Origin of the sequence: Flavobacterium hydatis, from assembly GCF_000737695.1 — a bacterium.
Taxonomy (GTDB): domain Bacteria; phylum Bacteroidota; class Bacteroidia; order Flavobacteriales; family Flavobacteriaceae; genus Flavobacterium; species Flavobacterium hydatis.
Window position 1 is genome coordinate 1 of record NZ_JPRM01000037.1, and the last position, 57,671, is coordinate 57,671.

Consider the following 57,671-nt stretch of genomic DNA (forward strand, 5'->3'; position numbering starts at 1 on the left):
ACTATATATTAGTCACTTAATAAAAGTCTTTTGTTGTCAATATAAACAATAAATTAATCAAGACTTTTGATAGAAAAACACGCACCTTATAAATAGATATAACCAAATATGAATTCTAATCTTACCAAGAAGCTTAAATTAATTTTTGTTCCATTTTTAATCACAACGCTAGGCTTTTGTATTATTTATACTTTTTTAAACTGGCTGATTTTAATCAAATTACAACTCTTTTCAGTCAAAGAAACGATAGTCAATTTTGTAATTCCATTGATGTTTCCTATAATACCGATCATATTTTATTTACACAAGAGATTAAGCATTTTAAACCTAAAAGCGAAAAACGGAAAAACTTATACCGATTTTTATATATTTATTGTTTGGCTTTCCATTTCGGTTCCAACAATAATTGCTCAAGACTATCTTAAAACAGCAACAGGAAAATTAACTCAGGTCGAGAATGTTTCTGCAATTTCTAAACAAGAACAAACAAAGTATTATAAAATAAACAGATTGTTCATAGACAAATCTAAGGCTTGCTCTCACACTTTGTTTGAGCTTAGTGGTAAAAACGATACCAATTTTAACATGTACTTATATGTTGTTGTTCCTGTTTTTGATAAAAAATACGACGCATCAAACGCCTCTAGTTGTAAGTATTGGTTAGGAGTAAGATACCATAATCAGGTTAGTAATAGTCTTAGCCAGTCTAGAAAAGAAAGCGAATACCAAACCTTTGCAAACTTTAGTGAAACCGAATTTAATAAAACAGATTTAAATGATTTTGTATATCTGGAGAGAGTTGGTAACTCTGATAGTGGTGATGGTTATAAAGAAGCTTTAAAGAATTCTACCAAATTAAATACTACAGATTCAACTATTTTTATTGCTAGCAAAGAACCATTTGAAAATAGAAATGGAAATTCTTTTCTATGGTTTATCTGCACATTATTAGGAGGAATAGTCATATCACTAATTGCAATTTTAATTCCAAAATTTAACCCAAGAGAATTAAAGAACCTAGAAAGCGGAAAACCTCAAGAAAACAAAGATTTAAAAGAATTCCTCGAATTTATAAAACCTAGAGAAGGCTATTTTGTCACACCAATTTTAATATACCTAAATATTGCAATCTTTCTAGTGATGTTTCTATCCGGATTAGGTTTTGTATCGTTTGGAGGTCAGGACTTATTAAACTGGGGCGCAAACTACCAACCTTATACAGCCAATGGTCAATGGTGGCGACTTATTACAAGTGTTTTTCTTCATGGAGGTTTCATGCATTTGCTATCGAATATGTTTGGACTTTTATTTGTCGGATTGTTTCTCGAACCCCTATTAGGACGAGAGAAATACCTAACAATTTACCTCATTACAGGAACAATTGCCAGTTTAGCCAGTATATGGTGGCACGATGCAACAATAAGCGTAGGTGCTTCGGGTGCGATTTTTGGACTTTATGGATTATTCCTAAGTTTGTTATTGACCAAAGTCTTCCCTCCTCAAATCAACAACATTTTTTTGGTTACAACACTCATCTTTATAGGATATAATCTAGTAATGGGACTTACAGGAGGAATTGATAATGCAGCACATATCGGAGGTCTTATCAGCGGTTTTATAATTGGATTGATTATGAGTAACTCTTTAAAATCCAAAGAACAAAGAGTAACTAAAAGAAATGATTAAAAAATTGAATACGGATTATAAAATTTTTCGCTAATCCCATCCAATTGATATAAATTGACAATAATCTAAAAAAACTATTATGGGTTTATTTGACTTTTTTAAAAAAGAAAACAAAGGAATTGAAAATTCTAAATTTTATTCCGAACAATTTCAACATGAAATTTGTGCGTTGGCATTATGGAAGCTTGAGGAAAACAATCTGAATCCAAATGTTGCAAAATATGAACTTAAAAAAATCGGTCTAAATGATGACCAAATTGATTATATAATAGACAAAACCAATCAATTTATAAAGAAAGAGAAAGTCACAAAACCAGAACAAATAACAGGAATCGACGAAAAGAAATTTTACGAAGAAAGTTACCAATCTGAGATTTTAGATTTTGCTCAAAAAGCATATTTCCAAAACAAACATAGTTATGAAGCTGTAGAACAAAATCTTTTACAGGAAGGATTAAATCATAATCAGGTTAATGAAATTATATCGAAATTAAAAAAACTAAATGCTGATATGGTTAATGCTTTTCAGCAAGATTTAGACTCAGGATTAATTTCTGAAATCAAAATAATTCCAAACGCAGAACATACAAAAGAGAACATCGAACCTGATCAAGTTGATAAATACATTGGCTATGGAGCCTATCAAATGGACAGAGGAGATTTAGACAATGCACTAGAACTTTTTGATAAAGCAATAGCCCTAGACGAAAAAGCAACTTTAGCTTATGCCAATAAAGGAACTCTTTATTATAAAAAAGATGATAATGAAAAAGCTTTATTTTTTTACAATAAAGCACTTCAAATAGAACCTAATAATTTAGTGATTTTAGAAAACAAAATGGATTTACTATGTGAGATCATGAATGAATCTAACGAAAGTGAATTTATTGATACTGTGAAAACTATATTAAAAAATGACCCCGAAAATCCAAATGCATTAATTTATATAATTCAATTTTACGTAAAAGAAAATGATATTCGTAGTGCAATAGAATCCATCAAAAAGTTATTTTCTGATTATCATCGCGAAAGCATTGCCACACAATTATTGCTAGATGTATTTGCAAGATTATCAAAAGATGATGCGCTAAAAGAATTCGATACTTTTAAACAAGATATTAAGGAAGATGCAACATATCAGTTAGATTATTGTAAAGGATTATATCTAAAAGGAATTAGAGAATATGATAAAGCTATTATATTATTTGATGATCTAAATAAAATTCAGGAATTTTCTTGGAACTATTATCAAATAGCAATCATGAAAAATCTGCAAAACAAGATTGATGAAAGTTTAGAGTTCTTGAAAATTACATTTGATATAGAGCCTGAACTAAAAAATGATGCGAAACAATTTCCAGAACTACAAAATTTGTGGTCAAACGCTAAGTTTGTCGAATTGACGAAATAATACTTATCAAAAACTTAAAACCTCATTATGAAAAAACTCATTCTACTTTTTTTCTTTGCAATCGGATTAAATTCTGCTCAAGCCGAATGTGGAAGTGGCGGAATGCAATTTTTCCCTAAGAAAACAAACATAAGTTTAAATTCGATGTTTATCATACAAGGATATTCCATGAATGAAAAAACAATTAATAGTTTCAAAAATCGAAAGGTTTATCTGCAAAGTAAGAAAGGTGAATTAGTAAAACTTAATCTTGTTGAGATATTAAAAGGTCAAATGAGTCTGACGCAAGCCGTTTTTAAACCAGCAGAAGAATTAAAACCTAATACCATTTATTTCTTAAAATACTCCGAACAAACCGATATCGAGACAGAAGAAATGACGCAATGGAATACTGAAACAGACCAAAAAGGGAAAATTTACTGGAAAACAACAAACAAAAAATCAGCTGAACCATTAAACCAAAAACTGGGTATAAAGTATCAAAAAACTGAAGTTAGAGAATATGGTTGTGGTCCTTCGGCAAATGTAATCTTTAATGTTGTCAATAAATCTAATTCTGAAATTTGGTACAAAACAGAAATGGTTGATCTTGCCACAAACAAAAAAACTGTATTTTATATTAATGAATGGGAAAAACAACTTAATGTAGGACACGGAATGTGTGCTGGAGCATTTACTTTTACTAACCGCGGAAAATATAAAGTCAGATTCACACCTATGAATACTGATGGAACTTCATTAAATACAACAAAGTGGATCAATTTTGATAGTCCGTTTATGAACCAAAAAAATGGTTATTAAAACAATCAACCCAAAAACCTGATTTGTAACAAATTATAAAAACAACCGTCTATCATTATAAACCAATCATCTTCAATCAAAAAATAATGTTATGAAACCAAAAAGTGTTTGCTTACTCGGATTACTATTTTTTGTTCTTAGTTATATCATGTTTTCACAAGGTTCTAAACTAGCTTATTTTCAAAAACCTATAGATTTTGCGCATTGGTTTAATTTAATTGGAGCTGTATTGTTGCTTTCTTTTAATGATGTATTTCCAAAGAATAAACTTAATACAGTAGCTTCTTTTTTAACGATTTTAGGAGTTATAGGTCATATTGGTCTTTGTACGATAGATTTTATCATGTGGAGTTTTGGAAACGACGAAATCGCAAAAACGGAACTAAGTAATCAGATAAGTAATACGCCATCTATTTTATATCCTTTTGTTATTATAGGTCCATCGTTACTTTTTGTTGGGTTAGCAGCACACGCACTTAATTTTATTAAAACAAATACCATTAGCGCCCTAATGGTAATAATTGGAGCGCCCGCAGTAGGATTTTCTTTCTTTATATTAAAAAACGGAACTTATATGGTGCTAAGTTGCATTCTGTTTGCATTGGGATTATTTTTACTTCTTTATAGAAATCAAGAAAGAGAAATATTGACCGAATAAAAACCGATTCCCACAGATGTTTCTATATGTTAAAACTAATTATTCTCAACAGGTTAAATAATATAATTTCGACAACATTGTCAATTCTATAAAAATGAAAAAACTTATAATCTTTACGGTACTATTATTAGAAACTGGAGTTGCCTTTTCGCAAATTAAAACGGAGAATCTGCTTAAAAGTCTCAGCGAGCAACATCAATTTGTAAAAATGGATAGCTTAAATAATAGAATTAAGACAAGAGAATATTATTTTTATAAAGCATTATTTGCCAACGTTTGTAATAAACCCAGCGTATCAAATTTATATTTAGATAGCTTAAAGCAAAATCTAGTTACCAAAGAATTTAGATATTATAAATTAAAGAACGACAACTACATAAAGCTATTTGATTATGCAAATGCTTTTAAAACATCAGGTATTTTAACCACTACTTTTTCGGAAAAATATACCAAAGAGGAACTCGATGACGAATTAAATACGCGACGCATTTGGGAAGTATTAAAATTGCAAAAACCGCAACTAATCGATTCTTTCTCTAATATTTCTGTGGCGACCAAAAAAGACAAAGCTGGTTTAATTACCACTAATATCTCCGCAAATACGATAGATACAGATTTTGTTTTTGATACCGGAGCAGGTATTAGCTGCATTACAGAAAGTTTAGCAAAGAAACTAGGCTTCATCATCTTACCAGATAATAATATTGAGGTTATGAGCTTTACTGGCGTTAAAAACAAAGTGCTTATGGGTATTGCACCAGTTTTAAACATCGGAAATATAACAATTCATAATGCAGTATTTTTAGTTTATCCAGATACAGCATTTACATTTGCCAATGGTAAATATATAATAAATGGTATTATAGGATTTCCTATTATCAAAGAACTTGGAACTGTTACAATTGAGGAAAATAGTCTGAGTTTTTCTAAAAACAAAACAATTAATAACAACAATAAAAACTTATTTATCAACGAACTTCGTGCCATCGTAATGCTTAATTTTAAAGGTAAAACGCTTCCTTTTAATTTTGATAGCGGAGCAAAAACGAGTTCCTTTAATAAATCTTTCTACGAATTATTTAAATCTTATTTAGACAAAAATGGTACATTGGTTTCAGAAAAAACAGCTAGTGCAGGCGGACAAGAAGTTACATCTGAGGTTTTGGAATTAAAAGACCAATATATTCGATTAGGAAAAAATCAAATAAGCCTACCCAAACTTCAGGTTGATAAAACTGATTATGGCGTATATGGAAAAGTAAATTATGGTAATATCGGACAAGATATAATTGGTCAGTTTAAGAAAGTTACGATTAGTTTTGATTACAACTATCTCAAATTAGAAAACTAATATTTTTTATCGTAAAACACACAAAATAAGAACTGTAACAAACTCAGAAAATAAATGTCTATAAAATAAAACCAACGGAATGTTTTATTTATAAAAATTTTATCATGAGAACCTTAAAACTAGTTGCATTCGTAATTTTAAATTTATTCTCATTTTCAAGAATAAATTCCCAGACCAATCAAAACGACAGTATAAAATTAGATTACACCAAAATTTGTGCACTTGCATTAGATGGAGATCCTAAATCGGCTTTGCCATTACTAGAATTTGATTCTTCTAAAAAAATAACTTCAAAAGATTTAAAATTCAAAACAGATTTTGAAAACCGATTCAAATTTGCAGCAGATAAAAGTGATTTTTTGGAAACCCGAAAATCAAAAATTAATCAGTTATTACAAATTTACAGAGATTACTGGCGATTGTCTTTTTTAAACAAAGAGAAGAAAAACGACAGCTTAATTATGAAAAATGTATCTCATTTTCTTAAAGCAAATTTCCCTCCTGCAAAAAACCTAACTCTTAATGAAGACAGCATAAATGTGTACCAAAAAAAGTATATCACAGATTTAGGTTACCATACTACAGGGTTTGGAAAAACTGGAGGATTATATGATTTATTAGTTTGGAAAACCGAAAAAGACACCGTTTATAAACTCAATTATGATGGAAAGGAAACTGCAATAAAAATCTATTTTATGGATGATTTTATAACATTAGGTTGGAGCGAATATGCAACTTTAGGTCGCTATTATCCTGCTGGTTGGGCAACACATGAAGCCTTATTTTGTGTAAAAAAAGCATACGATTTAAAATCTGAAACATTTAGAGTAAGTTATATTGGTCACGAAGGCAGACATTTTGCCGATTATCAATTATTTCCAAAACTAAAAGGCGTTGGATCTGCTGATTTAGAATACAGAGCAAAATTAACAGAACTATCGCTTTACTCTGAAGAAGGACTTTATAAAAGAATACAGTTTTTTATTAATAATGGTAATTACGATAGCCAAAACGGGCATTCTATTGCTGCTTATTGCGTTATAAGAGATTTATCCAAATCTTTATTTAATACTGACTTTGAAAAAGATTTAGATAAATGGAAATCTATTTCTGCTAAAAAAATAAACGAAGCAGCCACTCAAATCCTTAAAGAAAACACTAAATCCTTAGAGAAAATTCCGAATGTAGAAAACTTTATCAAATAAGGATTCTATTGATTTTTCTTAAATACAAATAGCAAAATCAACCTTAACATCGATTGATAAAATCTAAAACTCTTTTTTTTAAATTCGTATTTTCGTTTAGTAAAACTCGGTTCCCAGTTTTCTTCCACAGTAAATAATAAATTCAAAAATTCATGACCAACTTACCAAATTTTAAAATTCAACCTCATGGAGAAATCTCTGATGAATTTTTAAATATCAATATTTCTACATTTAATGATGCAATCCGCTTCATTGCAAATCTAAATTATGGAAGGAATCAGAATAAAAATGATTTAAAAACAGTATTTATTGATAATTGTGGAACTTGCAGTACAAAACATGCATTACTAAAAAAACTTGCTGATGAAAATGGATTCAGCCAAATAAAATTAATTCTTGGTATTTTTAAAATGAATTCTAAAAACACCATTGAGATTTCTGAAACATTACAGAAAAACAATCTTAATTTTATTCCAGAAGCTCATAATTATTTAAAATTTGAAAACAAAATCTTCGACTTTACAAACCCCAACTCTAAACCATCTGATTTTGAAAGTGACTTAATTATAGAAATTGAAATGCTACCAAATCAAATTTCAAATTATAAAGTCGAATTTCACAGAAAACATCTTCAAGATTGGCTTAACGAAAATGAAGATATAAAATTAGAATTGGAAGACATTTGGAAAATCCGCGAACAATGTATCCTGGATTTAACTAACTATAAAAAAAGATAACAGAGGTTCAACAAGTTTAAAAATTCAACTAAATTCCCTTTTTAAATTCGTATTTTCGTTTAGTAAAAAATATTTCTATTTAAACACTAAATCATACGAAAACATGAATGACACTTGGACTGAAAGATGGAATGACAGATATAGCACAGATGAGTTTGCTTATGGCGAACAACCTAATAATTATTTAAAAGAACAATTAGAAAAACTTAATACCGGAACAATTCTTTTTCCTGCCGAAGGCGAAGGACGTAATGCTATTTTTGCAGCCAAACTAGGTTGGAAAGTTTCGGCATTTGATATAAGCAGCGAAGGAAAAAACAAAGCCTTACGACTTGCCGAAGCTAATAAAGTAACAATCGACTATCAGGTTGGCGAATTGCAAACGCTGAATTATACGCCAGAACAATTTGATGCAATTGCATTAATTTATGCACATTTTCCGGGTGATATTAAATCATCATATCATAAAATTCTTAATACGTTTTTGCGTAAAGGTGGTTTAATAATTTTTGAAGCTTTTAGCAAAAAACATATCGAATACAACTCTAAAAACGAAAAAATTGGCGGACCAAAAGAATTGGATATGTTGTTCTCTATTGAGGAAATACAATCAGACTTCCCAGATTATGAAATCATCGAATTAGTCGAAAAAGAAATCGAGTTAAACGAAGGTCTTTTCCATAATGGGAAAGGTTCTGTAATACGATTTGTTGGTCGAAAAAAATAATTGCAATAAAGATATGTTGAGACGCACTGCTGTGTGTCTCAACACGAAAGTTTAATAAATGAAAAAACTAATTACCTACCAAATTGATTCTTTTACCAAAGAAAAATTTAAAGGAAATCCTGCCGGAGTCGTTGTTAATGCAAACGGTTTGGATGATTACGAAATGCAACAAATTGCAAGAGAATTAAATAATTCTGAAACCGCTTTTCTATTCCCACCAGATAGTAATGATTGCGATGGTGTAATACGTTACTTTACCCCAAGCACCGAAGTTCCTATTTGCGGACACGCTACTATTGCTGCAATGTATGCCAAAGCTATCGAAGAAAATTTAGATTCTTGTGTATTAAGATTCAAAACCAAGATTGGTATTCTTCCTTTTGAAATCATCAAAAACAATGGAGATTATCAAGTTCTAATGACGCAAGGAAACTTTGAACTTTGTCCTGCATTCGATAAAGATATAACTACCAAAATGCTAACTGCTTTAGGACTGGAAGAATCTGATTGGGACGAAAAATGTCCGATACAAATAGCTTCTACAGGACATTCTAAAGTTATGATTGGCATCAAAAGCAGAGCAAAACTCAATACTTTATCTCCAAACTACAATGCGCTAGCCGACTTAAGTAAAGTAATTAATTGCAATGGCTATTTTGTCTTTACATTCGACTCTGATAGTAAAGATTTCCTAACCTACGGCAGAATGTTTGCTCCAGGAATTGGTATAAACGAAGACCCGGTTACAGGTAATGCAAATGGACCTCTTGGAGGTTATTTGGTACAAAACCAAATCGTAGATTTTAATGCCGATAAATTTGAGTTTAACGGAAGACAAGGTGAAAAAATAGACCGTCTTGGAGTTATAAATGTTAAAGTTAAGATTGAAGATAACAAACCTGCATTAATTCAGATAAAAGGAGATGCTGTAGTTGTTTTTAGAGCCGAAATAGTCATTTAAAATAAGTGCGCAAACATTCAAAGTAATATCTTAATTCCAAAAAGTTAATCCTCCTAAAACGAACCCTGTATGAAATCTTTCTTTTTAAGTCTAATTGTTTTATTGATTGCATCTTCTTGTAATTCTAACAGAAATGAAACTAATAGTGATGAAATAGTAGCATTGAGTGCTCCACCACCACCTGCTGGTTCTAGCTCTGATGATACTGATTCTAAAGACAAAAAAGAAGTATCTGAAGACAAAAATACTGAACCAGAAACTATTATGCCTGTAGTAAAAGAAAAAAAAATCATAAAAGACGGAACTGTTACGGTTACTACAAATGACATTACTGCAAGTAAAAAAAATATTGATGAATTACTAAAAAAACTTAATGGCTATTATGAAACGGAAGATCTACAAAATTATGATCAGTCGATTTCATACGATTTAAAAATAAGAGTTCCTGCAGATAATTTTGAAAAACTAATTTCTAGTATCGAAAATGGAAAAGATGAACTTACTGGCAAAAGCATACAAGCCAGAGATGTAACAGAGGAATTTGTTGATATTACAACTCGTTTGGCTAATAAAAGAGAATATTTAAAGCGCTATAAAGAATTACTTTCCAGAGCCTCGACAGTAAAAGATATTCTTGAGATCGAAGAAAACATTCGAGTAATCGAAGAAGAAATAGAAAGCAAAGAAGGACGCTTAAAGTATCTTAACGATCAGGTATCTTTTAGTACCCTAAATTTAACCTTATATAAAGAAAAAGAGTATATCTACAAGCCACAAGAGCAGGACAAATTCTCGGAAAGAATTAAAAATTCTATTAGTGAAGGATGGACTTCTATTGTTGATTTCTTATTGTGGTTATTTTCAATTTGGCCATTTATCATCCTAATAACAGGTGTTGTATACATCATTCGTAAAATCAGAAAAAAACGTAAAAACCAAGTACAATAATACACAACGATGAAAATTGTAGCAATCGGAAAACACCATCTTGACTCTTTAAGAAACATATTCTTAAAGGAAAGACAAACAACATTTTCGTGGATTGATTCGGCTACATTTCATTTACAAGATTTTGATACCGAAACTGATGGGGAATATATTCTGGTTGCTACTCTAGATGATATTACAATTGGATTTATCTCTATCTGGATGCCTGATAATTTTATTCACCATTTATATATAGATCAAAAATATCATGGCAAAGGCATAGGGACTCAGTTGCTAAATGCTGCAATTAAGAAAACTAATTTTCCTGTTACTTTAAAATGTTTAGAGAAAAACACATCTGCTGTTAGCTTTTACAAAAGTAAAGGCTTCGCAGAAAAAGAAAAAGGAGAATCTGGGCAAGGAACTTATATCCTATTTGAATTATTACAGGATATATCCTGAGGCCTTGGGCAATGTCATTAAGTAAAGATAAACAACTGCAATACTGTACCGAATAAATCTCACGCAAAGTCGCCAAGCCGCCAAGTTTACACCTAAAATCTTTGCGCTTTTGCGTCTTTGCGAGAAAACAATTAACCATAATTTGCTCAAAAAGGGTTAACTTAATGAATTCACTTCGCTCCTATTCCAAAACCAAAAACCCACAGGACTTGAGATAAATATTCTTGATCCTGATTTAGATTCTTTAAGACAATATACTGCTGCTTTTGTAGATAATCTTACTACAACATTTAATAAATCAAAATAGCACTCGTAATGAGATTTAAAAGATTCTAAGATACTTCTCTTCAAAATTCTTTTATTAGTCTCTCGCTAAAATTAATACATTTTACAGCATATAAACTTTAATAATAAATGCCTCAAGGTTATAAAACGTAATAAAAAACCTATATATTTGTTTCTTTATCAAAGCACAATTACAAAGAAACTCATGAAAAAATTAATCAGTACCCTCCTTTTACTTGCCTTTAATATCAGTTTCTCACAATTCGGAATTATTAATGACCCTGATGGTTATGTAAACGTTAGAAACTCCGCTGGAAAATCAAACAAAATAATAGACAAATTAGATAATGGAGCCATCGTTTATAATTATGAACCCGATGGTAACTGGGCAAATATTGACTACAAAAAAAGTAAAGAAAACTTAGGTGGATATGTCTATAAAGACCGAATAATCGATTTAACAAACTTCACAAAAATACCTGTTCGAGAGAATAAAAATGGAATTATAAAACTCGAGAACAATAATGTTAAAGTGGCTGTCGCCGAAATCGCATTCAATCCAAAAAATCACAAACTAAAATACAACAGCGAGAGTCCAACTATACTAGAATCTATCGATGATCAGGTTATATTTGGAACAGATGGAAATATTCCTAAAAGAAAGTACAAATCAATTGAAATAGAAATTGATAAAATCTTAATTAGCTTACCCGAAACAGCTTTAAAGAATGCATTTGAGCCTAATCTGGAAGAAACAATGGTTAATTATGACTCTGCAAATGATATCTTGTATATACAATCTTTAAATAGCGATGGTGCTGGTAGCTATGTGATATTATGGGTAATCGAGAAAAAGAAATTCAAAACCAGAGTTGAAGCCATTCCATTCTAAAAATCATAGCGCATTATAAAATTTAAAAGTCCATGAAATACTTATTTTATATTTTAGTTCCCTTTATCATTTCATGCCAAAACAGAGAAGAAAACAAACATGAAGATAGTAAGCAGGATAAAAACCTAATTTACTTTAATTCTCATTTTATGGCAGATTTAGGCGATGACGAATGGTATAAACTACAATCCAAAATGGACTCTCCTATTAAAACACAATATCTTGATGACGTTATTTATGTGACCAAATATATTGATGTAAATGCTTGTGGAACTTATGAAGGAGATATAGAGATAAAGAAAGACACTATTTACTTAATTCACAGATTAGTGTCTGATGAAATCTGTGCTACAACCTCGATAAATAAGATAATCTACATTATAAAAAACCCAACACAGAAAAAGTATAAAATGATTATTCGTTATGAATAATTAAAAAAAACATTACAATTCTTACTTTTAATTATTACTTTTAGTTGTAAAACAAATGCGAATAGGAATAACACCAAATCATGTTTTAATTTTTAAATAAAACTACCGCTATGAAATACAAAAAAATTATAATTTGGAGTTTATTGCTTATCATGTTTTACGTATTGTTTGTTTCTTCATTTCTTATGAATGCTTGGGGATATATCTCTGATAAAAATTATCATTTACCTAAAGAATCTAACTTACTCATATTTAATGCCACAACCATGCAAAATCCTACCAGCGATATTTGGGTCTATGGTGAGGATTACAATAATTATTATTACAATGGAGGGCTAAATGCCGAAGATATTATTTCGATATCCAAAGAAGACATGAAAAGCTGCCCAAACTTTAATCCACTAAATATTAGCACTTGGTGTGGAGCCGAAATTCCTCATAAATAAAATCCAGATAAAAAAACAACCAAATAAGCATACCCCAAAAATGACAATAGACCAAATTATTGATGATCAAATGTTGGCTTTCAACAATAGAGATATCAAGAAAATGATGCCCTTATATAGTGATGAAATTAAAATCTTTAATCATAATGATAATACATTAGTTATCGATGGCATAAAGGAATGCGAAAAAATGTTTACTACATTATTTGATAATTCACCAAATCTCTACGCCGAGATAATTAAAACCATAAATTTTGACAACAAAGTAATTGTTCACGAATATGTAAGTGGTCGAAATGGAAGTGATGAAAAAACAGAACAAGTCGTTATTTTTGAAGTAAATAATCAAAAAATAACCCGAATGGATTTGATGAGAAAATAAACCTTATAAATTTTCGAAAACAATAAACGCCATTCACAAAATTGATTATGAAAACACTTCAAAATGAAATAATAATTGAGTTGCTAAATGCTATGGATGAATTTGAAACTATAGCTGAACAACTAATTAATAAAGTAATCACAGAAACAAAGCAACCTGAAATTGAAGCCATAAAAAACGGAGATTATTACGAAATTGAAAATGCTGATTTCTTAAACAATCAAAATACATTATCTGATAATTGGTATTATGATGTTCATGGAGAACATTGCCTGTTTGAAAACACAATAACTGGACAAACCCTAGAAGTTTCTCTAGGTCATAAAGAGCATATTGCAAATTTAGATCCTTATTTTTTCTATAATTTCCTTAAAACTACCAAGCATTTTACGCATCTTACCAAACATTTTGAAAGTCCTTTTAAAGATATGTTAGATTTATTTGAAGATCTTGAACAAAGAAAATTACTAAAACATATTTATAGAATTGGGTATAGAAAAATATAAATAGTTCCACTGATTTACGATCAATCATAATAAACACAAAGTCTAAATTTATTTTCATAATTTCGTTTAATGAGGCAACTCCTTTTTAAACCCAAATAGATATGAAATTAGATTTTACTGAATTCCCAAGGCTCGAAACTCAAAGATTAGTTTTGAGGAGTCTCGAAAATCAAGATTTCGAACTCATTCATAAATTACATTCCGATCCCGTTGTAAACTCATTTGTAGGCAGAGATAATTCCTCTAGTTTAGAAAAAGCACAAGCATATATTATCCGGATGAATAATATGGTTGCCAAAAACGAATGCATTTATTGGGTAATCACAACAAAAGAAAACAATGATTTAATAGGTTCTGCTTGTCTTTGGAATTTTGATTTTGAGAATAAAATTGTCGAAATTGGTTACGAAATGTTGCCAGATTATCAAGGAAAAGGATTCATGACCGAAGCTTTAAGAGAAGTTGTAAAACATGCTTTTGAAGAAATAAACTCAGTTATAATAACCGCATTTCCTTCCTCGGATAATGTTAGTTCCGTATCAATTTTAAAAAAACTTAATTTTCAACACGAAGACAAACCTTATAATAATACACACCAAAATGTAGCAAATTTGGTAACATATACTTTAAGAAAAGTATAAATACATAAAACCTCAGCTACAAAAAAATACCACTTATGAAACAGAATAAATACGACGACAAATCATTCTTTGATAATTATGGCAAAATGCCCCGTTCTGCCGAAGGATTAAATGCTGCTGGCGAATGGTACGTTTTACGTGAAATGCTACCTGAATTTAAAGATAAAAATGTTCTAGATCTGGGATGCGGATATGGCTGGCATTGCATTTATGCCAAAGAACAAGGAGCTGAAAAAGTGGTTGGTATTGATTTATCTCAAAAAATGATTGAAAAAGCTAAGGAGAATTCAAAAGACTTAGCCATAGATTACAGACAAATCGCAATTGAAGATATCGGCTTTAAACCCGAAGAATTTGATATTGTAATTAGTTCGCTCGCATTTCATTATGTAAAAAATCTAAAAGACATTTTTGATAAAATCAATACGTACCTAAAAAAAGGCGGAAGCTTTGTTTTCTCGATGGAACATCCTGCATTTACATCGCGCCCAGAACAAGATTGGTTTACCGACTCAAACGGAAATCGCCTGCATTGGCCCATAGATAATTATCAGGATGAAGGGATAAGACACACCCAATTTTTAGGTCATGAAGTAATTAAATACCATAGAACTTTTGAAACTATTGTAAATACATTAATCAATGCCAACTTTACAATCAAACAAATATCTGAACCAAAACCATCTGAAGAAATATAAGAAAAATACCCAGAAATGATTGACGAAGCAAGAAGACCTATTTTTATATTGATATCGGCAGTTAAGAATTAAACTCAAATAAAATTGTCTGAACAGTAAGAAAATAGGTCTTATGATTTTTTGTAACAAAAGAATTCATATTACGTCATATAAAAAATCATCAATCATGACAATCAAAACAATCAACCATTATTTATTACTGTTATTCTTTCTGGCATCGCTTACTTTATCAGCTCAGGTTGATAAAAATTCCGATTTATACAAAACCCCATTTTTTGATAATGATGTCGAAATTGAAAAATGGCTCAAAGAAAATAATGTTCCAGCTCTTGGACTCGGAATAATCAATGATGGGAAACTACAACAGATTAGAGTTTTTGGCGAACTCCAGAAAGGAAAAACCGCGCCATACAATACTATATTTAATGTTGCTTCACTTACCAAACCAATCACTGCAATGGTTGCCCTAAAATTGGTTAGTTTAGGCAAATGGGATTTGGATGAACCTCTTTATAAATATTGGATTGATCCAGATATTGCAAACGATCCTAGAACAAAAAAAATTACAACAAGACTCATTTTAAGTCACCAAGCAGGATTTGCAAATTGGCGTTGGAACAATCCCGATAAAAAACTACGTTTTGAGTATGAACCCGGAACAAAATATAAATACTCTGGCGAAGGATTTGAATATCTTAGAAAAGCGTTAGAGAAAAAATTTAATAAAACCCTAGATCAATTGGCAAAGGAATTAATATTTACTCCATTGCAAATGAACGATACAAATTATATCTGGGATACAAAAACTGACGAATCACGTTTTGCAATAGGATATGATCCTAAAGGAAATGCGTACGAAACAGAGAAAAGAAAAACCGCAAATGCAGCCGATGATCTATTGACAACCATAGAAGATTATGGAAAATTTTTGGTTAGTGTTATGAATGGTGACGGATTATCCGAAAAAGTCTTTGACGACATGAAAACAAATCAAGTCGAAATGAAAGCCAAAGAATATTATGGTTTAGGTTTAGTTATCTACGACTTAGGAAACGGAGAAACAGCCTTATCTCATGGCGGCGCAGATCAAGGAGTACAAACAATATTTTTTCTTCTCCCAAAAACAAAACAAGGAATAATCATTTTCACTAATGTCGATGATGGTCATAAAATATATGAAAAACTACTTTTTCATTATTTAGGAGATAACGGGAGAAAAATATTCGAAATTGAAACCAAAAATTAATTCAAGAAATCAAAAATTAACCAAACAAAAACCATGAATACAATTAATCAAGACAACCAAATTAGATGTCCAAAATGTCATTCGACACAAGTATATGTAGATAAAAAAGGCTTTAGCGGAAAAAAAGCGTGTTGTGGAGCAATTCTAGCTGGACCATTAGGACTTTTATGCGGCACTCATAAATCGAATAAAATAAGAATGACTTGTTTAAATTGTAAACGTACCTGGTAAATGAAACTAGACGATTTTACTTTAGGCTGCCACGGAATCCCCGAAAGGTGTTATAAAATTAATGACAAACATATGCCTTTTTGCGCAAGATGTTTGGGTGCAAGCATCGGACATATTTTTTGTGCAGTTTGTTACTTTTTTTATTACCTCCCGCCCTTTTACTTTTCAATAATTGGTTTAGCATTAATGCTTGCAGATTGGTATTTTCAAAACTCATTGCAAAAATATCATAGCAACTTCATGAGACTTTTAACTGGTACAATAGGAGGTTTTTCGATGGGAATTATCATCTGGAAAACTATTGATTTTATAATACATTTTTAAAAATGGCTGTACCACAAAATAAAACCGAACTTCTAAAAGAAATTGAAATAACGTACGCAAAACTTCAAGAGGATTTAAAAACAATTCCTATTGAACTTACAACGCAGCAAACACTCGAAGGTCATTCTAAAAATACCCTGATGAGTGTAAACAATTTAGTTTCATACTTAATAGGTTGGGGAGAATTAGTCTTAAAATGGCATCACAAAAATAACAATAATATACCTGTTGATTTTCCTGAAACTGGTTATAAATGGAACGAATTAGGCAAACTTGCCCAGAAGTTTTATGTCGATTATCAAGATTTGGATTTTATAACGCTACAAGAAAGTTTAGATATAACGGTAGACGAGTTACAAACCTTGATTAAAAGCTACGATAACAACACGCTTTATGAACGAGAATGGTATGAAAAATGGACAATGGGAAGAATGATACAATTTAATACCTCATCGCCATATAAAAACGCTCGAGCTAGAATAAGAAAATGGAAGAAAGAAAATGACTTAAAATAAGGCTTTTAAATTCAATGTCTACAAATTAATAGACAATTTAAAATGATTTAAGATTTTTGATTAACGATTTTTGATTTCAGAGGTACAAAATCCCAATAAGAGCATTGCTAACGCGAGCGTCCCGCTCGTGAACACAAACAAAATCCATTTTAATAAAAAACCATATAATAATTCTTATCCTCAGAACTGGGACATTCGCGACAGCTTGATAGACTTTTTCTCGCAAAGACGCAAAGCCACAAAGAAACTATGTGTAAACTTGGCGACTTAGCGTCTTTGCGAGAGATTTATTCAGCAAAGTATTGTAGACATTTCCTTTATTTAATGACAGTAAACACGAGCGGGACGTTAGCATTGGCTCGACAACAGATTACAAACAAAATAACAGCTTACAACCATTGCCAATGGTTTTAACCATTGGAACGCAATCCATTATCCTAATCCATTATCGCAATCCGTATCCCACGGTTGAAACCGTGGGCTATCATAAAAATAAATAAAACCTTCTCCCGTTGCTAGAATAGATTTTTTATTTTTTTTTGATGTACATCAATGTTTTCCCTTCCTTATTTAAACAATTTTGTTCCAGCAAAAATTTAATAATCAATTAAAAATGAACAAAAAGTATTTTAAATACATCAACACTTTATTTGTTGTTATTCCTATGACCCTCATTATGGCGTTTGTAGGACTTATGCGCAATTATGGTTTTGGAGAAGATTGGTTCTTCAAATTTCTTAAGGCTTGGAGTGTCATGCTTCCAGTTTCCTACATGAGTGCTTTTATAATTATTCCAAATGCTAGAAGGTTAGCCGAAAAAACAACATCCAGATGATTACTGAAATAGAAAACGAAAACCCATTAGTATCATTTGGTACAACTAGCCAAGAACGTGTAGAAAATGCAATTAGTGAACTCAAACTCGGAAAAGGTATTTTATTACTAGATGATAAAGACCGTGAGAACGAAGGCGATTTAGTTTATTCAGCCCAACATATGTCAGTCGAAGATATGGCATTAATGATACGCGAATGCAGCGGAATTGTATGTCTTTGCCTTACGAATGAAAAAGCCGATGCATTAGAATTACCTTATATGGTAAAAGAAAATACAAGTCTTTTTCAGACTCCATTTACGGTTACTATCGAAGCAAAAGAGGGCGTTACAACAGGACTTTCGGCATCAGATAGAATTCAAACCATAAGAACCGCTTCTGCCGATTATGCAAAACCTTCAGATTTAGTAAAACCAGGACATATTTTTCCGCTAAGAGCGAATGACAACGGCGTGCTACAACGCAACGGACATACAGAGGGAAGTGTAGATTTAATGAAATTATCGGGTTTAAAACCTGAGGCTGTATTATGCGAATTAATGAATCCTAACGGAACTATGGCAAGATTACCAGAGATTCTATCATTTGCACAAAAGCATCAATTGGTCGTTTTAACAATAGAAGATATTATACATTACCGTAAATTTGTTAGAGATTTTATTTAAAATATGAAAGAGCAATTAATCGAATATATAAAAGAAGTTTCAACAGTTACAGATGAAGAACTAGAGAAAATAATCAGTCATTTTAATCCTTTAGAAGTCGAAAAAAACGAACTCTTGGTTGTTCCGGGTCAAACCACCCAACGCATGTATTTTATTTGCAATGGTTGTTTACGCATATTTTTTATAACCGAAGAAGGACAAGAAGCAACACGCTATTTAGGATTCGAAAGCAATTTTGTAACCGCTTTATCCAGCTTTGTATTAAATGAGCCTTCCCTAGAGTTTGTTCAGGCATTAGAACCTACCGAATTACTTTATATTTCGCGTCAGGATTTTTATCATTTGCTAGAAACCATCCCAAATTGGGGAAGTTTTTACAGGCATTATATGGAGATGGCTTATGTAACCAATACCAAAAGACTCATGTCGTTCTTAACCCAAAATGCCACCGAAAGATACAAGCAATTACTAGACACTAATCCTAAAATTACACAACGTTTATCTAACAAGATTGTATCTTCTTTTCTCAATATTTCGCAAGAAACATTAAGCAGACTAAAATCTAAACCTTAAATACTATTATTTTTCAAAATATTCATTCACAGGCAATACTAGTTTCTAGTAATTGCCTTTTTTTGTTTAAGTACGAACTCATATTTTTCATAACTTCGTTTATAATTGCAAAAAGAAATCAAAAAACGATGAATCAGCATAGTATCGATATAGCAAACTTACCAAATGGCAATTAGAAAATAAACTAAAAAAGAATAGATAATTTTATATCATTTCTGTAACAAAATACGTTTTATCAGACTATTCCGGTACGATTATATAATTTAAAAACTAACTTTTTATTAATAAGACCACTAACCAAATGAAACATTTTATATTATCAATACTAGCAATTTTGACCACATTAACTGTTTTCGGGCAAGACATTACAGGACAATGGAATGGTCTTTTAAATGTTCAGGGAAAACAATTAAGACTTGTTTTTAATATTAATAAAGTCGATACTGGTTTTAAATCAACAATGGACAGTCCTGATCAAGGTGCAAAAGATATTCCGGTAACTACAACAAGTTTTGAGAACTCAACTTTAAAACTTACCATTGAAAGTGCTAAAATCGAATATGAAGGTATTCTTGGCAAAGACAATAAAATAGTTGGTAATTTTAAACAAGCGGGGCATGCATTTCCGATGAATTTATCGAGAGAAAAAATTGAAAAAGAAAAACTAGTACGTCCGCAAGAGCCAACTAAACCATATCCTTATTACTCCGAAGATGTCACTTTTAAGAATGAAAAAGCTGGAATAACTCTGGCTGGAACATTAACTCTTCCTAAAAAAGAAGGTGTTTTTCCCGCTGTTATTTTAATAACTGGAAGTGGCGCACAAAATCGTGATGAAGAACTAATGGGCCATAAACCTTTCTTAGTATTATCTGACTTTTTAACTAAAAACGGAATTGCAGTTTTACGATATGATGATAGAGGAACTGCACAATCTACAGGAAATTTTAAAAACTCAACTTCTTTAGATTTTGCTACAGATGCTCTGGCAGCAGTAAATTATTTGCAAACTAGAAAAGAAATTAACAAACAAAAAATTGGTTTAATTGGTCATAGCGAAGGAGGATTAATTGCTCCAATTGTAGCTACAAATTCTAAGAATGTCAATTTTATTGTCTTACTTGCTGGTCCTGGACTTCCTGGAAACCAACTACTTTTATTACAACAAAAATTAATTGCAGAAGCAGCTGGAATGAGTCAAGCTGATATTCTGAAAGCACAAGAAGTAAACAAAACAGCTTTTAATATTATTGCTAAATCTAAAAGCCCGGAACAATTAAAAACCGATTTAACAACTTACATGATTCAAGTTTCTAAAAACGACCCAAATAAACCTGCAGGAATGACTGACGCTGAATATGTTAAAATACAAACAGACAAGATTCTAACTCCTTGGATGGTAACTTTCCTTACCTTTAATCCAGCGCCAACATTAGAGAGGGTAAAATGTCCTGTTTTAGCACTTAATGGAGCCAAAGATTTACAAGTTGCACCAAAAGAAAATCTAACTGCTATAAAAGAAGCCCTTTTAAAAGGAGGAAACAAAAACATTACAACCAAAGAATTACCAAACCTGAATCATTTATTTCAGGAATGCAAAACTGGTTTACCTCAAGAATATGCAACTATAGAACAAACATTTGCACCAACAGCTCTGAACGAAATTCTGGATTGGATAAAAATACAGACCAAATAAAATTTAAACAGACTGTAAAATGAAAGATAAACCGATATCTAAAAATAGCAAACGAAAAATATTTATTAACGGAAATATTTGCCACAATCGAGAAGATTTCTGGAATGCCTACACAAAAGAAATCGACCCTGAATCGGCTAAACATTTTGGGAAAAACTTAGATGCTTTTAATGACGCCATTTCGGCCGCTGGTCCGGGATATCCGGGAGAATGTACTATAGAAATAACAGGAACAGAAAATTTAAACAAAATATTTGGTACAGAAAATTTTCAATACATAATCGAATTACTTACAAAGGCAGACTTTGTAGATTTAATTACTCAAGAAAACTAATTGCCGATTACATTTTACAATTAAACAAATGAATAGAATTACCGTTTTTTGTGGATCAAGTTTTGGAAACAAAAAAGAATACGAAACTCAAGCTTTTAAACTTGGCCAAACAATGTCCCAAAACAACATCGATTTGGTTTATGGCGGAGCCAAAGTAGGACTTATGGGTGCGGTTGCAGATGGAGTTTTAAATAAAAACGGAAAAGTAATCGGAGTTTTACCAGACTTCCTGATGAAGAAAGAAATTGCTCACGATAATTTAACCGAATTAATTATTGTAAAAAGCATGCATGAAAGAAAAACCAAAATGAACGAATTAAGCGATGGTGTAATTGCTTTACCAGGTGGATTTGGAACTCTCGAAGAGTTTTTTGAAATGCTTACATGGGCACAACTTGGTCTTCATAAAAAACCAATTGGAATTTTTGAATATCGATGGCTTTTACGATTTATTACTAGAATTTATACTAAAAATGGTAAATGAAGGTTTCTTAAAAGAGATCAATCAACAAATGATAATCGTAAGTACAGATTCAGAGGATTTACTCCTTAAAATGAAAAATTACGTAGCACCAGAAGTTGGTAAGTGGATTAAAAAGGGAAATGAATAAATCATCAAAAATCAAAAAACATGCCTGTAGATAATTTAAATTTAGAAATTCCGAAATTGATTTTTAATGCAAGCGGAGAATTAATAATCCTTCCTTCCCCTACTTCATCCAAAGATGATTTTGATTTTTTTCAGGGGAAAACTAATATCATAAATAAAAAACTAAAATACAGATTCTCTAATTGTACAGAATGGATTGAGTTTCCATCGACTCAGGAAATGTATAAAGTCCTAAACGGAATTGGTAATATTGATAATTTTCTAGCAGAATTTGATGGCGTTCCTTTTGAAGGAATGACGGTACGATTATTTAATCCAGAAACAAAATTATGGAGTATTTATTGGTCAGATTCTAATACAGGAGTTCTGGACAAACCCGTAATTGGCTCCTTCGAAAAAAAAGTAGGCCACTTCTTTTCAAGAGATATTTATGAAGGAAAAAAAGTAATTCAGTTATTTCGTTGGGATGCCAGAGACAAAAACAATCCTATTTGGAGCCAAGCGATGTCTGTCGATAATGGCGAAACTTGGGAATGGAACTGGTATATGTACATGACCAAAGTGAAATAGAAATTCCGATACAGAATAACTCAACCAATCAAACTCTTTAACACCTAACAGGTTAGTCTTTTCCTAAAATGATTAAAAATAAATCGCAATTAATTTGTCTATCTACTAATAGGTAGTATATTTGTTTAAAAAAAAGCGATGACAACAAGAGAAGCAATCATAGACAAAGCAGATCAATTGATAAGAGAAAAAGGTTACAATGCTTTTAGCTTTAAAGATATCTCTAATGATATTGGTATAAAAACTGCTTCGATACATTATCATTTCCCTGCAAAATCAGACTTGGGTGTTGCAACAATCAAAGAACATATTGAGAGATATGAAACTTTAAAGAAAAAAGTTGCTAATCAATCTCCATTAATAAAACTTGAAGCTTTCTTAGCCATTCATACCCAAATAAAACAGGAAAACAAAGTCTGTATTGTTGGCTCATTAGCAACAGACTTAAACACCCTAGATGAAACCATAAAATCAGAACTACAAATATTTGCAGCACTAGTTATTAATTGGTTAACCGAAGTCTTAACTGAAGGAAAAGAACTTAAAATATTTGATTTCGAATCTTCCCCAAGAACAAAAGCATTGATGATAATAACAAATATGGTTGCAATTGTACAACTGTCTAGACTTACAAACGAAAATGACTTTGTGATTGTAAAAGAAACAATTCTAAAAGAACTAAAATCTAAAAAATAATGAAAAGAGTAGTAATTACAGGATTAGGAGCAGTAACCCCTATTGGCAATAATGTTTCGGAATATTGGCACTCGTTAATCAACGGAGTTAGTGGTGCAGCAGAAATAACAAAATTTGATACTACTAATTTCAAAACAAAATTTGCCTGTGAGGTTAAGAATTTTAATCCAGAAAATATTTTTGAGAAAAATGAAATCAGAAAATATGATCTTTTTACTCAATACGCATTATATGTAACTGACGAAGCGATTAAAAACGCAAATATTGATTTTGATTCTTTAAATAAAAATAGAATTGGAGTTATTTGGGGTTCAGGCGATGGTGGAGTTTCAACATTCGAAGAACAAATCGGAGAATATAAATTAGGTAATGGTACACCAAGATTTAGTCCCTTTTTCATCCCAAAAAGAATTATAAACATTGCTTCGGGAGCAATCTCAATTAAATACGGTCTTCGCGGCATTAATTATACCACAGTATCTGCCTGTTCAGCAAGTAATACAGCAATCATTGATGCATTTAATTACATCCGTTGGGGCAAAGCCGATATGATAATTAGTGGCGGATCAGAAGCTTCTGTCACAGAATCTTCTATTGGAGGTTTTAATGCCTCAAAAGCATTATCAATATTAAACGAAGATTGTAGTAAAGCATCACGACCATTTGATGCAACAAGAAACGGATTTGTTTTAGGTGAAGGTGCTGGTGCTATTATACTAGAAAGCTATGAACATGCAGTAAAAAGGAATGCTGTTATTCTTGCCGAAATTGTTGGCGGCGGATTAGCTGGAGATGCTTATCACCTAACAAGTACCCACCCAGATGGCGAAGGTGCTATTCTAGGAATGGAACTTGCTCTAGAGGAAGCTCAGATAACGCCAGACAAAATCGATTATATAAATGCGCATGCTACCTCAACTCCTACTGGTGACTTGAGTGAACTTAAAGCGATGGAAAAAGTATTCGGAATAAACCCAAATGCAAATATTAGTGCAACAAAATCAATGACTGGACATTTACTTGGTGCAGCCGGAGCTATTGAAGCAATTGCCTGTATAAAAGCTATTCAGGAAAATATTGTTCCGCCAACAATAAATACAGAAACAATAGAACCCGAATTTTTAAATAAGTTTAATTTGACACTCGGTAAAGCTCAACCTAAAATAGTTAACTATGCTATGAGTAATACATTTGGCTTTGGCGGACATATAGCAAGCTCCATATTTAAAAAATTTACGGACTAATTTTACTGTAATTAAATCAAAAATAAAGCAACCTCGTTTAAGCAATTTAAGCGAGGTTTTTTTATATATGACAATTTCAAATAGCAAATCGAGATAAAATTTTCCATAACTTCGTTGGTAATAAAAATACTAAAAATGGAATTAATTAATACTATTGAGATTTTACCTTCAGAATACTCGAATAATGATTATAAAAGTCCTGATTCTAGTTTTTTAGAAAGTAAAATTGAATGGTATAATTATTGGAAAAAATGCATCAGTGATAGTAATTTAGAAAAATTAGAACCCATAGAAAAAGGTAGTTTCTTCGTTGATTTAAATACTTTAAATGATAATGAGTTAAAAATAATTTTACTAAAAACACTTACAGAAATTGATTTAGAAAATATTGATGATGAAATTTCACATCTTTTTGGTGGAATTGTATTAAAATTTAATGACCAAATACTTATCCAGCCTAATTGTTGTTGCGACATTGGAAATTTATCCGAATGGCTAAAAATTTTAATTTCTAAAGAAAATGAATGGCACCAGCTATGGATTGGACATCCTTGGGTGTTTTTTAAAACTGTAGATGATTTAATTTATTTTTCAGATTACACTGAAAAAAATGAAGCTCAAAATCTAGATGAGAAATTCTCTATTTCTAAAGTATTATTCGAGAAAAATTTAAAAAAAATAAAACAAGAACAAGAAGAATTCAAAATAAGAATAGAAAGAAATCTGATAGAATTAAATATTCAGCAACCAAAAGAAATTGCGGACTTATTAGCAAGCTTAAGATAATCGAAATAAAAAAAGAATCCCCTTAAATTAAATATGAAAAACAAATCAAATCTTGTAGTCTATTTTGAGATTCCTGTAAACGATATAGAAAGAGCCATGCAATTTTATACGGCAGTTTTTAATTTTGAATTTGAGCGAGATATTATCCATGATAACGAAATGGCTTTTTTTCCTCTTATCGAAGGCAATAACGGAATTTCGGGCGCTTTGGCAAAAGGAGAAATATACAAACCTACTATAAACGGAACGCTTATATATTTTAATACCGAAGATATTGATGCAACTCTAAACCTTGCAGTAAAAAATGGTGCCGAAGTTTTATTCCCAATAACATCAAACGGAGAATATAGCTCAGTAGCCGAATTTAAAGATTGCGAAGGAAACAGAATTGCATTACATATGGCTAATAAATAAAAATATTATGAACTCTTTAGAAACCACCAAGGCTATTTTAAAAACTGGAGAAGAAAAGCTTCTGTATAATGAAAAGTCCCTAAATTTTTCATTACTTGATTTTTGGCGTTGGAGTGTTTCAGATATTGTTAGTAATGCGACACGTGGACGTTTAGCAGAATTTATTGTTGCAACGGCTGTAAATATTGACATAAAAGAAATTCGAGATGAATGGGGTGCCTATGATTTAGAAACACCCGACAAAATAAAAATTGAAATAAAATCTGCTGCATATATACAATCATGGGAACAAAAGAAACTATCGACAATTAGTTTCAGTACAAAACTATCCCAGCCTTGGAATTCAGAAATTGATAAACGTTCAACAATCCCAATTAGAAGTGCTGATGTATATGTCTTTTGTCTTTTACATCATTTAGACAAACCAACAATTAATCCTCTTAATTTAAATCATTGGGAGTTTTATGTCTTGTCAACTGAAGAGTTGAATAATTACAAGCGAAGTCAACATTCGATAACTTTAAATTCTTTAAAAAAATTGACCAATTCTATTGAATACGATAAATTGAAAAATGAAATAGAAGAAAAAAATAAATTAAACATTAAAATTGCATCTAGTATAATCTAAAATAAAACAATCCATTAAAATGTCAGGAGAAAAAGATTTAGAGAAATTACTCAAAAGCATGAAACCCAAACACAATGTTGGTGATTATGTTTTTTGCACGGTAAAAAGTCTTGAAAATATAGCGTTTAAAGATATTGTAATGTCATTTACTGAAAGTGAAGGCATTACTTTAATCTTAAAAAAAGAAATTGCCGACGAGCTAAAACTTAGTTATTCCGTTGTAATGTCGTGGATAACACTTACCGTACATTCATCATTAGAAGCTGTAGGTTTAACTGCCGCTTTCGCGAAAGCGCTATCCGATAATAATATTAGTTGCAATGTTGTAGCGGCATTTTATCACGACCACATTTTTGTAAATAAAAAAGACACCGACAATGCCATGCTTATTTTAAATAAATTTTCAGAATAGAATTAATCCATATTCCATGACAACAGATATCATAGAAATAAACAACTTTGTCGTTTTAATCGAGCAATCGAATGCTGAAAAAACGATTATCGAAAAATGCGAAATCGATGGTGACGCTGTTGGCTTTGCGTTTTATGGTTCAGGAAATGTCGAATTGGAAATTACGTATCAAAACAAAAATATAATTATAAATAATACAACAGGAATTGCAATTTCGTTTTTCGGTAATAGCAAAGTAGGATTTGCTCATAAAATATCGCCTAATAAACCATTGCAATCTATTAGTGTATTTATGAAATTAAAAAATCTTGATACGCTGCCAGAACGCGAAAGCGAAATCTTCTCCGAATATTTACAACAACTTCTTCATCCAGAAGCCAACTTTGTAGAAGGACCAAGTTTTTATATGTCGCCCGACATGCAAAACGCGGTTCAAAAAATATTTAATACCCAATATAAAGGAGACACCAGATTAATGTTTCTTAAAAGTCAGATAACCGAATTACTGGCACATTTCTTTGCACATCTTTCTACCGAAAAAGAAGAAAACATCAAAAAAATTGACCGTGAGAAACTCTTTCAGGCAAAAGAAATTATGAACCAAAATATTGCGACTCCACCTTCATTAAGTGAGTTATCTAAGCAAATTGGTCTGAACAACAACAAACTCAAAAAGAATTTTAAAGAACTCTTTGGTATTCCTGTATTTAAATACCTTCAGGAACAAAGGCTAAATAAAGCACATGAGTTACTGAGCAACACCGACAAGAACATTCAGGAAACCGCTTGGTTTGTAGGCTACGAAAGTTTGAGTTCATTCTCGAATGCTTTTCATAAAAAATTTGGTGTACGACCAAGCGAACTAAAAAAATAATTCTTTTCAAACAAATTTAAATCCTTTTAAAACAAATCACTGATAATCAATAGTTCTAATTTTATTTTGTTAACTAAACAACATAATCATGGAACCATTTATTATCGACACAAAAACGATTGTTTTATTACTTACTACATTATTTACGGGGCTTTTGGCTGGAATATTTTTTACTTGGGCAAATGCTATAACACCAGGTATTGGCAGGCTTGATGATATTAATTATCTCCGTGCTTTCCAGAACATGAACAGGACTATTTTAAATCCATTATTTTTTGTGGTCGTTCTTAGTCCTCTCATTTTATCATTTGCTACAGCTTACCTTTATAAATCACACCATACCTACATTATTTGGTTGCTACTTGCTGCAGCAATATTATATTTTGCGGGTGTATTTCTGGTAACCATCATGGGAAATATTCCGCTAAATGAACTTCTGGAAAAAACCGATTTGAGTAATATATCTCTGGAAGATGCAAGAAGTGTAAGAGATAAATTTGAACTTAAATGGAACAATCTGCATTTGATTCGAACCATAACATCTACCCTATCCTTCTTCTTATTAATTATCGTGTGTTTGTTCAGAAATAGTAACCTTTAATCTTAAAATAAAATGACAAAAATTAGAGCAATTTTAGTTGGATCATTAATCTGGCTAATGATATTTAGTACTTTCACAGTATTAAGTTATATCCCAAACATCAAAGATTCTGCATTGCAACAATTCCTGATTGTTGCACCATTGGCAATTCCGTTCACAATTCTCGGCGCTTCTATCTTCTATAAAAACAGAAATAAAGCCAACGGATTCATTATCGGCTTAATAATAGTTACAACAGCTTTAACTCTGGATGTATTTATAACGGTGCCGTTTACCATAATCCCAAATCAAGGAACTTATCATAGTTTTTTTACTAGTAAATTCCTCTGGATTCTTGTTGCAGAGGTTGTTACTATTGTATACTTTTATTGGAAATTAAAGATTAAAACCAAATTACAAAACATATAATTAGTTTTTAAATCAGTACAAACAATATAAAGTTTAGACAAAACATGCAAACATTAGGGCTTATTGGCGGAATTAGCTGGGTTTCTACCGTAGATTATTACAAACTTATCAATGAAGGAATAAATGAAAAATTGGGCGGATTAAACTTTTCTCAATGCATTATTTATTCCTTTAATTATGAAGATATCAAAAAAAATAATGATGCCAATGATTGGGAGAAAACCTTCCAGATGCTATACGAAGCTTGCAAGCATTTAAAATCTTCGGGAGCAACGGCAATTCTATTATGTGCCAACACTATGCATCATATTGCCGACCGACTCGAAAAAGAAATCGGAATTCCACTTATACATATTGCCACAGTAACTGCTACAGAAATCGAAAAAACCGGACTTAAAAAAGTAGGCTTACTTGGAACCAAATTTACAATGGAACTCGATTTCTTTAAATCTAAACTTATCGATAGAGGTATCGAAACGCTTATTCCTGATGATGAAGACAGAGATTTTGTACACATGACTGTTTTTGAAGAATTAGGAAGAGGAATTGTAACCGAAAAAACAAAAAAACGTTACTTAGAAATTATCGATAAATTAATAGAAAATGGAGCTGAAGGAATCATTCTTGGCTGCACAGAAATTCCTATGGTTATAAAACCCGAAGATGTTACTATTCCAACATTTGATACTGTAGTATTACACTCTAAAGCTGCTGTAGCATTTTCATTAAAACAATAAAAATCACCAAACAAAACCATGTGAAAAATCGTTTAATAATAATAAATAATTAAGATGGATATAATCTGTAAGAACTGTAAACAGCATTTTAAAGGACATTATTGTAGTAATTGTGGGCAATCATCCGAAACCCACAAACTCGATTTTCATTTCCTATTACATGATATCCAGCACGGATTACTTCATTTTGATAAAGGGATGTTATATTCTGCCAAGCAACTATTTACCAGACCCGGAGATACTATCAGAGAATTTATAGAGGGAAAACGAGTTAAACACTTTAAACCAATTTCCTTAGTTATTGTTCTGGCTACACTTTATGGTCTACTTTATCATTATTTCGACATCAATACAATAGGAGATAATTCTTCTAATAATCAGACTGACCTTTCAATTGATTTTAAACAAATTAACGAATGGATAGCAACACATTTCTCTTGGGTAACACTAGCATCCATACCATTTTATACTTTAGGAACGTATATTGCTTTTAGACATCAAGGATACAATTATATCGAATATTTCATTCTAAATACTTTTAAAGCATCCCAACGACTCATTGTACATCTTGCATTATTACCGCTGCTTTATTATTATAACGAAACACCTCATATAAGGACTGTAATGAAAATTCTTTACCTTATTGATATCATATTAATTTATTGGACCAATGTTCAGTTTTTTAATAAACTAACCAAAACCAAAGCCCTTTTATTATCTATATTTAGTCATTTAATATTCCTAATAACCATTATGATAATTCTAGTTTCAATTTTATTAATCGTAGAAAAATAATACAATTAAGCCAACTAACGATCCAAATACTCAAAACCAACAAAACCAAATGAAAATATTCTTAAATTTTATTTTTCTCTTTTTAATCCTTTCTAATGCATCAGCACAACAAGTAAAAGGTACCAAACCCGAGGATCCAAAAACACTTTATGACATTCAGGATGATGTTTTAATTAAAACCAGAGATGGCGCATTAATCTCTGCAATTGTAGTACGTAAAAAAGGAATAACAACACCACAACCCGTTATTTTGCAATTCACAATTTATGTTCGTAATAGAGATATTAAAGGACTAAAAGAAGCTGTAGATAATGGTTATATTGGGGTTATGGCATACTCAAGAGGAAAGAGATTTAGTCCCGACGAAATATTTCCTTACGAACATGACGGCAAAGACGCCTATGATGTTATCGATTGGATTAGCAAACAACCATGGTGCAACGGAAAAATCGGAATGTTTGGCGGTAGCTACAACGGTCTTACACAATGGGCATCGACAAAAAAACTTCATCCAGCACTTAAAACAATTGTTCCCTATGTTGCCAACAGAGCCGGAATGGGATTACCAATGGAGAATAGCGTCTTTATAAATCCTAATTACGAATGGACATTTTATGTTACCAATAATAAAACCTTAGATACAGTTGTAGGTGACGACAGAAAACGTTTCCGAACCATGCAGGACAAATGGTGGAACTCAGGTGTTGCTTATCGCAAAATAGACAGCATAGATGGTACGCCAAATAAGTATTTACAAAAATGGCTATTGCATCCTGGTTATGATAAATATTGGCAAGATATGGTTCCGTACAAAGAGGAATTTGCTCAAATAAACATTCCCGTTTTATCTATCGATGGATATTATAACGATTCCCAAATATCTAGTTTATACTATTTAAGAGAACACGTTAAGTACAATAAAAATGCAGAACATTATCTCGTTATCGGACCTTATGGACATTTTGGTGCACAAAAAGGTGGTGACCCGATTATAAACGAATACAAAGTAGACCCTATAGCTCTTTTTAATACAAAAAAACTAACCTACGAATGGTTTAACTACATTCTTAAAGGTGGCCCTAAACCTGCTGTTTTAAAAGATAAAATAAACTACGAAGTAATGGGTGCTAATGAATGGAGACATGCGCCATCACTAGAAAAAATGAGTAATGATTTCCTTAAATTATATTTAACCAACACCAAGTCAAAAGACAAGTATTTATTATCAGATAAAAAACCCGCCAAATCTGGATTCTTACCTCAGGAAGTAGATTTTGCCAACAGAGAAATTAGCAATAATGATTATTATCCAGATCCTATTATTCGCAAAGAACTCGATACTATAAATGGTTATTTTTTTATAAGCGAACCGCTTGATAAACCAATTGTAGTTAATGGTGCTTTTGAAGGCGAAATAAAAGCGCTTATTAATAAAAAAGATATGGATATAGGTGTAGTTTTATATGAAGTGATGCCTAATGGCGAATACTTTCATTTATCATACTTTTTAGGCAGAGCCAGTTATGCAAAAGATATTACAACTCGAAATCTTCTTGTTCCCAACAAAATCGAAACTATCCCCTTTACAAATACCCGATTAGTAAGTAAGCAATTAAGCAAAGGAAGTCGCTTGCTTGTAGTAGTAAATGTAAATAAGAATGCCTTCTCCCAATTAAATTACGGAACAGGTAAAGACGTAAGCGACGAAACCATTAAAGATGCCAAAGAACCACTAAAAATAAAATGGTACAACGATAGTTTTGTAAAGATTCCAATCTGGAAAAACTAGAAAGAAAAATCCATGTTGATTTTAATTATTCGCTACCATAACTAATCTATAAATGGAACGCAGATAAAACGGATTTACAAAAGTAAAGACGCAGATAAAAACAGATTTTTAAACCAATAAAAAGAAAATCCGTTTTTATCCGCGTACATTTTTTAACCTCAATAAAAAACTTTGCGAACTCTGCGGAGATCCTTGCGCCCTTTGCGGTTAATTCTCAAACTACAGATTCCTCTTTTTAACTAAATAAAAACTTAAATTTCCTTAACTTCGTTTGCATCATAAAACCTCCGTAAATTATGGCATGGAATCCAGAAAAATACAACGAGTTTAAAGCACTTCGATACAAACCTTTCTTTGATTTGGTTGCCCATATTCTGGATAAACCAAACATGAAAGTAATTGATTTAGGCTGCGGAACTGGAGAGTTAACCAATATGCTATCTCAAAAACTTACCAATCCTTCAGTAAAAGGTATCGATTCCTCGAAAGAAATGTTGGAGAAAGCCAAAGAATTTACAGCAATCCAATTTGACCAAAAAACTATCGAAGAGCAAATTAATACGGGTAAAAAATGGGATTTAGTTTTTGCAAATGCATCCATACAATGGGTTGATAATCACGAAGAATTATTCCCTAAAATTATATCATTATTAAATCCAGATGGACAATTGGCAATCCAAATGCCTTGTCAGAACGAGAATTTACTTAATCAGATTGTAATCGAATTGGTACAAGAAGAACCATATAAAAGCGCATTGAATAATTGGAAACGACTTTCGCCTGTACTTACAATGGATGATTACGCCCAGATTTTATTCGAAAATGGTGGTACAGATATAGTTATTTACCAAAAGGTATATCCTATGATAGCTAACACACACGACGAATTATATGAGTTTATTTTGGGGTCGACTTTAGTTCCCTATTTTGAGAGATTACAAGGAGAAATAAAAGAACAATTCATCAAAGAATTTAAAAATAGAATCGCAAAAAGATTTCCTAAAACGCCATCATTATACGCGTTCAAAAGAATCCTTTTGTATGCAAGATTCTAAAAACATAACTAGAAAAAAATAGCAATATGAGTAGTAATCCAAAATCTGTTGAAGCCCAAATGCTTATAAGAAAACCAGCTGCAATTGTTTTTAATGCATTTATAGATCCAAATGTAACCAAGAACTTTTGGTTTACAAAAGGAAGTGATACACTAGCTGTAGGCAAAAATATAATCTGGGAATGGGAAATGTACAACGTATCGACTACCGTTTTTATAAAAGAAATTATCGAAAACGAAAAGATTTCTATCGAATGGAACGAACCTAAAACTACTGTTGATTTCGAATTCAGAAAAATAACCGACGACACAACCTATGTAGTTATCGAAAATTATGGTTTTGATAAAGAAGGCGACGAACTCCTGAATATAATCAAAGATTCTACAGGTGGATTTACAACAGTTCTCGACGGATTAAAAGCCTATTTAGAACATAATATCAACCTGAATCTTATAGCCGATAAATTCCCAAAAGAAGCTTTTAATAAATAGATCCATATCCAAAAAAATCATCAAATCATATCCAAAAAATGACCCCAGAAAACAATTATATAGAAGTTAATAAAGAATCATGGAACAATCGAGTTGAGTCACATCTTAAATCTGACTTTTATGATTTAGAAGGTTTCCTAAAAGGAAATACTTCGTTAAACAGTATCGAATTAGAATTACTAGGAGATATAAAAGGAAAAACAATCCTGCATTTGCAATGCCATTTTGGGCAAGATAGTATTTCTTTAGCAAGACTAGGCGCAAATGTTACAGGCGTCGATTTATCAGACAAAGCAATAGAAAGCGCAAACAAACTTGCGCAAGAAACCAATACATCGGCTTCTTTTATTTGTTGTGATATTTATGATTTACCAAACCATTTAAACCAAAAATTCGATATTGTTTTTGCAAGTTACGGAACAATCCCATGGCTACCAGATCTTGATAAATGGGCAAAATTAATTTCGGATTTCCTTAAGCCAAATGGCCAATTTGTATTTGCCGAATTTCATCCTGTAGTTTGGATGTTTGATGATGATTTTGAAAAAGTAGGATATAATTATTTCAACTCAGGAGCGATAATAGAAACTCAGGAAGGAACTTATGCTGATAAAAGTGCACCTATAGAACTAGAATATGTATGCTGGAATCATGGTATGAGCGAAGTTATAAATAGCCTAATTAAAAACGGACTAGAACTAAATTCTCTAAATGAATTTGATTATTCGCCATACAATTGCTTCAATAACATCATAGAATTTGAACCAAAAAAATACAGAATAAAACATCTGGATAACAAAATCCCAATGGTATATTCTATCCTTGCAACAAAAAAATAGCAACCTCAAAAATTAAACATATAAGAGATATAAGTAAATATAAGCATGACTAACTCTTTGGATAAAGAACGTGGATAAAAAATCCGTTTAATCCGCGTTCCTCTACACACAATTTAAGTTAGCAACTATTTACTTCGTAAACTTAAATGAACTTATATCCCTTATATGGTTAGAATAGTTTAATTGAATCATATATTTCTTTTAAAATCATCACATTATGCAAACAACAATTGGATCCATTTTGGTCATCATTTTTCTATTTCTAGCAGGAATACATATTTATTGGGGATTTGGCGGAAAATGGGGATATGAAGCAGCAATACCAACAACCGAAAACAATGAAAAACTAATGAGTCCGAAGCTAAAAGAATGTATGGTAGTTGCCATTGCACTGCTTATACTTTCGGTTTTAGTTTTAATAAAATCTGGGATTATAACCTATATTTTGCCAAATTGGATACAAGAATATGGCATCTGCATTATTTTGATATTATTTATGATAAGAGCTATTGGTGACTTTAAGTACGTGGGATTCTTTAAAAAAGTCAAAACCACAAAATTTGCACAAATGGATACAAAATACTTTTCGCCATTATGTTTATTAATTTCGCTTTTAGCGATAACATTAGCATTAACAGCATAATTTTTTGCGCTACTTTTACATAGAATAACAATATAATTTAAAACTAAAATGGAATTAATTACAATCGAGGAGTTTTTCATTATCGGATTATCGATAAGAACTACCAATGAAAATGAACAATCTGCAAAGGATATTCCAGCGCTTTGGAACAAATTCATGGCAGAAAATACAATCGAAAACATTCCGAATAAAATAGATAATGCAATCTATTCTGTCTACACCGAATATGAAAAGGATTATACCAAACCATACACTACAATTTTAGGTTGTAAAGTTTCTAGTTTAGATAATATCCCAACCGGAATGACAGGGAAAACTATTGCAAAAGAAACCTACAAACAATTTACTGCCAAAGGAAATTTAGCCGATGGTATTGTAATCCAGAAATGGATAGAAATTTGGAACACTGATCTCAACAGAAAATATACTGCCGATTTTGAGATATACGGAGAAAAAGCATCCAATCCAGAAAATGCCGAAGTGCCTATTTTTATTGCTATTTAGTGAATTTACTCATATCAGTTAATTTCAAAAAAAATGCTTTAATTTTCTAGATTCTCTCGCAAAGTCGCAAAGACGCCAAGTTAAAATTTAGCTTTCTTGGCGACTTGGCGTCTTTGCGAGAATTTATAACTACAACACTTATATAAACAATAATGCAACCAAACCTAATTGAACACATAAAAAAGTACGTCGAACTAAACGATGAACAAACCCAATTAGTTTTGGATAATATCAAGCCGATTACTCTAAAAAAGAAAAGCTATTTACTAGAAGAAGGACAAATATGTTCTTCGCTTTATTTTGTAGAAAAAGGCTGTTTGCGTTTCTTTTTTATCAATGATAAAGGAACCGAGCAAATCACACAATTTGCAATCGAAAACTGGTGGATTGCCGATTATATGAGTTTCGACACACAATCGCCTGCACAATTTTACATTCAGGCAATCGAAAACACCGAGGTTTATGCTTTTGATTATCACAATCAGGAAAAATTATTTAGCCAATTACCTCAACTAGAACGTTACTTCCGCCTTGTTTTGCATAGAGCCTATTCGGCTGCTCAATTACGTATGAAGTACCTATACGACTTTACAAAAGAAGAAAGCTACCAACATTTCATCACTCGATTTCCTGAGTTTGTGCAACGTATTCCGCAATACATGCTGGCATCCTACTTAAATCTCACTCCAGAATATTTAAGTGAAATAAGAAAAAACGCACTTTAATTTCATTTCTTAAACCAGCTTAAGATTTTTGATTTTTCCTATAAATATCTTTGTTTAATAATTTAAAACAAAGAAATCATGAGCAAGAGAATTAAAATTGCACACACACAACCAACTGCAATAAAACCATTATTAGATTTGAATACTTATTTAGATTCAACTCCTTTAACCCACATACATCACGAATTAATAAAAATTAGAGCATCACAAATAAACGGTTGTGCATATTGCATCGATTTACACACAAAAGATGCCCGTAAATATGGCGAAACCGAACAACGTATCTATTTATTAAATGCTTGGAGAGAAGTTGATTTTTACTCTGAAGAAGAAAGAGCAATCTTGGCTCTGACCGAAGAAATTACATTAATCAGTAATGGTGGAGTTTCAGACGAAACCTATCAAAAAGCAGCAAGTTTATTTGATGAAAATTATTTATCACATATCATAATGGCTATTATTACAATAAATGCCTGGAACAGAATTGGAGTTACAACCGAAATGAAACCAGCTTTAACGCGCTAAACTTTTTTTTTAACCATTAAGATATTAAGAAAAAAATTAAGAGCTAAAACTTAATATCTTAATGGTTTAATAATAACATTTTGAGTATTTTCGGATCGTTTTTTCATTCATTTTAGAGTAAAATCCTTATTTTAAGATAATCAGAAAATTATAATCAATATTTTTTACATTATTATTTTATTGCCAAATTATTAATATTAAATACAAATTTTAATAAATACGCAACATTAACAATTCTTCTTTTAGTTTCATTGCATTATTCAATTATCTTTGTGATAACAAAATTATAATATAATGGAAGAATGTATATCGGTATTTGATATGCTTAAGATTGGTGTAGGACCTTCAAGCTCACACACCCTTGGACCTTGGCGTGCAGCAGAACGTTTTCTAGCTGAATTAAAAAGTGAAAATCTGTTTTCTCAAATCACTCGTGTAAAAGTCGATTTGTATGGCTCTCTTTCTTTAACAGGAAAAGGACATGCTACCGATTTGGCAGTGATGTTAGGATTAAGTGGTCAGGATCCCGAATATATTCCTATAAACGACATTGCAGGAATTATAAAATCTATCGAAGATACCAATACAATTATACTTGGAAACGAGATAACCATTCCGTTTTTCTTTTTGCAAGATATTGTATTCAATAAAGAATTCTTACCGTTTCATGCCAATGGTTTAAAATTTACGGCTTACGCCAAAGATGATTCCGAATACGAGTCTATCTTCTACTCTATTGGTGGAGGATTTGTAGTAAAAGAAGAACGCGAAAACGCTAAAATAAAATCGGAGATAAAATGTGCATTTCCGTTTCCTATACAAAACGCAGCAGAACTTTTAGATTATACCATTACCCAAAACAAATCCATTTCGGAGATTGTTTATGAGAATGAAAAATCGATGCGTTCTGAAGAATTCATTAACAATGAATTAATGCGTATTTGGAACACCATGCTCGAATGTATGTACATCGGTTGTCACTCCGAAGGAATCCTTCCTGGTGGATTAAATGTACGCCGTAGAGCATTTGATATGCACCAAAACCTCATCGGTTTATCTAATTATAATTCTCCACAAACGTGGCTAGAAGAAATAAGAAAAACCGAAGTTAAATTTCGCCAAATCCTAAAATGGGTAAGTTGTTTTGCACTTGCCGTAAATGAGGTAAATGCTGCTTTAGGACGTGTAGTTACTGCTCCTACCAATGGTAGTGCTGGTGTAATTCCTGCCGTTTTAATGTACTATTTAGTAATCGAAAACCATAATGCAGGCGAAAAAGAAATAAAACAATTCCTGATGGTTGCAGGCGAAATAGGAAGTATCTTCAAGAAAGGATCTACAATTTCTGCAGCAATGGGAGGTTGTCAAGCCGAAATAGGTGTTTCATCATCTATGGCAGCAGCAGCACTTTGCGAATTAATGGGCGGAACTCCTGCACAAGTTTTAATGGCAGCCGAAATAGCCATGGAACATCACTTAGGATTAACCTGTGACCCAATTGGCGGATTAGTACAAATACCTTGTATCGAAAGAAATACAATGGGAGCTATAAAAGCCATTAATGCAGCCGAACTAGCCCTAGAAACTGACTCTAAAAACGCAAAAGTACCACTAGATAAAGTAATCAATACGATGTGGCAAACTGCAAAAGATATGAACTCTAAATACAAAGAAACCTCCGAAGGAGGATTAGCTGTAGCCGTGAATATGGCGGATTGCTAATTTTAGTTTTCAGTACCAGTCGCAGTTTACAGTTATAAAAAAAGTGTTCAGTCACAGTCGCAGTTTTCAAAAACTACAAGATTGTACTGAACACTTTTCTATTTATAAATTTCAATCACTGAAAACTGAAACTGGTACTGAGACTGAGACTGAAAACTAAAAACTTTTACCGCAAACAACTTAAACTGAAAACTGCGACTGGTACTGAAAACTGGTACTAAATACTAAAACCTAAGCTTTCAAAAGTCTAAACCAGAAAGAGCTTCCTAATCCCAACTCACTTTCTACGCCAATAGTTCCGTTTTGAGCTTCAATAAATTCTTTACTAATAGATAATCCAAGTCCCGTTCCTGATTTATGACTTCCCGGAATCTGGAAAAATTTATCAAATACTTTCGATTTATAATGACTATCAATACCTTTTCCGGTATCAATTACTTCAAACACAATCTGATTTTTCTCTTTTTTCAGTTTAACTGTAATACTACTTTTTTCATAAGAGTATCTAATTGCATTCGTTAAGAAATTAATCATCACCCAAGTCGTTTTCTCCGAGTCCGCTTTAATATCTGCAAGATTAGGTTCACTCTCAATAATTAATTCTATCTGCTTTTGTTCCGCTTGAACTTTTACAGCTTCCAGAGCATATTCTATTATTTTATACGGACTACATTGTCCAATATTAAGTTTGATATTACCAGTTTCTAGTTGTGCCATATCCAGCAATTCTCCTGTAATTTTTAGCAAGCGCTGGCTATCATCTTTAATACTATCTATTAATTGTTTTTGTTCCTCATTAATAGCGCCCGTGTTAGGTTTTTCTAATAGCTGAAGACTCAGTTTAATCGATGAAATTGGTGTTTTTAATTCATGCGAAACCGTTGCAATAAAATTAGTTTTAGCAAAATCTAATTCTTTAAACAGTGTAATATTTCGCAATATAATTACATCGCCAATATTAATCGTTTGGTCCTCCCCTGTTGGCGTAATTGTAATATTAACGATTTCTTTATCAAAATAACTTTCCTTACCATCGGCAAAAATTTTCATTGGGTGCGCTTTAGTACTTTCCAGATCATTGATGATTAAAGATTTCATCAAATCATTTTTTAGTGCCAGCGTTGTAGCCAGTTCCCCAATCACATCCTCAGATTTCATTCCGATAATCTTAAGCGCTTCATCATTTACAAATAAAACTTTCCCTTGATTATCAAGTCCAATAATTGGATCGTGCATATTGTTTATTAAAGTCTCCAGTCGTTTCTTCTCAAATGATAATTTATACAAATTACTATCATGGTATTCCTCGAGTTTTTGAGCCATGGTATTAAACGATTTTGCTAAATCCCCAAACTCATTATGACTTGTAAAATGAACCCGTTCCGAATAGTTTTTATTCGCAATTTGCTTAATACTTTCTGTTAATTCCTTAATTGGATTAGCAATATTATTAGGTAAATTAATTAGTAAATTAAAAGCAATCAAAAAACAAAGAGTGCCTACAATTGCAATCGAAAAATTAGCTGTTTCGGCAGTTTGCTTCGCTATATCGCTTTTCTGCTTGATGGCATTCATATTGAGTTTCATAATGGCAAAAATATCCTGACGTATCTGACTTTTAATCGTTTGATCATCCCAGTTATTTTCTAATTTATTAAAACTCATTTGTAAATTAGTCGTTACCTTATCTTCGCCAGCTTCGGTTACATTGGTAATTTGTTTTTTCAAATTGTCTTTAAAAATGACACTTGCTTTATCTCCATTACCACTTATTTCATCAAGCGAAGTGAGCATATTTCTAGAATATTCCAATGTGTTATAATTGGCTTTCAAAATATTTTCGGTGTCTCCTTTTATCAAAAAAATATAAAAGGCACTCACTAATGCAAGGATAATTATCATCAAAAATAATAGTCCTACGCCCAAGTTTAATTTCGTTTTAATTTTCATTTTCTATGATTTACAAAACATTTTATTTTTTATCAAGTCTATAACTTTCTTCAAGCGTTTCATATAAACTTACAGAACTTAAGTGATTATTCTTTTTTTAAACATATAAGACATTTAAGTAAATATAAGTTTCCTAAAATACTTCTTAAACTAAAAAGTAATTTCCTCAAACAGCTTAACTGAACTTACATAACTTATATGGTAACTCTTATTTTCTTAAACATATAATACATTTAAGAAAATATAAGCTTATCTAAAAACTAAATTTAAATGAACTTACATAACTTATGTGGTTAATCCTTTCAAGCCAAACAACATTAATCTTTTTTAAACATATAAGGCATTTAAGTAAATATAAGCCTATCCTCAAACAGCTTAACTGAACTTACATAACTTATATGGTTAATCCTTTCAAACCAAACATCTCAAAATCTTACTTCTAAGATAAAATAACAAGATCGACATTCGATAAAGAAAGACGGCTCAATAAACGTCTAAAAATCGATGTCGACAAAATTACCTTAAAAAAGTTAAAATGAGGTTTCCCAATACAAACCGTTGTAATTTCTTTTTGCTCTACAACCTTAAGCATTGTATCGGTAATATTAGTGCTTTCTATCTTAATTACTTCGGCACCGAGTTGAGTCGCCAATTTAAAATTATTAATTAAATGACGTTGTTTATCCAGTGCTATTTTATCACTGCTTTCCTTTGGTAACTGAACATACAAAACATACCAATCGCTATTGTAATAACTTGCCAATCGGGCTGTTTTTCTAATAATATTCTTAGCTGTTCGCTCATTACTACTTATGCATGCCAGTAATTTTTCGTGTCGTAGCGCCTGAGTTTTAGGAACCTCATTTTCTACTTTTCGCACCACCTGACTTGCTACTTCTTTAAGAGCCAATTCTCGCAGTTGCAAAATCTGATCAGACTTAAAAAAATTATTCAGTGCTGTCTGGATTTTATCAGCCGTATAAATTTTCCCTTCTTTTAATCGGTCAATTAAATCTTCGGATGTTAAATCGATGTTTACAACCTCATCCGCCAATCGTAATACATTATCCGGAATTCGTTCCTTAACATCTACATTTGTAATTCGTTTTACATCTTGATTTAAACTCTCGATATGCTGAATATTAACTGCCGAAATCACATTTATTCCAGATTCTAAAATCTCCAGAACATCCTGCCAGCGTTTTTCATTCTTACTGCCTTCTATGTTCGTATGTGCCAGTTCATCTACAATAACCACCTCAGGACGCAGGTTAATTATAGCTTGCACATCCATTTCTTCCAGTTGCTTTCCTTTGTAAAAAATAGAACGACGCGGAATCACAGGCAAACCATCCAGCAATTCATGCGTTTCCTTACGATTATGCGTTTCTATATAACCGATTTTTACATCAATTCCGTTTTTTAACAACGTATGAGCTTCCTGTAGCATACGAAAAGTTTTGCCTACACCAGCACTCATACCAATGTAGACCTTAAACTTACCTTTACGGGATTTCTGAATTAAATCGAGAAAGTGCTTAACATTATTTTCCTTTTCGTTATCCATATTTTATTGCATTATGCTGTAAGCAGTAAGCTTTAAGCAATGCGACTCTTATAAAGCCTATCGCTTAAAGCTTATAGCCTAAAGTTAAAGAGAAATTGCCAAAGAAGTCGTTATAAATACGTTACTATCCGTTGGATTATTATTTTTCAAAAAGATATCGTCTTTACTATTCAAAGTTCGCGCTTCTAATCGAAATATCACATTTTCTGCAGCCAAATAATCAAAATTTGCCGAGAAACCATACGTTTTAAAACCATTAGGAGTTCCAGTTGCTATAATAACACCTTTCTCATCTTGGTAATACTCACCTCTAGCTGCTAGCTGAATTTTATTCGTTGGTTTATACTGCGCCATAACAATTGGAGTGTACCAAATATCATAATTAGAACTACCGTTTGTCGCTTGTTGTGCACCGATATCAAAACCAGCAATTAAATTCACTTTTTCAGACACCCTAAACTGTCCGAAGAAATCATTAAAATACCTCCATTTTCTATCCACGTCAGGATATTCATTCCCAACATACGTACTCCAGTTTAATGTAACAGCCGAATTTGGTTTATATGTAACCTGCGTTCCAAAAGCCGGAGTCTGATTTCCCTCAACCTTCTTGATACGTTGCCATCCATTTAAATACATTACTGCCAAGTACCATTTTTCGCTCTTAGATGTATATCCTAATTTTACACCCGCTTCATAATACGGAGAATTTTCAGCTAGGATACTTCTGGTCAGAGTCATACAATCTTTACCAATAGCACTTTCAAAACCAATATGCGAAGGCATAATTCCCGCATCAACCCAAAGATTATGCTCTTTAGAGATTTTTACCCCCACATTAGCCTCATATACATTTTTTAATAAATCTTGCTCGCCAGCCAAATTATATTGAGCATAAGTTCCAGCCATAAGAGCAAAATTTGCCCGAACATTATCTTTTACATAATTCACTTTTGCCAAACCTAAATTCAAGTTCACTTCATTGTGTTTGTTATAATTATAAATAAAACTTGGTCGAATATGATCATCAGGATTTCCAAAATCATAACTGTAATATGTATCTATATAACCCGAAAACGTAAACGGACTTTTAGATTCTTCCTGAGCATTCATTGTTGTGTATCCAAAAGCTATTAAAGCTGTAAGTATTATTTTTTTCATTTTATTTTAAAATTTGGGCATTCAAAAACTAGCAGAGTTTATATACCTGCTTAGGTTTAATTATTCTTTTTTTGTTATTAGTTTTTTTAGGAGCTATTTCCAGCTATCCGCTATATCTTTTTCTGGCTAAAGAAGCCAGAAAAAGGATACCGCTTCTATCTGGGCTAAAACACTTGGGGCAACAAGGGCTTTAGTCATCCTAACAAGCTTCCAAAACCTGTTAGGTCATAAAGGGCAAACTCAGATAAGTAACTACAAGTTTATCTATATTTTGACCATAAATTTTCATACACACAAGGCACTAGAAACCTTGCTAACAGATTTATAAAACCTGTTAGGTTTAGTATTAATCATTATATTTTAAAAGTTTTTTTATCCTGACAAGTTTCCAGAACCCGTTAGATATCTAGGCACAGTTTATCATACCTACTAGATTTTAGAAACCTTGCAGGAATAAAACTAAGAACCTTTTTTAGAAAGTTCGTCAAGAGCAATGTTTAGTTCCAAAACATTCACCATTGCAGTTCCCATAACCTCAGGAGTATTAATTTTAGATTCAACCAAAGCTTTTACTTTATTCTCATCTAATTTTCTTTCTTTAGCAACCCGTTTTACCTGAACCAAAGCACCTTGAGGAGATATATTAGGATCCAAACCACTACCAGAAGCAGTAACCATATCGGCAGGAATTTCCGATTTTCTTAAATAAGGATGAACAATTAAAAAAGTATCAATTCTTTTTTGAACCACAGCTAAATAATCAGCATTACTTGGTCCTTTATTACTCCCGCCACTACCCGCAGCGTTATAATCTACTGCCGAAGGACGACCCCAGAAATAATTAGACTTGTCAAATTTCTGACCTATTTTTTGATACCCTACTACTTTACCATTAACCGAAATAGTTTCGCCCTTACCTTGATTAGGCGCAAACTGAGCAATACCATAAATTGCCAAAGGATAAATAACAGCAAACAGAACAATTGTAAGTAGAGTAAATTTTAATATTGAAAATATATTTTTCATTGTTTTTGTTTTTTGAGTTTCTAAGGAACTAAGCTTCTAAGTTTCTAAGTTTTTTTCTTAGAGCCTTAGCAACTTAGTATCTCAGAACCTATTTTTTAAATTTTATAATATATTAAGGCTTTAGTCTCAAAGTTTTAATCTTAGTACCTTAGAAACTTAGCACCTTAGTAGCTTACATGAACAGAGCTACAGCCAAATCAATTAATTTAATACCGATAAAAGGAATTATTAATCCACCTAAACCATAAATCAACAAGTTTCTTTTTAGGATTGCACTTGCACCGATTGGTTTATAATCAACACCTCTCAACGCTAGCGGAATCAATATCGGGATGATAATCGCATTAAAGATTACCGCCGATAAAATCGCACTCTCAGGACTATGCAAATGCATGATATTTAAACCTTGCAAGGCAGGAATCGCTGTAATAAAAAGTGCAGGAACAATAGCAAAATACTTCGCTACGTCGTTTGCAATAGAAAACGTTGTAAGTGTACCTCTGGTCATCAGCAACTGTTTTCCAATCTCAATAATCTCAATTAACTTCGTTGGGTCATTATCTAAATCTACCATGTTTCCGGCTTCCTTAGCAGCTTGAGTTCCACTGTTCATTGCAACACCTACATCAGCTTGTGCAAGAGCCGGTGCATCATTCGTACCATCACCCATCATTGCGACAAGTTTACCCATTTGTTGCTCGTTTTTAATGTAGTTCATTTTATCCTCAGGTTTCGCTTCTGCAATAAAATCATCCACACCAGCAGCCTCAGCAATAAACTTAGCCGTAAGAGGATTATCTCCTGTAACCATTACCGTTTTTACACCCATTTTTCTCAAACGGTCAAAACGTTCCTTCATACCCGTTTTAATAATATCCTGTAATTCGATAACACCTTGTACTTGGTTGTTTTTAACCACCACCAATGGTGTTCCACCTTTAGATGAAATATCGATTACTTTTTGAGCAATATCCTCAGGGAAAGTATTTCCAGCCTGAAGCGCAATATTTTTTGCAGCATCCTGAGCACCTTTTCTAATATTAGTACCATCTTTTAAGACAACACCACTCGTTCTGGTTTCAGCAGTAAACTTTATTAAAGTAGCCCCTTCAATAGATAAGCTTTGAGACACAGTTGTACCAGCCAGTTCTACAATACTTTTCCCCTCAGGAGTATCATCAGCAAGAGAACTTAATACAGCCGATTCAATAAAATCTTTATCCGAAACACCTTTAGCAGGATAAAAATTAGTTGCTTTTCTATTACCAATAGTAATCGTTCCTGTTTTATCCAGAAGCAATACATCAATATCTCCAGCAGTTTCTACCGCTTTTCCAGATTTAGTAATTACGTTAGCACGCAACGCTCTATCCATACCCGCAATACCAATTGCCGAAAGTAAACCACCAATAGTTGTTGGGATCAAACATACAAACAGCGCAATAAAAGCAGCGATTGTAATAGGAGCATTAGCATAATCCGCAAATGGTTTTAGCGTAATACAAACAATCACAAAGATTAAAGTAAATGCCGCCAACAAAATAGTAAGAGCAATCTCGTTTGGAGTTTTCTGACGGCTTGCTCCTTCCACCAAAGCAATCATTTTATCAAGAAAACTTTCGCCTGGTTCAGAAGTTACAATAACTTTAATTTTATCCGACAATACTTTTGTCCCACCAGTTACCGATGATTTATCACCACCAGCTTCCCGAATCACAGGAGCACTTTCTCCAGTAATTGCACTTTCGTCAATAGTTGCTAAACCTTCGATGATTTCACCATCGGTTGCAATTAAATCTCCAGCTTCGCAAACAAAAACATCACCTTTTTTTAATTCCGATGAACTAATGTTTTTAATTTCACCATTAGCCAGGATTTGTCTTGCAGGAGTTTCTTCCCGTGTTTTTCTTAAACTATCCGCTTGCGCTTTACCTCTTGCTTCGGCAATTGCTTCGGCGAAATTGGCAAACAAAAGAGTTGCTAGTAAAATTAAAAACACAATTAAATTATAAGCAAAACTACCTTGATCCTGTGCTCCCATTAATATGGAAATACAAACGGCAAACATAATGGCAGTTCCTATTTCTACGGTAAACATTACCGGATTTTTAATCATCAATTTTGGATTAAGCTTCACAAAAGATTGCACCAAGGCATCTTTTACCTGCTTACTTTCAAACAATGAATTGGATTTATTGTTAGTCATTTTCTTTTATATTATTTTAATGTAAAATATTCTGCCAATGGACCTAAAGCCAACGCTGGGAAGAATGATAAGGCGGCGATAATTGCGATTACAGCAAAAACCATAACTCCAAAAATAGAAGTGTCAGTTTTTAAAGTTCCAGCACTTTCAGGGATATATTTTTTATTAGCTAGTAATCCAGCAATAGCCAATGGCCCGATTATAGGGATAAAACGACTCAACAACAATACAATACCAGTAGTAATATTCCAGAAAGGATTGTTATCTCCTAAACCTTCAAAACCAGAACCGTTATTGGCAGCACTCGAAGTATATTCATATAACATTTCCGAAAATCCATGATTACCAGGATTGTTTAACCAACCCGTTGCATTCCCACTAAACCAATATCCCATTGCCGTATCATTTGCAGCAAAATAAGATGCCAAAGCCGTTCCTGATAATATTAATAAAGGGTGAAGAATAGCAATAAAAGCAGCGATTTTAACCTCCCGAGCTTCGATTTTCTTTCCTAAAAATTCAGGAGTTCGACCCACCATTAAACCAGAAATAAATACCGCCAGAATAATGAAAACATAAAAGTTAAGAATACCAACACCACAACCACCATAAAAAGCATTAACCATCATAGCAAGCAATTCCATAGCGCCAGATACTGACATCGAGCTATCATGCATACTATTTACAGAACCCGTAGAGATTACAGTTGTTGCAATACTCCAGAAACCTGAAATGGCTGGTCCTAACCGAACCTCTTTACCTTCCATTGCTCCTGTTGTCTGAGCAATTCCCATTCTTTCGATAGCAGGATTTCCGTTAATCTCGCTCATAACCGTTGGGATAACCAGAAGTAGGAAACCAACCGTCATTACTCCAAAAATTACGTATGAAAATTTTCTTTTCTTTAAATAAAAACCTAAAGCAAAAATCATGGCAAACGGAACAATTAATTGAGCCCATAACTCGACAGCATTAGTAAAATAAGTAGGGTTTTCTAAAGGATGAGCCGAGTTAGCTCCAAAAAAACCACCACCATTTGTACCTATATGTTTTATAGCGATAAATGCAGCAGCAGGCCCACGAGAAACCGCCACATTATCACCTTGTAAAGTAGTAATTGTATCCTTACCCTCAAAAGTCATCGGAGAACCGCTAAATACAAGAGCAGTAGCTACAATAGCCGAAAGTGGCAATAAAATACGAGTACAACTTTTTATAAAATAATTATAAAAATTACCTAGTTTATCCGTAGTACGTTCCTTCATAGCGGTAAAAACCATTGCTGCAGCAGCAAGTCCGACACCAGCCGAAACAAATTGCAAGAACATCAAGAACATCTGAGATAAATAAGATACACCGCTTTCGCCCGAATAATGCTGTAAATTACAGTTTACCATAAAAGAAATGGCGGTATTAAATGCCAAATCTGGACTCATCGATGGGTTATTGTCTGGGTTTAAGAAAAGTGACCCTTGAAACAATAAGATAAAGAAACAAAGAAAGAACCAAACCATGTTTATACTTAAAAGAGCTTTTAAGTGTTGCTTCCAGTTCATTTCTTCGGTGGAATTGATTCCACTGATTTTAAAAATAAGTTTTTCAATTGGATTGAAAATCGGGTCGAGTAAGGTCTTATCACCCAAATAAACTTTAGCAATATATTTTCCCAAAGGAATGGCTAAAACTATCGTAATGATAAAAATACTGATGACGCCAAATAATTCTGTGTTCATAATTTAATTTTTTTTAGAGACAAATGTTTTCCTGCGAAATGTTTTCCTGCAAAACGTTGATTCTAAAATGTGAGAAGCAAAAACAAACCGATGCATTACATCAAACCTTCTTACATTTCACATCTTACCTATACCGGTTTTACATTATCTCATATCACTTTTATACATTATTAAAATTTTTCGGGTTTGATTAATACGTAAACCAAATAGCCGAAAACGGCAAGGGCAATAATAAATAGTGCAATCATGATTTAAATTTTTTCAAAAAATTCGACAGATTTAAAACAAATCGCAAAGAGCAAAACTGCCAGTGCGAGCAAAAGAATAGTGATTAACATAGGTTTTGATTTATTTAGATTATTGGATTATTTATTTTTAGATTCTTGGCGATTAAACGATTTAAACAATTAACCGATTAAACTTTTACACCCCCGACGCATTAATTTGCTTAATATATTCAGCCTTCAGCGATTTTGGGAACAAGTCCGAAATCGTACAGTGTCGCAATTCCATAAAAGAAGAAACCGAGAAAACGTACACGTTCGAGATAGCGCTTTTAGTTTCATAACTTCCAGTAGTATATAATCGCTCAGCGAGAGCCAGGCATTTTTTTGCTCTAACGATATTTCCGCTAATAATTGCTGTCTTAGTGATTTCGGCAAACCGTTCAGCTTGTTTATAAATCGTGGTGACTTGATTTTTCATGACAATGATTTTTTTAGTTCTCCATCGCTTATGCCAAAATACATTCCAAAAAAAAGAAACACTTACAAGTCATTGTAAATTAAACACTTATCAAATTTACTTAAAAATTAGGCACAAAAAAAGCCTATCATAATGATAGGCTTTTCTCAAAATAGTATTGTTTTACTATTGAATATTGTATTCGTCTAATTTTCGATAAAGAGTCGCAATCCCAATTTCGAGTAATCGTGCCGTTTCGGCTTTATTGCCTTTAGTATAATTAAATACCTTCTGTATATGTAATTTCTCAACACTTTGCATAGAAAACGCCGAAACGCTTTTATTCGTTTTAACCACCTGATGTTGCATCTCATAAGGCAAAACATCTTCTGTTAAAACATCATCATTTACCAAAATTACCGAACGTTCTATAACATTCTTTAATTCACGAACGTTTCCAGGCCATTGATACGTTTCCAGCTTTTGCATAAAGCCCTCATCAATAGATAAAGCCTTCTTATTTATTTTTTCAGAAAATTGCTTCACATAATAATGCGCCAAAGGAGCAACATCCTTAACCCTTTCTCGCAAAGGCGGAATCTTAATTTCAAAAATATTCAACCTAAAATATAAATCCGAACGAAAACGGTGTTCCTCACTCTCAATCTTCAAATCGCGATTGGTCGCTGCAATTAATCTAAAATTAGATTTCCTTGGTTTCGTATCACCAAGCTGAATGTATTCGCTAGTTTCCAGAACACGCAATAATTTCGCTTGTAGTTCCAGCGGCATTTCCCCAATCTCATCAAGAAATAAAGTACCACCATTAGCTTCCTCAATATATCCTTTCTTATCTTTAATAGCTCCGGTAAAAGCACCCTGTTTGTGTCCAAACAATTCGCTCTCAAGAATTTCTTTACTAAAAGTACTGCAGTTTAACGCCACAAACGATTTCCCTACTCTATTACTATTCTCATGAATTGCCTGAGCAAAAACCTCTTTACCAGTTCCAGTTTCACCCATTAATAATACAGTCGAATCAGTTTTAGAAACTTTCTGAGCCAAATTAATAACCTGCTCCAACCCTTTCGATTTCCCTATAATATTATCAAAAGAATATTTATCAGAAATGCGTTTCTCAAGTTGCTTAACCTTCTTTTGCAATTGCACTTTTTCTAGGGCTTTATACAAAAGCGGAATAATTTTATCATTATCATCCCCCTTTACAATATAATCAAAAGCACCATTTTTCATGGCTTGAACACCATCCGAAATTTTTCCAAAAGCCGTCAATAAAATAACCTCCGTAAATGGGAAAGCGGCTTTTATTTTCTGAAGAAAATCAACACCATTTCCATCAGGAAGCTTAACATCGCAAAGCACGGCATCGATATCATTATGTTCTAACTTTTTAAAACCCGACTTTAAATCTGGAGCTTCAAAAACTTCAAAACCTTCCGAGCGTATAATTCTAGCGAGAAGATTACGTAGTTTCTCTTCGTCGTCAATAATAAGGATGTTTTTCAAAATAGGGGTTTGTGAATTTATTTTTTCAAAATTAGTTATTTTACTTATTTGTTAATTAAATACTACCAAATACTTTTTTAGTCTCCCATAATTCATTCTTTTTTCAGGAGCTAATCCTGCTGTACACTATATCTTTTATGGCAGAAAAAGCCATAAAAGGATGCCGTTCCCATCAGGGCTAGAAACAAAATAGATGGCTTATATAAACTCAATAAAAAAACCTCAACTTTTTAATAGTCAAGGTTTTTGGTTTTATTATTAATTTTAAAAATGTAATGAAATAAATTTATTCAGTATCCAAATAAGGATTTAGAATTTCGGCTAATTTATTGAGCCAATAAAAACTTTTCTCTAAGTTAATAACTTCGTGCCTAAGAGTTTCATGTTCTCTCATAACTCCTAAAGCGAGTAAATAATTTACTTGCCTTATCTCCTTAGCCATAGCTATTGGATCAATCGTTTTGTTAAAAAAATCTGTTAGCCTTCTTTCTGTTTCTTTCGAAAGGTTGTTTGTACTCATAATCTTTGCATTTAGGAAATATAAAACCCGCATAGCTAAGGTGTCCTACGCTGCAAAGAGCGTTGCGGTTGTTTCCAATACCGCCACCATACCACACGGGCAAGAAGTTTTTTCGAGTTCATAATCTTTGCATTTAGGACTGCAAATATAACAAAATACAATCAACGCAACGATAGCGCGGAAATTCTTTCCGTGCCCGTTCCAAAAAGACACAAGAAAATTTAAAATTAACATCAAAAAAAATCATTGTTTGTGGGCACGGAAAAAATTTCCGCGCTATCGAACTCAGAAAAGTTTCTCGTTCTAAAATAAGTTTACATATTAATCAACTCTCACGAAGACACAAAGCAGCAAAGAAATCATGTGTAACCTTGGCGACTTTGCGTCTTTGCGAGAAACTTATTTTAGGACAAGACAAATCAAAAAATCATTAGCCTAAAATCTTAAATCAATTTGTTTGTAGACACCGAAAGAATTTCCGTGCTATCGGGCTTTAAAAAAATTGATTTCATTACTTTTACAGATTCAAAATATAAATCAATCCCGATTCTATCGGAACTAAATCATAGATTACAATGTCTGTAGCAAAAAAAGATTACAAAAGAATTACTACCAAATCATTAATTGAGATGAAAGCCAATGGCCAAAAAATCTCAATGCTTACGGCTTACGATTATACAATGGCCAAAATTGTTGATACTGCCGGAATCGATGTAATCCTTGTAGGAGACTCAGCTTCTAACGTTATGGCAGGTCACGAAACGACATTACCAATTACTTTAGATCAAATGATTTATCATGCATCATCTGTAGTAAGAGCTATCGAAAGAGCTTTGGTAGTTGTTGATTTACCTTTCGGAAGTTACCAATCAGATCCTAAAGAAGCATTGCGTTCTGCTATCAGAATCATGAAAGAAAGTGGAGGTCACGCAGTAAAACTAGAAGGTGGAAAAGAAATTAAAGAATCAATAAAAAAGATATTAAACGCAGGAATTCCAGTTATGGGACACTTGGGTTTAACACCACAATCAATATATAAATTCGGAACATATACTGTTCGTGCAAAAGAAGAAGACGAAGCCGAAAAACTAATTGAAGATGCAAAAATGCTAGAAAAAATTGGTTGTTTTGCATTAGTACTAGAAAAAATCCCTGCACATTTAGCCGAAAAAGTTGCCAAAAGTATCTCTATTCCAGTAATCGGAATCGGTGCTGGAGGTCAAGTAGATGGTCAAGTTCTTGTAATTCACGATATGTTAGGAATGAACAATGAGTTTAGCCCACGTTTCTTAAGACGCTACATGAATTTATACGAAGGAATGACAACAGCAATTAGCCAATATGTTGATGATGTAAAATCTGGAGACTTCCCAAATTCTGGAGAACAATATTAATTTTTTAAGGCACTAAGGTTCTAAGCGACAAAGGTTCTAAGATTTTAAAATTGAATAACCTCCTGCCTTAACAAGAGGGATATTTTAAGTTAATCAGCCTTTAGCCAAACTCCTTTAAGGTCCTAAAATGCTAAAAAACTAAGGTTCTAAGATTTTTTCTTAGCGCCTTAGCTTCTTAGTTCCTTAGAAACTCAAAAAAAAACTATGAAAATTATATCTACCAAAGACAATCTCCAAATTCTACACGAAGACAACCACATTATTGTTGTAAACAAGCGCGTAGGCGATATTGTACAAGGTGATAAAACGGGCGACAAACCATTATCGGATGTTGTAAAAGAATACATAAAACAGAAATACAACAAACCTGGTGACGTATTTTTAGGCGTAATACATCGTTTAGACCGTCCTACAACCGGAATTGTAGTTTTTGCCAGAACAAGCAAAGCATTAACGCGCATGAACGAATTGTTCAGTAATCGCGAAACACAAAAAACCTATTGGGCAGTTGTAAAAAACAAACCTGCAGAAACAAGTGCTAAATTGGTTCATTATTTAAAAAGAAACGAGAAAAACAATACGTCAAAAGCACACTTAAAAGAAGTTCCAGATAGCAAATTGGCAAGTTTAGATTATACTGTTTTTAAAGAACTACAGAATTATGTAGCTCTCGAAATTAATTTACATACAGGAAGACACCACCAAATTAGAGCACAACTTTCGGCTATTGGATCACCTATAAAAGGAGATTTAAAATACGGATTTGACCGAAGCAATCCTGATGGAGGAATACATCTTCATGCCCGAAAATTAACCTTCATACATCCCGTTACCAAAGAGTCTCTTACCATAATTGCACCTACTCCAGACGAAGTGATATGGAACGCTATATGATTTTTGGATAAAAATTACTTTTATTTAAAATTTTAAAATTAACTTGCATAGTATAAAACTAAGCTGATTTTAAAATGGACTATAAAAATGACATCGGTTACAGAAAAGAGACGCTTAAAAAACTATTGTTCAACATACAAAAAAGCGAAGATTTAATCATAAAAGCTTTGTATGATGATTTCAAGAAACCTGCTTTTGAAGCCGTCTTAACCGAAACCAATTATGTTATTTCGGAATTAAAAGATACCATTAAAAATATTTATAGCTGGGCAAAACCACAACGGGTTTTCCCATCGATACTTAACTTTCCTTCTACCGATTATATTTATAAAGAACCTTACGGAAAAGTACTAATTCTGGCTCCTTGGAATTATCCTTTCCAATTGGCTTTATGCCCATTAATTTCGGCTGTAGCAGCAGGAAATAAAGTGATTTTAAAACCATCGGAACTTACTCCTAAAACTGCCGAAATTATAACCGAAATCATCCAGAAAACATTTCACATAAATCATGTCGAAGTGGTACAAGGAGGAGTCGATGTTTCGCAAAAACTTTTAGAAAAACGCTGGGATTATATATTCTTTACAGGAAGTGTAGCCGTTGGAAAAATTGTAGCAAAAGCCGCTGCCGAGCACCTCACTCCTGTTACACTAGAACTTGGCGGAAAAAACCCATGTATTATAGATGAAACTGCTAATTTAAAACTAGCAGCCAAAAGAATTGTTTGGGGAAAATTTATAAATGCCGGACAAACCTGTATAGCACCCGATTATATCTTGATACATAAAGATATGAAAACTCATTTTATAGGATACTTAAAAGATGAGATTAACAAAGCTTACGGATCAAACCCCGAAGAATCTCCAGATTTTGCAAGAATTATAAATACCAAAAACTGGGTACGATTAGATAGCATGATCGAACGTGACAAAATAATTTTTGGCGGACATACCGATGCCAAAAAATTATATATCGCACCAACACTTATAGACGAACCAAGTATGGAAAGCGGTATTATGCAAGAAGAAATTTTTGGGCCATTATTACCTATACTTACCTATAAAACCGAAGCTGATTTAAAAAACATTATCGATCGATACGAAAAACCACTTGCTCTATACGTTTTTAGTGACAACCAGAATTTCACAAAAAAGATAATTACACGCTATTCATTTGGCGGAGGATGTATTAATGATACCGTTGTTCATTTTTCAAACAACAGACTTCCGTTTGGAGGTGTTGGTCATAGTGGTCTGGGGGCTTATCATGGTAAATTAAGTTTTGATACTTTCTCCCATCACAAAAGCATTGTCAAAAAAGCAAATTGGCTCGATTTACCAATGCGCTACGCACCATATAAAGATAAGCTGGCAACTATAAAAAAATTATTAGATTGGATGTAAACTTACCTTGATTTAAACATCAATGAGTTACAAATATTTCCCCTTATAAAATCATGTAATTACACTAAATCATTTTGCTAAAAAACCAATTTTAACCTTGTCGATTTAAAAAATATATTATATTTACTACTGATTTTTCATAAAAAAACAATCCAAAAAGATACCAAAATATAACGAATAACTACTCTTAAAAATTATGAATCGTACGCAACAACGAATTGAAGAAATCAATAAAATTGGTTATCAATTAGACTTTTCAAATGTATTTAACCATGCTTTCGAAAATTATAAAAAAATCGCATTGTACGCAGGATCGATTATATTAATTTTTTATTTCATTCTTGGTCTTTTTGGATCTAGTGTTATAATTTCTCTCTTTGGGATAGAAAGTTTCACAAAAGAATCTTTAGAAAATTTACAACAAGCTAAATTCACAGGAACTTCGCTTGCGATTTATATGGCATCTATGATTTTATTAGCTGTATTTACTGCTCCCTTTACAGCAGGTTTTTTAAAAATGGCCGATTGTGCAGATAAAGACAAAGAATTTAATGTAGCTACAATTTTTTATTACTACAAATTACCATATCTAACTAATATCATAATTGCTACATTTATTATATCAGTTATAAGCATCATCATATCAACAACAACCGAAACGATAAGTCTGCCTCTTATAGGAGGTTTAATTTCATTACTTATTTCACTTTTTACTTACCTAACAGTTCCATTAATTGTGTTTGGAAATCTTAACGCTATTGATGCTATTAAAACCAGCGTAATGCTTGTTTCAAAACAACCTCTAATAATTGCAATATTATTAATTGTCGCAGTAATAGCAGCAATGGTAGGCTTTATAGGATGTTGTATCGGAGTAGTTTTTACGCTACCTTTTATTTATTCTATGAACTATGCAATTTATTGCGCAATTATTGGTGCAGATACATTAGACGAAGTTGAAGCATCTAATTTAGGACCAAAAACATTTTTATAAAAGATTGAATTGATATAATAATTTCTTCAGGAATCTATTTAATTAAACCAAAATCACCCAAAAATCTATGGTATTTTACTGTAGTTTTATAACAATGATATCCTCATGGCCAAACCTAACAGGCTTGGCCTGTAAATTATTGTTATTTAGTGATGTAAACCTCAAATGGATTGTTTCCTACAATAACCCTAAGTTTCCAGCACTGGGACTGGCTTTATTTGGGCTAATTGTATTTTTAGCTTATCACTTTTTTAATATAAAAAATCAATTAGGAAATTTTATTGAAAAAGAAAAAGAGAACGAAACCACCCAAAAAGAGTATTTGCTTTATTTTCTATTCTTTGGGATCAACATTATATTAATAGAAATTATTAATGAGCTTTTTAAAATTAGACCAAAAAGTTTATTAATCACAAATGCCTCGATTGGTTTTTCCTTTTTATTATTCTATTTTATAACGACCAAAGTTGATTACTTACGTAAAAATGTGCAATTTATATTCATTACACTATTTTTATTCTTTTTTATTTATATAGCACGTAATGTAATCCTTTTACCCAACGACATCACTCCAATACTTAGTTTTGTTGTAGCCTTTTACTTTTCTTACACCATTATAAAACCAATAAAATTATACTGGCTTTATACAGCTTTCGTATTTTTATTTTTAATTGATGCAACAGTTTCACAATTAATATCTTTAAAAACCTCTGTAGTACTAATTAATTTTTCGATTATAGTATTTATAGCCAACTATGTAAAATATGCAGTTTTATTAAATGTAAACGATAAATTTCGGTTTTCAAACGAAATCGTACATAAAGGAAATTCACTTACTATAGCCACTAACCGCAAAGGAGAAATTTTATTTTGTAGCGAAACTATAACCAATATTCTAGGATATTCTCCTGACGAAGTTATGGGAATGGGTTTTTGGAATCTTACAGAAGATGCAGAATTTATAGGCGAAGAATACCATTTAACTTATACAGACGACAAACTCTACATACGTAAATTAAAATGTAAAAATGGAGAATACAAATACATCCAATGGAAAGATAAAAAATTCTCCGAAGATCTAATAATAGGTATCGGACAAGATATTACCGAGCAAATAAATACCCGAGATTTATACAAAAACCTAATCCAGACGGCTACCGATTTAATTTTCGAAACCGATGATGATGGTAACTTCACTTTTATCAATGATTTTGCAATTTCGTCATTAGGATATTCAGAATCTGAGATTATTTCTCATAACTATTCCGAATTCATTCGCATTGATTACACCATCAATACAATGAATTTTTATGAAAATCTGGAAGAAAATCTAAAAAAGAAAGAAAATGATTTCCCTGCTATAGAAATTCCATTATTAAAAAAGGATAAAGAAGAATTATGGGTTTCACTTAAAGTAATTATCCACAAAAACGATGTTGGACAGATAGTAGGATACGCAGGAATTGCCCGAGATATTACGAAATTAAAAAACATTGAGAACGAGAATAAAATCAGACAAGAAAAAATTGAGAACTATAATACTATTTCAAAAAAGTTATCGACCACAAACTTTAGCAATTACAATGATATAGATAGTGTTGTAGAACTAATTATAAAAGAAGCTGCAATTGTTTCTAAAGCTAATCGGGTTAGTTACTGGAAATATAGTAAAGACATAATTACATGTACTAATTTATTTAGTTCAGATAATCATAAACTCGAGAAAAAGAAGATCTTAAAAAGAGAAACTTACCCAATTTATTTTAACTCAATAAAGAATAAAACCATCATTAATGCTCCTGATGTTTTTAATCATTTAGAAATATCCGAATTTACAAAAGAGGCTTTCTTAGTAAACGATATTAAATCAATGCTGGATGTTCCTATTTTTACAAATGGACAACTAACAGGTATTATT

General features: G+C 32.2%; 62 protein-coding genes and 2 pseudogenes (1 of these 64 running past the window's edge). 54 read left to right on the top strand and 10 right to left on the bottom strand.

The window, feature by feature from the left end:
- Positions 1-108: 108 nt before the first annotated feature.
- The 49 genes and pseudogenes from IW20_RS19600 (at position 109) to IW20_RS19840 (ending at position 38,694) form a co-directional block, all read left to right on the top strand.
- Positions 109-1,686 (top strand): rhomboid family intramembrane serine protease, encoded by a 1,578-nt coding sequence (locus tag IW20_RS19600; RefSeq protein ID WP_035626569.1) that lies wholly within the window; start codon positions 109-111, stop codon positions 1,684-1,686.
- A 79-nt stretch (positions 1,687-1,765) separates the two neighbouring features.
- Entirely contained in the window at positions 1,766-3,097 is a 1,332-nt protein-coding gene (locus IW20_RS19605) for a tetratricopeptide repeat protein (RefSeq protein ID WP_035626435.1), read from the top strand.
- A 27-nt stretch (positions 3,098-3,124) separates the two neighbouring features.
- Positions 3,125-3,898 (top strand): hypothetical protein, encoded by a 774-nt coding sequence (locus tag IW20_RS19610; RefSeq protein WP_035626437.1) that lies wholly within the window; start codon positions 3,125-3,127, stop codon positions 3,896-3,898.
- A 91-nt stretch (positions 3,899-3,989) separates the two neighbouring features.
- The gene (locus IW20_RS19615; protein WP_035626439.1) at positions 3,990-4,556 is read left to right on the top strand and encodes a hypothetical protein; all 567 of its coding nucleotides are present in this window, start codon (positions 3,990-3,992) and stop codon (positions 4,554-4,556) included.
- Positions 4,557-4,650: 94 nt separating this feature from the next.
- Positions 4,651-5,907: a retropepsin-like aspartic protease gene (locus IW20_RS19620; protein ID WP_035626442.1), complete on the top strand. Its 1,257-nt coding sequence runs from the start codon at positions 4,651-4,653 to the stop codon at positions 5,905-5,907.
- A gap of 104 nt (positions 5,908-6,011) precedes the next feature.
- Positions 6,012-7,112: a hypothetical protein gene (locus tag IW20_RS19625; protein ID WP_035626445.1), complete on the top strand. Its 1,101-nt coding sequence runs from the start codon at positions 6,012-6,014 to the stop codon at positions 7,110-7,112.
- Positions 7,113-7,264: 152 nt separating this feature from the next.
- Positions 7,265-7,849: a hypothetical protein gene (locus tag IW20_RS19630; protein ID WP_035626448.1), complete on the top strand. Its 585-nt coding sequence runs from the start codon at positions 7,265-7,267 to the stop codon at positions 7,847-7,849.
- 103 nt (positions 7,850-7,952) lie between these two features.
- A complete protein-coding gene (locus IW20_RS19635; RefSeq protein ID WP_035626451.1) occupies positions 7,953-8,576 on the top strand; it encodes a class I SAM-dependent methyltransferase in 624 nt (207 codons plus the stop codon).
- A 58-nt stretch (positions 8,577-8,634) separates the two neighbouring features.
- The gene (locus tag IW20_RS19640) at positions 8,635-9,537 is read left to right on the top strand and encodes a PhzF family isomerase (RefSeq protein ID WP_035626453.1); all 903 of its coding nucleotides are present in this window, start codon (positions 8,635-8,637) and stop codon (positions 9,535-9,537) included.
- A 69-nt stretch (positions 9,538-9,606) separates the two neighbouring features.
- Positions 9,607-10,485: a DUF4349 domain-containing protein gene (locus IW20_RS19645; protein ID WP_035626455.1), complete on the top strand. Its 879-nt coding sequence runs from the start codon at positions 9,607-9,609 to the stop codon at positions 10,483-10,485.
- 9 nt (positions 10,486-10,494) lie between these two features.
- Positions 10,495-10,926, top strand: coding sequence for a GNAT family N-acetyltransferase (locus IW20_RS19650; protein WP_035626458.1), 432 nt, complete (start codon positions 10,495-10,497; stop codon positions 10,924-10,926).
- 490 nt (positions 10,927-11,416) lie between these two features.
- Positions 11,417-12,103: an SH3 domain-containing protein gene (locus IW20_RS19655; RefSeq protein WP_035626461.1), complete on the top strand. Its 687-nt coding sequence runs from the start codon at positions 11,417-11,419 to the stop codon at positions 12,101-12,103.
- 32 nt (positions 12,104-12,135) lie between these two features.
- Positions 12,136-12,534, top strand: coding sequence for a hypothetical protein (locus tag IW20_RS19660; protein ID WP_035626464.1), 399 nt, complete (start codon positions 12,136-12,138; stop codon positions 12,532-12,534).
- A 110-nt stretch (positions 12,535-12,644) separates the two neighbouring features.
- Positions 12,645-12,980, top strand: coding sequence for a hypothetical protein (locus tag IW20_RS19665; RefSeq protein WP_035626466.1), 336 nt, complete (start codon positions 12,645-12,647; stop codon positions 12,978-12,980).
- A gap of 40 nt (positions 12,981-13,020) precedes the next feature.
- Positions 13,021-13,362 (top strand): nuclear transport factor 2 family protein, encoded by a 342-nt coding sequence (locus tag IW20_RS19670; protein WP_123869472.1) that lies wholly within the window; start codon positions 13,021-13,023, stop codon positions 13,360-13,362.
- Between the two features lie 47 nt (positions 13,363-13,409).
- Positions 13,410-13,868, top strand: a complete 459-nt coding sequence (locus IW20_RS19675) for a DUF6896 domain-containing protein (protein WP_035626470.1) — start codon at positions 13,410-13,412, stop codon at positions 13,866-13,868.
- Between the two features lie 101 nt (positions 13,869-13,969).
- A complete protein-coding gene (locus IW20_RS19680) occupies positions 13,970-14,509 on the top strand; it encodes a GNAT family N-acetyltransferase (RefSeq protein WP_051886014.1) in 540 nt (179 codons plus the stop codon).
- A 35-nt stretch (positions 14,510-14,544) separates the two neighbouring features.
- A complete protein-coding gene (locus IW20_RS19685; protein ID WP_240478517.1) occupies positions 14,545-15,207 on the top strand; it encodes a class I SAM-dependent methyltransferase in 663 nt (220 codons plus the stop codon).
- 274 nt (positions 15,208-15,481) lie between these two features.
- Positions 15,482-16,453, top strand: a pseudogene (locus tag IW20_RS19690) (serine hydrolase domain-containing protein); the annotation flags it as partial.
- 33 nt (positions 16,454-16,486) lie between these two features.
- On the top strand, positions 16,487-16,684 hold the full coding sequence (locus IW20_RS26140) for a hypothetical protein (RefSeq protein WP_123869470.1): 198 nt from the start codon (positions 16,487-16,489) through the stop codon (positions 16,682-16,684).
- Complete coding sequence (locus tag IW20_RS19700; protein WP_035626473.1) at positions 16,685-17,008, top strand: DUF2085 domain-containing protein; 324 nt, start codon at positions 16,685-16,687, stop codon at positions 17,006-17,008.
- Positions 17,009-17,010: 2 nt separating this feature from the next.
- Positions 17,011-17,523 carry a ClbS/DfsB family four-helix bundle protein gene (locus IW20_RS19705; RefSeq protein WP_035626476.1) on the top strand — a complete coding sequence of 171 codons (513 nt, stop codon included), beginning with the start codon at positions 17,011-17,013 and terminating at the stop codon, positions 17,521-17,523.
- A 613-nt stretch (positions 17,524-18,136) separates the two neighbouring features.
- The gene (locus IW20_RS19710; RefSeq protein ID WP_035626478.1) at positions 18,137-18,358 is read left to right on the top strand and encodes a DUF2798 domain-containing protein; all 222 of its coding nucleotides are present in this window, start codon (positions 18,137-18,139) and stop codon (positions 18,356-18,358) included.
- Positions 18,355-19,023: a 3,4-dihydroxy-2-butanone-4-phosphate synthase gene (gene ribB, locus IW20_RS19715; protein WP_035626480.1), complete on the top strand. Its 669-nt coding sequence runs from the start codon at positions 18,355-18,357 to the stop codon at positions 19,021-19,023. Before IW20_RS19710 ends, ribB begins: the two co-directional genes overlap by 4 nt.
- 3 nt (positions 19,024-19,026) lie before the next feature.
- Positions 19,027-19,596 carry a Crp/Fnr family transcriptional regulator gene (locus IW20_RS19720; RefSeq protein WP_035626483.1) on the top strand — a complete coding sequence of 190 codons (570 nt, stop codon included), beginning with the start codon at positions 19,027-19,029 and terminating at the stop codon, positions 19,594-19,596.
- Between the two features lie 301 nt (positions 19,597-19,897).
- A complete protein-coding gene (locus IW20_RS19725) occupies positions 19,898-21,292 on the top strand; it encodes an alpha/beta hydrolase family protein (RefSeq protein WP_035626485.1) in 1,395 nt (464 codons plus the stop codon).
- Between the two features lie 19 nt (positions 21,293-21,311).
- On the top strand, positions 21,312-21,626 hold the full coding sequence (locus IW20_RS19730; RefSeq protein WP_035626488.1) for a barstar family protein: 315 nt from the start codon (positions 21,312-21,314) through the stop codon (positions 21,624-21,626).
- Positions 21,627-21,654: 28 nt separating this feature from the next.
- Positions 21,655-22,237, top strand: a pseudogene (locus IW20_RS19735) (LOG family protein).
- 20 nt (positions 22,238-22,257) lie between these two features.
- A complete protein-coding gene (locus IW20_RS26620; RefSeq protein WP_081912526.1) occupies positions 22,258-22,806 on the top strand; it encodes a hypothetical protein in 549 nt (182 codons plus the stop codon).
- A 138-nt stretch (positions 22,807-22,944) separates the two neighbouring features.
- On the top strand, positions 22,945-23,502 hold the full coding sequence (locus tag IW20_RS19745) for a TetR/AcrR family transcriptional regulator (RefSeq protein ID WP_035626491.1): 558 nt from the start codon (positions 22,945-22,947) through the stop codon (positions 23,500-23,502).
- Positions 23,502-24,746 (top strand): beta-ketoacyl-ACP synthase II, encoded by a 1,245-nt coding sequence (gene fabF / locus IW20_RS19750; protein ID WP_035626494.1) that lies wholly within the window; start codon positions 23,502-23,504, stop codon positions 24,744-24,746. The genes IW20_RS19745 and fabF overlap by 1 nt, the downstream gene beginning before the upstream one ends.
- Before the next feature lie 135 nt (positions 24,747-24,881).
- Positions 24,882-25,532 carry a hypothetical protein gene (locus IW20_RS19755; RefSeq protein ID WP_035626497.1) on the top strand — a complete coding sequence of 217 codons (651 nt, stop codon included), beginning with the start codon at positions 24,882-24,884 and terminating at the stop codon, positions 25,530-25,532.
- A 33-nt stretch (positions 25,533-25,565) separates the two neighbouring features.
- The gene (locus IW20_RS19760; RefSeq protein ID WP_035626500.1) at positions 25,566-25,946 is read left to right on the top strand and encodes a VOC family protein; all 381 of its coding nucleotides are present in this window, start codon (positions 25,566-25,568) and stop codon (positions 25,944-25,946) included.
- Between the two features lie 7 nt (positions 25,947-25,953).
- Entirely contained in the window at positions 25,954-26,574 is a 621-nt protein-coding gene (locus IW20_RS19765) for a hypothetical protein (protein WP_035626502.1), read from the top strand.
- A gap of 19 nt (positions 26,575-26,593) precedes the next feature.
- Positions 26,594-26,986 (top strand): ACT domain-containing protein, encoded by a 393-nt coding sequence (locus IW20_RS19770; RefSeq protein WP_035626505.1) that lies wholly within the window; start codon positions 26,594-26,596, stop codon positions 26,984-26,986.
- 16 nt (positions 26,987-27,002) lie between these two features.
- Positions 27,003-27,860, top strand: coding sequence for a helix-turn-helix domain-containing protein (locus tag IW20_RS19775; RefSeq protein ID WP_035626508.1), 858 nt, complete (start codon positions 27,003-27,005; stop codon positions 27,858-27,860).
- Between the two features lie 88 nt (positions 27,861-27,948).
- Positions 27,949-28,461 carry an anthrone oxygenase family protein gene (locus IW20_RS19780; RefSeq protein ID WP_035626511.1) on the top strand — a complete coding sequence of 171 codons (513 nt, stop codon included), beginning with the start codon at positions 27,949-27,951 and terminating at the stop codon, positions 28,459-28,461.
- Positions 28,462-28,473: 12 nt separating this feature from the next.
- The gene (locus IW20_RS19785; protein WP_035626512.1) at positions 28,474-28,869 is read left to right on the top strand and encodes a DUF5367 family protein; all 396 of its coding nucleotides are present in this window, start codon (positions 28,474-28,476) and stop codon (positions 28,867-28,869) included.
- A gap of 44 nt (positions 28,870-28,913) precedes the next feature.
- A complete protein-coding gene (locus IW20_RS19790; RefSeq protein ID WP_035626514.1) occupies positions 28,914-29,606 on the top strand; it encodes an aspartate/glutamate racemase family protein in 693 nt (230 codons plus the stop codon).
- Positions 29,607-29,660: 54 nt separating this feature from the next.
- The gene (locus IW20_RS25585; protein WP_051886016.1) at positions 29,661-30,401 is read left to right on the top strand and encodes a DUF3667 domain-containing protein; all 741 of its coding nucleotides are present in this window, start codon (positions 29,661-29,663) and stop codon (positions 30,399-30,401) included.
- 49 nt (positions 30,402-30,450) lie between these two features.
- Positions 30,451-32,190, top strand: coding sequence for a CocE/NonD family hydrolase (locus IW20_RS19800; protein ID WP_035626516.1), 1,740 nt, complete (start codon positions 30,451-30,453; stop codon positions 32,188-32,190).
- Between the two features lie 296 nt (positions 32,191-32,486).
- On the top strand, positions 32,487-33,245 hold the full coding sequence (locus tag IW20_RS19805) for a methyltransferase domain-containing protein (RefSeq protein WP_035626519.1): 759 nt from the start codon (positions 32,487-32,489) through the stop codon (positions 33,243-33,245).
- 26 nt (positions 33,246-33,271) lie between these two features.
- Entirely contained in the window at positions 33,272-33,736 is a 465-nt protein-coding gene (locus tag IW20_RS19810; RefSeq protein ID WP_035626521.1) for an SRPBCC family protein, read from the top strand.
- A 38-nt stretch (positions 33,737-33,774) separates the two neighbouring features.
- Positions 33,775-34,575, top strand: coding sequence for a class I SAM-dependent methyltransferase (locus tag IW20_RS19815; protein ID WP_035626524.1), 801 nt, complete (start codon positions 33,775-33,777; stop codon positions 34,573-34,575).
- Positions 34,576-34,792: 217 nt separating this feature from the next.
- Positions 34,793-35,218: a DUF3995 domain-containing protein gene (locus IW20_RS19820; protein WP_035626527.1), complete on the top strand. Its 426-nt coding sequence runs from the start codon at positions 34,793-34,795 to the stop codon at positions 35,216-35,218.
- A 48-nt stretch (positions 35,219-35,266) separates the two neighbouring features.
- Positions 35,267-35,722 (top strand): GyrI-like domain-containing protein, encoded by a 456-nt coding sequence (locus IW20_RS19825; protein WP_035626530.1) that lies wholly within the window; start codon positions 35,267-35,269, stop codon positions 35,720-35,722.
- Positions 35,723-35,874: 152 nt separating this feature from the next.
- Positions 35,875-36,447, top strand: coding sequence for a Crp/Fnr family transcriptional regulator (locus IW20_RS19830; protein WP_035626532.1), 573 nt, complete (start codon positions 35,875-35,877; stop codon positions 36,445-36,447).
- A gap of 78 nt (positions 36,448-36,525) precedes the next feature.
- A complete protein-coding gene (locus IW20_RS19835; RefSeq protein ID WP_035626534.1) occupies positions 36,526-36,972 on the top strand; it encodes a carboxymuconolactone decarboxylase family protein in 447 nt (148 codons plus the stop codon).
- Between the two features lie 294 nt (positions 36,973-37,266).
- A complete protein-coding gene (locus IW20_RS19840) occupies positions 37,267-38,694 on the top strand; it encodes an L-serine ammonia-lyase (protein ID WP_035626536.1) in 1,428 nt (475 codons plus the stop codon).
- 231 nt (positions 38,695-38,925) lie between these two features.
- Here the strand turns inward: IW20_RS19840 and IW20_RS19845 are convergent, their stop codons facing one another.
- The 10 genes from IW20_RS19845 to IW20_RS19885 all read right to left on the bottom strand — a co-directional run bounded on the left by IW20_RS19845 (position 38,926) and on the right by IW20_RS19885 (position 51,068).
- Entirely contained in the window at positions 38,926-40,644 is a 1,719-nt protein-coding gene (locus IW20_RS19845; protein WP_035626539.1) for a sensor histidine kinase, read from the bottom strand.
- 439 nt (positions 40,645-41,083) lie between these two features.
- Positions 41,084-42,211, bottom strand: a complete 1,128-nt coding sequence (locus IW20_RS19850) for a histidine kinase (RefSeq protein WP_035626541.1) — start codon at positions 42,209-42,211, stop codon at positions 41,084-41,086.
- A gap of 84 nt (positions 42,212-42,295) precedes the next feature.
- Positions 42,296-43,372 carry a porin gene (locus IW20_RS19855; protein WP_035626544.1) on the bottom strand — a complete coding sequence of 359 codons (1,077 nt, stop codon included), beginning with the start codon at positions 43,370-43,372 and terminating at the stop codon, positions 42,296-42,298.
- Between the two features lie 459 nt (positions 43,373-43,831).
- On the bottom strand, positions 43,832-44,398 hold the full coding sequence (locus IW20_RS19860; protein ID WP_035626547.1) for a K(+)-transporting ATPase subunit C: 567 nt from the start codon (positions 44,396-44,398) through the stop codon (positions 43,832-43,834).
- A 172-nt stretch (positions 44,399-44,570) separates the two neighbouring features.
- The gene (gene kdpB / locus IW20_RS19865) at positions 44,571-46,604 is read right to left on the bottom strand and encodes a potassium-transporting ATPase subunit KdpB (RefSeq protein WP_035626550.1); all 2,034 of its coding nucleotides are present in this window, start codon (positions 46,602-46,604) and stop codon (positions 44,571-44,573) included.
- Positions 46,605-46,615: 11 nt separating this feature from the next.
- Positions 46,616-48,337: a potassium-transporting ATPase subunit KdpA gene (gene kdpA / locus IW20_RS19870; RefSeq protein WP_035626553.1), complete on the bottom strand. Its 1,722-nt coding sequence runs from the start codon at positions 48,335-48,337 to the stop codon at positions 46,616-46,618.
- Positions 48,338-48,507: 170 nt separating this feature from the next.
- On the bottom strand, positions 48,508-48,585 hold the full coding sequence (kdpF, locus tag IW20_RS25965) for a K(+)-transporting ATPase subunit F (protein ID WP_081912528.1): 78 nt from the start codon (positions 48,583-48,585) through the stop codon (positions 48,508-48,510).
- A gap of 175 nt (positions 48,586-48,760) precedes the next feature.
- Positions 48,761-49,042 carry a DUF7674 family protein gene (locus IW20_RS19875; RefSeq protein WP_035626556.1) on the bottom strand — a complete coding sequence of 94 codons (282 nt, stop codon included), beginning with the start codon at positions 49,040-49,042 and terminating at the stop codon, positions 48,761-48,763.
- 165 nt (positions 49,043-49,207) lie between these two features.
- On the bottom strand, positions 49,208-50,551 hold the full coding sequence (locus tag IW20_RS19880) for a sigma-54-dependent transcriptional regulator (protein ID WP_165571463.1): 1,344 nt from the start codon (positions 50,549-50,551) through the stop codon (positions 49,208-49,210).
- 283 nt (positions 50,552-50,834) lie between these two features.
- Positions 50,835-51,068 (bottom strand): hypothetical protein, encoded by a 234-nt coding sequence (locus tag IW20_RS19885; protein ID WP_035626584.1) that lies wholly within the window; start codon positions 51,066-51,068, stop codon positions 50,835-50,837.
- Between the two features lie 575 nt (positions 51,069-51,643).
- Here IW20_RS19885 and panB point away from each other — a divergent pair.
- The 5 genes from panB to IW20_RS19910 form a co-directional block, all read left to right on the top strand.
- On the top strand, positions 51,644-52,462 hold the full coding sequence (gene panB, locus IW20_RS19890) for a 3-methyl-2-oxobutanoate hydroxymethyltransferase (RefSeq protein WP_035626562.1): 819 nt from the start codon (positions 51,644-51,646) through the stop codon (positions 52,460-52,462).
- Positions 52,463-52,666: 204 nt separating this feature from the next.
- Positions 52,667-53,356 carry an RluA family pseudouridine synthase gene (locus IW20_RS19895; RefSeq protein WP_035626563.1) on the top strand — a complete coding sequence of 230 codons (690 nt, stop codon included), beginning with the start codon at positions 52,667-52,669 and terminating at the stop codon, positions 53,354-53,356.
- 74 nt (positions 53,357-53,430) lie between these two features.
- Complete coding sequence (locus tag IW20_RS19900) at positions 53,431-54,759, top strand: aldehyde dehydrogenase (RefSeq protein ID WP_035626564.1); 1,329 nt, start codon at positions 53,431-53,433, stop codon at positions 54,757-54,759.
- A 196-nt stretch (positions 54,760-54,955) separates the two neighbouring features.
- Entirely contained in the window at positions 54,956-55,753 is a 798-nt protein-coding gene (locus IW20_RS19905; RefSeq protein WP_035626565.1) for a DUF2189 domain-containing protein, read from the top strand.
- Positions 55,754-55,847: 94 nt separating this feature from the next.
- Positions 55,848-57,671, top strand: the beginning of a protein-coding gene (locus IW20_RS19910; RefSeq protein ID WP_081912527.1) for a PAS domain S-box protein. The gene runs 2,205 nt beyond the window's last position; 1,824 of the gene's 4,029 nt are visible here — the first part of the coding sequence; it begins with the start codon at positions 55,848-55,850; the stop codon falls past the right edge of the window.

Coding starts and splice junctions, on each gene's coding strand:
- IW20_RS19600 (WP_035626569.1), top strand. CDS start 109: ATGAATTCTAATCTTACCAAGAAGCTTAAATTAATTTTTGTTCCATTT.
- IW20_RS19605 (WP_035626435.1), top strand. CDS start 1,766: ATGGGTTTATTTGACTTTTTTAAAAAAGAAAACAAAGGAATTGAAAAT.
- IW20_RS19610 (WP_035626437.1), top strand. CDS start 3,125: ATGAAAAAACTCATTCTACTTTTTTTCTTTGCAATCGGATTAAATTCT.
- IW20_RS19615 (WP_035626439.1), top strand. CDS start 3,990: ATGAAACCAAAAAGTGTTTGCTTACTCGGATTACTATTTTTTGTTCTT.
- IW20_RS19620 (WP_035626442.1), top strand. CDS start 4,651: ATGAAAAAACTTATAATCTTTACGGTACTATTATTAGAAACTGGAGTT.
- IW20_RS19625 (WP_035626445.1), top strand. CDS start 6,012: ATGAGAACCTTAAAACTAGTTGCATTCGTAATTTTAAATTTATTCTCA.
- IW20_RS19630 (WP_035626448.1), top strand. CDS start 7,265: ATGACCAACTTACCAAATTTTAAAATTCAACCTCATGGAGAAATCTCT.
- IW20_RS19635 (WP_035626451.1), top strand. CDS start 7,953: ATGAATGACACTTGGACTGAAAGATGGAATGACAGATATAGCACAGAT.
- IW20_RS19640 (WP_035626453.1), top strand. CDS start 8,635: ATGAAAAAACTAATTACCTACCAAATTGATTCTTTTACCAAAGAAAAA.
- IW20_RS19645 (WP_035626455.1), top strand. CDS start 9,607: ATGAAATCTTTCTTTTTAAGTCTAATTGTTTTATTGATTGCATCTTCT.
- IW20_RS19650 (WP_035626458.1), top strand. CDS start 10,495: ATGAAAATTGTAGCAATCGGAAAACACCATCTTGACTCTTTAAGAAAC.
- IW20_RS19655 (WP_035626461.1), top strand. CDS start 11,417: ATGAAAAAATTAATCAGTACCCTCCTTTTACTTGCCTTTAATATCAGT.
- IW20_RS19660 (WP_035626464.1), top strand. CDS start 12,136: ATGAAATACTTATTTTATATTTTAGTTCCCTTTATCATTTCATGCCAA.
- IW20_RS19665 (WP_035626466.1), top strand. CDS start 12,645: ATGAAATACAAAAAAATTATAATTTGGAGTTTATTGCTTATCATGTTT.
- IW20_RS19670 (WP_123869472.1), top strand. CDS start 13,021: ATGACAATAGACCAAATTATTGATGATCAAATGTTGGCTTTCAACAAT.
- IW20_RS19675 (WP_035626470.1), top strand. CDS start 13,410: ATGAAAACACTTCAAAATGAAATAATAATTGAGTTGCTAAATGCTATG.
- IW20_RS19680 (WP_051886014.1), top strand. CDS start 13,970: ATGAAATTAGATTTTACTGAATTCCCAAGGCTCGAAACTCAAAGATTA.
- IW20_RS19685 (WP_240478517.1), top strand. CDS start 14,545: ATGAAACAGAATAAATACGACGACAAATCATTCTTTGATAATTATGGC.
- IW20_RS26140 (WP_123869470.1), top strand. CDS start 16,487: ATGAATACAATTAATCAAGACAACCAAATTAGATGTCCAAAATGTCAT.
- IW20_RS19700 (WP_035626473.1), top strand. CDS start 16,685: ATGAAACTAGACGATTTTACTTTAGGCTGCCACGGAATCCCCGAAAGG.
- IW20_RS19705 (WP_035626476.1), top strand. CDS start 17,011: ATGGCTGTACCACAAAATAAAACCGAACTTCTAAAAGAAATTGAAATA.
- IW20_RS19710 (WP_035626478.1), top strand. CDS start 18,137: ATGAACAAAAAGTATTTTAAATACATCAACACTTTATTTGTTGTTATT.
- ribB (WP_035626480.1), top strand. CDS start 18,355: ATGATTACTGAAATAGAAAACGAAAACCCATTAGTATCATTTGGTACA.
- IW20_RS19720 (WP_035626483.1), top strand. CDS start 19,027: ATGAAAGAGCAATTAATCGAATATATAAAAGAAGTTTCAACAGTTACA.
- IW20_RS19725 (WP_035626485.1), top strand. CDS start 19,898: ATGAAACATTTTATATTATCAATACTAGCAATTTTGACCACATTAACT.
- IW20_RS19730 (WP_035626488.1), top strand. CDS start 21,312: ATGAAAGATAAACCGATATCTAAAAATAGCAAACGAAAAATATTTATT.
- IW20_RS26620 (WP_081912526.1), top strand. CDS start 22,258: ATGCCTGTAGATAATTTAAATTTAGAAATTCCGAAATTGATTTTTAAT.
- IW20_RS19745 (WP_035626491.1), top strand. CDS start 22,945: ATGACAACAAGAGAAGCAATCATAGACAAAGCAGATCAATTGATAAGA.
- fabF (WP_035626494.1), top strand. CDS start 23,502: ATGAAAAGAGTAGTAATTACAGGATTAGGAGCAGTAACCCCTATTGGC.
- IW20_RS19755 (WP_035626497.1), top strand. CDS start 24,882: ATGGAATTAATTAATACTATTGAGATTTTACCTTCAGAATACTCGAAT.
- IW20_RS19760 (WP_035626500.1), top strand. CDS start 25,566: ATGAAAAACAAATCAAATCTTGTAGTCTATTTTGAGATTCCTGTAAAC.
- IW20_RS19765 (WP_035626502.1), top strand. CDS start 25,954: ATGAACTCTTTAGAAACCACCAAGGCTATTTTAAAAACTGGAGAAGAA.
- IW20_RS19770 (WP_035626505.1), top strand. CDS start 26,594: ATGTCAGGAGAAAAAGATTTAGAGAAATTACTCAAAAGCATGAAACCC.
- IW20_RS19775 (WP_035626508.1), top strand. CDS start 27,003: ATGACAACAGATATCATAGAAATAAACAACTTTGTCGTTTTAATCGAG.
- IW20_RS19780 (WP_035626511.1), top strand. CDS start 27,949: ATGGAACCATTTATTATCGACACAAAAACGATTGTTTTATTACTTACT.
- IW20_RS19785 (WP_035626512.1), top strand. CDS start 28,474: ATGACAAAAATTAGAGCAATTTTAGTTGGATCATTAATCTGGCTAATG.
- IW20_RS19790 (WP_035626514.1), top strand. CDS start 28,914: ATGCAAACATTAGGGCTTATTGGCGGAATTAGCTGGGTTTCTACCGTA.
- IW20_RS25585 (WP_051886016.1), top strand. CDS start 29,661: ATGGATATAATCTGTAAGAACTGTAAACAGCATTTTAAAGGACATTAT.
- IW20_RS19800 (WP_035626516.1), top strand. CDS start 30,451: ATGAAAATATTCTTAAATTTTATTTTTCTCTTTTTAATCCTTTCTAAT.
- IW20_RS19805 (WP_035626519.1), top strand. CDS start 32,487: ATGGCATGGAATCCAGAAAAATACAACGAGTTTAAAGCACTTCGATAC.
- IW20_RS19810 (WP_035626521.1), top strand. CDS start 33,272: ATGAGTAGTAATCCAAAATCTGTTGAAGCCCAAATGCTTATAAGAAAA.
- IW20_RS19815 (WP_035626524.1), top strand. CDS start 33,775: ATGACCCCAGAAAACAATTATATAGAAGTTAATAAAGAATCATGGAAC.
- IW20_RS19820 (WP_035626527.1), top strand. CDS start 34,793: ATGCAAACAACAATTGGATCCATTTTGGTCATCATTTTTCTATTTCTA.
- IW20_RS19825 (WP_035626530.1), top strand. CDS start 35,267: ATGGAATTAATTACAATCGAGGAGTTTTTCATTATCGGATTATCGATA.
- IW20_RS19830 (WP_035626532.1), top strand. CDS start 35,875: ATGCAACCAAACCTAATTGAACACATAAAAAAGTACGTCGAACTAAAC.
- IW20_RS19835 (WP_035626534.1), top strand. CDS start 36,526: ATGAGCAAGAGAATTAAAATTGCACACACACAACCAACTGCAATAAAA.
- IW20_RS19840 (WP_035626536.1), top strand. CDS start 37,267: ATGGAAGAATGTATATCGGTATTTGATATGCTTAAGATTGGTGTAGGA.
- IW20_RS19845 (WP_035626539.1), bottom strand. CDS start 40,644: ATGAAAATTAAAACGAAATTAAACTTGGGCGTAGGACTATTATTTTTG.
- IW20_RS19850 (WP_035626541.1), bottom strand. CDS start 42,211: ATGGATAACGAAAAGGAAAATAATGTTAAGCACTTTCTCGATTTAATT.
- IW20_RS19855 (WP_035626544.1), bottom strand. CDS start 43,372: ATGAAAAAAATAATACTTACAGCTTTAATAGCTTTTGGATACACAACA.
- IW20_RS19860 (WP_035626547.1), bottom strand. CDS start 44,398: ATGAAAAATATATTTTCAATATTAAAATTTACTCTACTTACAATTGTT.
- kdpB (WP_035626550.1), bottom strand. CDS start 46,604: ATGACTAACAATAAATCCAATTCATTGTTTGAAAGTAAGCAGGTAAAA.
- kdpA (WP_035626553.1), bottom strand. CDS start 48,337: ATGAACACAGAATTATTTGGCGTCATCAGTATTTTTATCATTACGATA.
- kdpF (WP_081912528.1), bottom strand. CDS start 48,585: ATGATTGCACTATTTATTATTGCCCTTGCCGTTTTCGGCTATTTGGTT.
- IW20_RS19875 (WP_035626556.1), bottom strand. CDS start 49,042: ATGAAAAATCAAGTCACCACGATTTATAAACAAGCTGAACGGTTTGCC.
- IW20_RS19885 (WP_035626584.1), bottom strand. CDS start 51,068: ATGAGTACAAACAACCTTTCGAAAGAAACAGAAAGAAGGCTAACAGAT.
- panB (WP_035626562.1), top strand. CDS start 51,644: ATGTCTGTAGCAAAAAAAGATTACAAAAGAATTACTACCAAATCATTA.
- IW20_RS19895 (WP_035626563.1), top strand. CDS start 52,667: ATGAAAATTATATCTACCAAAGACAATCTCCAAATTCTACACGAAGAC.
- IW20_RS19900 (WP_035626564.1), top strand. CDS start 53,431: ATGGACTATAAAAATGACATCGGTTACAGAAAAGAGACGCTTAAAAAA.
- IW20_RS19905 (WP_035626565.1), top strand. CDS start 54,956: ATGAATCGTACGCAACAACGAATTGAAGAAATCAATAAAATTGGTTAT.